This window comes from Streptomyces sp. NPDC097619 (assembly GCF_040302735.1).
Taxonomy (GTDB): domain Bacteria; phylum Actinomycetota; class Actinomycetes; order Streptomycetales; family Streptomycetaceae; genus Streptomyces.
The window spans coordinates 1-50,572 of the sequence record NZ_JBEOSD010000047.1; the positions used below are offsets into that span (position 1 = coordinate 1).

38 protein-coding genes and 1 riboswitch are annotated in these 50,572 nt (G+C 73.7%); of the genes, 26 read left to right on the plus strand and 12 right to left on the minus strand.

Features of this window, described 5'->3' with window-relative positions; all coding sequences use genetic code 11:
- Positions 1–149: 149 nt before the first annotated feature.
- Complete coding sequence (locus ABTZ17_RS15605) at positions 150–380, minus strand: DUF7455 domain-containing protein (RefSeq protein ID WP_352196140.1); 231 nt, start codon at positions 378–380, stop codon at positions 150–152.
- A 448-nt stretch (positions 381–828) separates the two neighbouring features.
- On the opposite strand from ABTZ17_RS15605, the gene ABTZ17_RS15610 reads away from it, so the two are divergent.
- The 3 genes from ABTZ17_RS15610 (at position 829) to ABTZ17_RS15620 (ending at position 5,231) form a co-directional block, all read left to right on the plus strand.
- On the plus strand, positions 829–2,946 hold the full coding sequence (locus ABTZ17_RS15610; RefSeq protein WP_352196141.1) for a DNA gyrase/topoisomerase IV subunit B: 2,118 nt from the start codon (positions 829–831) through the stop codon (positions 2,944–2,946).
- Positions 2,947–3,087: 141 nt separating this feature from the next.
- Positions 3,088–3,612: a DUF485 domain-containing protein gene (locus ABTZ17_RS15615; protein ID WP_352196142.1), complete on the plus strand. Its 525-nt coding sequence runs from the start codon at positions 3,088–3,090 to the stop codon at positions 3,610–3,612.
- A 26-nt stretch (positions 3,613–3,638) separates the two neighbouring features.
- Positions 3,639–5,231 (plus strand): monocarboxylic acid transporter, encoded by a 1,593-nt coding sequence (locus tag ABTZ17_RS15620; RefSeq protein WP_352196175.1) that lies wholly within the window; start codon positions 3,639–3,641, stop codon positions 5,229–5,231.
- A gap of 33 nt (positions 5,232–5,264) precedes the next feature.
- Here ABTZ17_RS15620 and ABTZ17_RS15625 read toward each other — a convergent pair whose 3' ends face one another.
- Together ABTZ17_RS15625 and ABTZ17_RS15630 are read right to left on the minus strand one after the other, a co-directional pair.
- Positions 5,265–5,975 (minus strand): response regulator, encoded by a 711-nt coding sequence (locus ABTZ17_RS15625; RefSeq protein ID WP_352196143.1) that lies wholly within the window; start codon positions 5,973–5,975, stop codon positions 5,265–5,267.
- The gene (locus ABTZ17_RS15630; RefSeq protein ID WP_352196176.1) at positions 5,972–7,528 is read right to left on the minus strand and encodes an ATP-binding protein; all 1,557 of its coding nucleotides are present in this window, start codon (positions 7,526–7,528) and stop codon (positions 5,972–5,974) included. Before ABTZ17_RS15630 ends, ABTZ17_RS15625 begins: the two co-directional genes overlap by 4 nt.
- 373 nt (positions 7,529–7,901) lie before the next feature.
- Between ABTZ17_RS15630 and ABTZ17_RS15635 the strand changes: the two genes are divergently transcribed.
- The 3 genes from ABTZ17_RS15635 to ABTZ17_RS15645 all read left to right on the plus strand — a co-directional run bounded on the left by ABTZ17_RS15635 (position 7,902) and on the right by ABTZ17_RS15645 (position 14,797).
- On the plus strand, positions 7,902–12,191 hold the full coding sequence (locus ABTZ17_RS15635) for a discoidin domain-containing protein (protein ID WP_352196144.1): 4,290 nt from the start codon (positions 7,902–7,904) through the stop codon (positions 12,189–12,191).
- 94 nt (positions 12,192–12,285) lie between these two features.
- Positions 12,286–13,389, plus strand: coding sequence for an alpha-amylase family glycosyl hydrolase (locus tag ABTZ17_RS15640; RefSeq protein ID WP_352196145.1), 1,104 nt, complete (start codon positions 12,286–12,288; stop codon positions 13,387–13,389).
- A gap of 172 nt (positions 13,390–13,561) precedes the next feature.
- On the plus strand, positions 13,562–14,797 hold the full coding sequence (locus ABTZ17_RS15645) for a CobW family GTP-binding protein (RefSeq protein ID WP_352196146.1): 1,236 nt from the start codon (positions 13,562–13,564) through the stop codon (positions 14,795–14,797).
- A gap of 22 nt (positions 14,798–14,819) precedes the next feature.
- On the opposite strand, the gene ABTZ17_RS15650 is transcribed toward ABTZ17_RS15645, so the two are convergent.
- Positions 14,820–16,925, minus strand: a complete 2,106-nt coding sequence (locus ABTZ17_RS15650) for a restriction endonuclease (protein WP_352196147.1) — start codon at positions 16,923–16,925, stop codon at positions 14,820–14,822.
- A 195-nt stretch (positions 16,926–17,120) separates the two neighbouring features.
- Positions 17,121–19,577, minus strand: coding sequence for a DNA gyrase/topoisomerase IV subunit A (locus ABTZ17_RS15655; RefSeq protein ID WP_352196148.1), 2,457 nt, complete (start codon positions 19,575–19,577; stop codon positions 17,121–17,123).
- 171 nt (positions 19,578–19,748) lie between these two features.
- Here ABTZ17_RS15655 and ABTZ17_RS15660 point away from each other — a divergent pair, with 171 nt between their 5' ends.
- From ABTZ17_RS15660 to ABTZ17_RS15675, 4 genes are all read left to right on the plus strand, one after another.
- Positions 19,749–21,122, plus strand: a complete 1,374-nt coding sequence (locus ABTZ17_RS15660) for a M16 family metallopeptidase (protein ID WP_352196149.1) — start codon at positions 19,749–19,751, stop codon at positions 21,120–21,122.
- A 20-nt stretch (positions 21,123–21,142) separates the two neighbouring features.
- Positions 21,143–22,510 carry a M16 family metallopeptidase gene (locus ABTZ17_RS15665; protein WP_352196177.1) on the plus strand — a complete coding sequence of 456 codons (1,368 nt, stop codon included), beginning with the start codon at positions 21,143–21,145 and terminating at the stop codon, positions 22,508–22,510.
- Between the two features lie 217 nt (positions 22,511–22,727).
- Positions 22,728–22,886, plus strand: a riboswitch (cyclic di-AMP (ydaO/yuaA leader).
- Positions 22,887–22,899: 13 nt separating this feature from the next.
- Complete coding sequence (locus tag ABTZ17_RS15670; protein WP_352196150.1) at positions 22,900–23,697, plus strand: M23 family metallopeptidase; 798 nt, start codon at positions 22,900–22,902, stop codon at positions 23,695–23,697.
- Positions 23,698–23,957: 260 nt separating this feature from the next.
- Positions 23,958–24,635, plus strand: a complete 678-nt coding sequence (locus ABTZ17_RS15675; RefSeq protein ID WP_352196151.1) for a GntR family transcriptional regulator — start codon at positions 23,958–23,960, stop codon at positions 24,633–24,635.
- A 301-nt stretch (positions 24,636–24,936) separates the two neighbouring features.
- Here ABTZ17_RS15675 and ABTZ17_RS15680 read toward each other — a convergent pair whose 3' ends face one another.
- The gene (locus ABTZ17_RS15680; RefSeq protein WP_352196152.1) at positions 24,937–25,218 is read right to left on the minus strand and encodes an HPr family phosphocarrier protein; all 282 of its coding nucleotides are present in this window, start codon (positions 25,216–25,218) and stop codon (positions 24,937–24,939) included.
- A gap of 171 nt (positions 25,219–25,389) precedes the next feature.
- On the opposite strand from ABTZ17_RS15680, the gene ABTZ17_RS15685 reads away from it, so the two are divergent.
- The 5 genes from ABTZ17_RS15685 (at position 25,390) to ABTZ17_RS15705 (ending at position 34,335) form a co-directional block, all read left to right on the plus strand.
- On the plus strand, positions 25,390–28,248 hold the full coding sequence (locus ABTZ17_RS15685; protein WP_352196153.1) for a bifunctional acetate--CoA ligase family protein/GNAT family N-acetyltransferase: 2,859 nt from the start codon (positions 25,390–25,392) through the stop codon (positions 28,246–28,248).
- 40 nt (positions 28,249–28,288) lie between these two features.
- A complete protein-coding gene (locus ABTZ17_RS15690; RefSeq protein ID WP_352196154.1) occupies positions 28,289–28,885 on the plus strand; it encodes a DUF5998 family protein in 597 nt (198 codons plus the stop codon).
- Positions 28,885–30,087, plus strand: a complete 1,203-nt coding sequence (locus ABTZ17_RS15695) for an alkaline phosphatase family protein (protein WP_352196155.1) — start codon at positions 28,885–28,887, stop codon at positions 30,085–30,087. The genes ABTZ17_RS15690 and ABTZ17_RS15695 overlap by 1 nt, the downstream gene beginning before the upstream one ends.
- 115 nt (positions 30,088–30,202) lie before the next feature.
- Positions 30,203–30,850 (plus strand): thymidine kinase, encoded by a 648-nt coding sequence (locus ABTZ17_RS15700; protein WP_352196156.1) that lies wholly within the window; start codon positions 30,203–30,205, stop codon positions 30,848–30,850.
- A gap of 110 nt (positions 30,851–30,960) precedes the next feature.
- On the plus strand, positions 30,961–34,335 hold the full coding sequence (locus ABTZ17_RS15705) for a molybdopterin-dependent oxidoreductase (RefSeq protein WP_352196157.1): 3,375 nt from the start codon (positions 30,961–30,963) through the stop codon (positions 34,333–34,335).
- A 16-nt stretch (positions 34,336–34,351) separates the two neighbouring features.
- Here ABTZ17_RS15705 and ABTZ17_RS15710 read toward each other — a convergent pair whose 3' ends face one another.
- Complete coding sequence (locus tag ABTZ17_RS15710) at positions 34,352–35,122, minus strand: VOC family protein (protein WP_352196158.1); 771 nt, start codon at positions 35,120–35,122, stop codon at positions 34,352–34,354.
- Positions 35,123–35,323: 201 nt separating this feature from the next.
- Here ABTZ17_RS15710 and ABTZ17_RS15715 point away from each other — a divergent pair, with 201 nt between their 5' ends.
- A complete protein-coding gene (locus ABTZ17_RS15715) occupies positions 35,324–36,211 on the plus strand; it encodes a sulfurtransferase (protein WP_352196159.1) in 888 nt (295 codons plus the stop codon).
- Between the two features lie 73 nt (positions 36,212–36,284).
- Here the strand turns inward: ABTZ17_RS15715 and sepH are convergent, their stop codons facing one another.
- Positions 36,285–37,352 carry a septation protein SepH gene (gene sepH / locus ABTZ17_RS15720; protein WP_352196160.1) on the minus strand — a complete coding sequence of 356 codons (1,068 nt, stop codon included), beginning with the start codon at positions 37,350–37,352 and terminating at the stop codon, positions 36,285–36,287.
- 519 nt (positions 37,353–37,871) lie between these two features.
- Between sepH and ABTZ17_RS15725 the strand changes: the two genes are divergently transcribed.
- Positions 37,872–38,972 (plus strand): hypothetical protein, encoded by a 1,101-nt coding sequence (locus ABTZ17_RS15725; protein ID WP_352196161.1) that lies wholly within the window; start codon positions 37,872–37,874, stop codon positions 38,970–38,972.
- A gap of 63 nt (positions 38,973–39,035) precedes the next feature.
- Here ABTZ17_RS15725 and ABTZ17_RS15730 read toward each other — a convergent pair whose 3' ends face one another.
- Both ABTZ17_RS15730 and ABTZ17_RS15735 read right to left on the minus strand, forming a co-directional pair.
- Positions 39,036–40,370: a D-arabinono-1,4-lactone oxidase gene (locus ABTZ17_RS15730; RefSeq protein WP_352196162.1), complete on the minus strand. Its 1,335-nt coding sequence runs from the start codon at positions 40,368–40,370 to the stop codon at positions 39,036–39,038.
- Positions 40,315–41,571, minus strand: a complete 1,257-nt coding sequence (locus ABTZ17_RS15735) for an MFS transporter (RefSeq protein ID WP_352196163.1) — start codon at positions 41,569–41,571, stop codon at positions 40,315–40,317. Before ABTZ17_RS15735 ends, ABTZ17_RS15730 begins: the two co-directional genes overlap by 56 nt.
- A gap of 169 nt (positions 41,572–41,740) precedes the next feature.
- On the opposite strand from ABTZ17_RS15735, the gene ABTZ17_RS15740 reads away from it, so the two are divergent.
- Positions 41,741–42,895: a ferrochelatase gene (locus tag ABTZ17_RS15740; protein WP_352196164.1), complete on the plus strand. Its 1,155-nt coding sequence runs from the start codon at positions 41,741–41,743 to the stop codon at positions 42,893–42,895.
- Positions 42,896–42,977: 82 nt separating this feature from the next.
- Positions 42,978–43,781 (plus strand): inositol monophosphatase family protein, encoded by an 804-nt coding sequence (locus ABTZ17_RS15745; protein ID WP_352196165.1) that lies wholly within the window; start codon positions 42,978–42,980, stop codon positions 43,779–43,781.
- A gap of 94 nt (positions 43,782–43,875) precedes the next feature.
- Here the strand turns inward: ABTZ17_RS15745 and ABTZ17_RS15750 are convergent, their stop codons facing one another.
- Positions 43,876–44,043 (minus strand): hypothetical protein, encoded by a 168-nt coding sequence (locus ABTZ17_RS15750; RefSeq protein ID WP_352196166.1) that lies wholly within the window; start codon positions 44,041–44,043, stop codon positions 43,876–43,878.
- A gap of 278 nt (positions 44,044–44,321) precedes the next feature.
- On the opposite strand from ABTZ17_RS15750, the gene ABTZ17_RS15755 reads away from it, so the two are divergent.
- The 4 genes from ABTZ17_RS15755 (at position 44,322) to ABTZ17_RS15770 (ending at position 48,007) form a co-directional block, all read left to right on the plus strand.
- On the plus strand, positions 44,322–44,975 hold the full coding sequence (locus ABTZ17_RS15755) for a response regulator transcription factor (RefSeq protein ID WP_352196167.1): 654 nt from the start codon (positions 44,322–44,324) through the stop codon (positions 44,973–44,975).
- 5 nt (positions 44,976–44,980) lie between these two features.
- Complete coding sequence (locus tag ABTZ17_RS15760; protein ID WP_352196168.1) at positions 44,981–46,228, plus strand: sensor histidine kinase; 1,248 nt, start codon at positions 44,981–44,983, stop codon at positions 46,226–46,228.
- A 454-nt stretch (positions 46,229–46,682) separates the two neighbouring features.
- The gene (locus ABTZ17_RS15765) at positions 46,683–46,979 is read left to right on the plus strand and encodes a DUF4193 domain-containing protein (RefSeq protein WP_352196169.1); all 297 of its coding nucleotides are present in this window, start codon (positions 46,683–46,685) and stop codon (positions 46,977–46,979) included.
- An 8-nt stretch (positions 46,980–46,987) separates the two neighbouring features.
- Positions 46,988–48,007: a hypothetical protein gene (locus ABTZ17_RS15770; protein WP_352196170.1), complete on the plus strand. Its 1,020-nt coding sequence runs from the start codon at positions 46,988–46,990 to the stop codon at positions 48,005–48,007.
- A gap of 83 nt (positions 48,008–48,090) precedes the next feature.
- Here ABTZ17_RS15770 and ABTZ17_RS15775 read toward each other — a convergent pair whose 3' ends face one another.
- On the minus strand, positions 48,091–48,558 hold the full coding sequence (locus ABTZ17_RS15775) for a DUF3093 domain-containing protein (protein WP_352196171.1): 468 nt from the start codon (positions 48,556–48,558) through the stop codon (positions 48,091–48,093).
- 57 nt (positions 48,559–48,615) lie between these two features.
- Between ABTZ17_RS15775 and ABTZ17_RS15780 the strand changes: the two genes are divergently transcribed.
- Genes ABTZ17_RS15780 through ABTZ17_RS15790 form a run of 3 tightly spaced genes read left to right on the plus strand, consistent with a single transcriptional unit; the run spans position 48,616 to position 50,532 of the window.
- Positions 48,616–49,200, plus strand: a complete 585-nt coding sequence (locus ABTZ17_RS15780; protein WP_352196172.1) for a PaaI family thioesterase — start codon at positions 48,616–48,618, stop codon at positions 49,198–49,200.
- Positions 49,200–49,736 carry a dUTP diphosphatase gene (gene dut / locus ABTZ17_RS15785; RefSeq protein ID WP_352196173.1) on the plus strand — a complete coding sequence of 179 codons (537 nt, stop codon included), beginning with the start codon at positions 49,200–49,202 and terminating at the stop codon, positions 49,734–49,736. Before ABTZ17_RS15780 ends, dut begins: the two co-directional genes overlap by 1 nt.
- A gap of 1 nt (position 49,737) precedes the next feature.
- Entirely contained in the window at positions 49,738–50,532 is a 795-nt protein-coding gene (locus ABTZ17_RS15790) for a DUF3710 domain-containing protein (RefSeq protein ID WP_352196174.1), read from the plus strand.
- The last annotated feature ends 40 nt before the right edge of the window (positions 50,533–50,572 follow it).

Below are 50,572 nucleotides of genomic sequence, written 5' to 3' on the forward strand. Positions count from 1 at the left end.
CGGGGCGTGGGGGGCGCCGCCCCCCCCCCCCCCGCGGGGCCCCGCGGGCGGGCCCCCAACGCCGGGCGGGGCCCACCCCTTTGTGGCGGGGGGGCCCCCCCCCGTCGACCGGTCCGGGACCGGTCCTGGCTCGTCGGGATGGAGGCCCGTCAGCGCTCGTCGGTCTCGGCGCCGGCCGGCACGGCGGTGAGCCGCTCGGTCTCATCCTGTATTTCCGCGGCGATCTTCTTGAGTTCCGGCTCGAACTTACGCCCGTGGTGGGCGCAGAACAGCAGTTCACCACCGCTCAGGAGAACGACGCGCAGATAGGCCTGGGCGCCGCAACGGTCGCATCGGTCAGCGGCCGTCAGCGGGGTCGCGGGGGTCAGAACAGTAGTCACGTCGCCTCTTCTCTAGCTCGACGAGCTGTCGTACCAGGGTCAACATCCAACCAGGCCGAAAACGTTCCCGCTCGCGGCATATTCTCGAAACTTCTTCCTTCCGAGCTGGCCGGCTGCTGCCGGTTGGCGGCGAAGGAGCCGTATTGCGTCGCTTTACGGTTTCGCGTTGTTGTGGTGGTCGCTCGCAGTCCTCAGGACCTCCCGGCGGGGTTGCCGGTTGTTCATGAGGACGTGCCCGAACACTAAATGGTTCATGCGCGGAAGGGAACGTGATGTTTGCTTCACCCGCTCGGGGGATCGAACGTGAGTACGGTTCTGCACTAGGCTGAACAGCCGGTGAGGGTGGCGTTGCACCGGCTCTACCTGGGCTCGGTACCCTCTGACCGGCGACCGTGCCACCCCGCGGCCCCACCGGGCCGGAAGAGAAATTCAGCGAGGAGCGAACTGCGTGACCGCCGACACGTCCGTGCCTTCCAGCGCGCTGCTGACCGGAGCAGACCGGGACGGCTCCAACTACACCGCGCGGCACCTCCTCGTCCTCGAAGGGCTGGAGGCGGTCCGCAAGCGCCCGGGCATGTACATCGGGTCCACGGACAGCCGTGGTCTGATGCACTGCCTCTGGGAAATCATCGACAATTCCGTGGACGAGGCCCTGGGCGGTTTCTGTGACCACATCGAGGTGATCCTCCACGAGGACAACTCGGTCGAGGTCCGGGACAACGGCCGCGGCATCCCCGTGGACGTCGAGCCCAAGACGGGCCTGTCCGGCGTCGAGGTCGTCATGACCAAGCTGCACGCCGGCGGCAAGTTCGGCGGTGGCTCCTACGCCGCCTCCGGCGGCCTGCACGGCGTCGGCGCCTCCGTGGTGAACGCCCTTTCGGCCCGGCTCGACGTCGAGGTGGACCGCGGCACCACGCACAGCATCAGCTTCCGCCGCGGCGTGCCCGGCATCTTCACCGAGCAGGGGCCCGACGCGCCCTTCGACCCGGGCAGCGGCGTGCGCAAGGGCAAGCGGGTGGCCAAGGGCCGCACCGGCACGCGCATCCGCTACTGGGCCGACCGGCAGATCTTCCTCAAGGACGCCCGGCTCTCGCTGGAGACCCTCTACCAGCGGGCCCGCCAGACCGCCTTCCTCGTCCCCGGCCTGACCCTGGTGGTGCGGGACGAGCGGGCGATCGACGGCGCGGGCAAGACCGAGGAGACCTTCCGCTACGACGGCGGGATCAGCGAGTTCTGCGAGTACCTCACCCAGGACAAGCCCGTCTGCGACGTGCTGCGGCTGACCGGCAACGGGACCTTCAAGGAGACCGTGCCGGTCCTGGACGAGCGCGGCCACATGACCCCCACCGAGGTCACCCGCGACCTCGGCGTGGACATCGCGCTGCGCTGGGGCACCGGGTACGAGACCCAGGTCAAGTCCTTCGTGAACATCATCGCCACCCCGAAGGGCGGCACCCACGTGTCGGGCTTCGAGCGGTCGGTGGCCAAGACCGTCAACGAGGTCCTGCGGTCCGCGAAGCTGCTGCGGGTGGCCGAGGACGACGTGGTCAAGGACGACGCCATGGAGGGCATGACCGCCGTGGTCACCGTCCGGCTGGCGGAGCCCCAGTTCGAGGGGCAGACCAAGGAGGTCCTCGGGACCTCGGCGGCCGCCCGGATCGTGTCCAACGTCGTCGCCCGCGAGCTGAAGGCCTTCCTGACCTCCACCAAGCGGGACGACAAGCAGCAGGCCCGCGCCGTGATGGAGAAGATCGTCGCGGCCGCCCGGACCCGCATCGCGGCCCGGCAGCACAAGGAGGCCCAGCGGCGGAAGACGGCGCTGGAGTCCTCCTCGCTGCCCGCGAAGCTGGCCGACTGCCGCAGCGACGACGTGGAGCGCAGCGAGCTGTTCATCGTCGAGGGTGACTCGGCGCTGGGCACCGCGAAGCTGGCGCGGAACTCCGAGTTCCAGGCGCTGCTGCCGATCCGGGGCAAGATCCTCAACGTCCAGAAGTCCTCGGTCTCGGACATGCTGAAGAACGCCGAGTGCGGGGCGATCATCCAGGTCATAGGGGCCGGCTCGGGGCGCACCTTCGACATCGACGCGGCCCGCTACGGCAAGATCGTCCTGCTCGTCGACGCCGATGTGGACGGCGCGCACATCCGCTGCCTGCTGCTCACCCTGTTCCAGCGGTACATGCGACCGATGGTGGAGGCGGGCCGGGTCTTCGCGGCCGTGCCGCCGCTGCACCGGATCGAGCTGGTGCAGCCGAAGCGGGGCCAGGACAAGTACGTGTACACGTACTCGGACAACGAGCTGCGGCAGACGCTGCTGGAGTACCAGCGCAAGGGCGTCCGCTACAAGGACTCCATCCAGCGCTACAAGGGTCTGGGCGAGATGGACGCCGACCAGCTCGCGGAGACCACGATGGACCCGCGCTTCCGCACGCTGCGGCGGATCAACATCGGGGACCTGGACGCCGCCGAGCAGGTCTTCGACCTGCTCATGGGCAACGAGGTCGCTCCCCGCAAGGAGTTCATCACCGGTTCCGCCGCCACGCTCGACCGCTCGCGCATCGACGCCTGAGCCGGTCCCCCTTGGCACAAGGGCGGGCTTCGCTCCATCACCTGATGGAGTGAAGCCCGCCGGGACACCAGTCCGGACCCCCGCCGTTCCGCACATCCTTGTGGGCACGCCGCCGACGCGGCTGCGGTCAAGGAGGACGCGGTGGACACGCACGCAAGCCGTGATGGCGGAACGATCAGGCTGGACGATCCCTGGGACGACGCCCCCGCCTCCGGCTGGGACGGGGGCGCGGCCCCCGGCGGCGGGCCGGGCCTGCCCGAAGAGTCCGCGGAGGCCGCCGCGACGGCGGGCGGCCCCGAGCCCGGCCGTCCGGCCGCCCGGGGCACCGCCGCGGTCTACCTGGAGGTGCAGCGCAGCGCGGCCTTCCAGGAGGTCCGCGGACGCTACCGGCGCTTCGTGCTGCCGGCCACCCTCGGCTTCCTGGGCTGGTACCTGGCCTACGTGGGGACCGCGGTGGCGGCGCCCGGGGTGATGGCCCGGCCCGTGTTCGGTCCGGTCAATGTGGCCCTGCTCGCCGGTCTCGGCCAGTTCCTCAGCACCTTCGTGCTCACCTGGGCCTACGCCCGGCACGCCCGGCTGCGGCGCGACCGGGTCGCCCTCGACCTCCGCTGGAGCGTCTTCGAGCAGGCCCGGGACCAGGACCGGGGCCGGGGGGCGGGTCGGTGACCGGGCCCGTGCTCGCCGCCGGGTCCCTGTCCACCGGGCACCAGACCCTGGCCCTGTTGCTGTTCAGCACCTTCGTGGCGGTGACCCTGGGCATCACCACCTGGGTGAGCCGGAACCGGCACGGGTCGGCGGAGGAGTTCTACGCGGGGGGCCGGCTGTTCTCCCCCATGGAGAACGGTTTCGCCATCGCGGGGGACTACATGTCCGCCGCCTCCTTCCTCGGCATCTCCGGGCTGATCGCGCTCTTCGGCTATGACGGGCTGCTGTACTCGGTCGGCTTCCTGGTGGCCTGGCTGGTGGTCCTCTTCCTGGTCGCCGAGCTGGTCCGCAACGTGGGCCGGTTCACCCTGGCCGACGTGGTCGCCGCCCGGATGAGCGAGCGCCCGGTGCGAATCGCGGCGGGCAGCTCCTCCGTGGTGGTCTCGGTGCTGTACCTGGTGGCGCAGATGGTGGGGGCGGGCAGCCTGGTGGCCCTGCTGCTCGGCGGCAGCAGTCCGGCGGCCCGGACCGCCACGGTGATCGGCGTGGGCGCGCTCATGGTGATCTACGTGTCCTTCGGGGGGATGCGGGCCACCACCTGGATCCAGATCGTCAAGGCGGTCCTGCTGATGGGCGGGGCGGTCACCCTGACCGTGCTGGTGCTGGCCCGCTTCCACGGGGACTTCGGGGCGATGCTGAGCACCGCCGCGGAGCGCAGCGGGCACGGCAGCCGGTTCCTCGGACCCGGGCTGAAGTACGGCGGCAGCTGGACGGCCCGGATCGACTTCCTCAGCCTCGGCCTGGCGCTGGTGCTGGGCACCGCCGGGCTGCCGCACATCCTGTCCCGCTTCTTCACGGTGCCCACGGCCCGGGCCGCCCGCCGTTCGGTGGTCTGGGCGATCGGCCTCATCGGCGGCTTCTACCTGATGACCATCGTGCTCGGCTTCGGCGCCGCCGCCCTGATCGGGCCGGAGGAGGTGCGCGCCTCCAACGCCGCCGGGAACACCGCCGTACCGCTGCTGGCGCTGCTGCTCGGCGGCGGCAGCGGGACCACCGGCGGGACGGTGCTGTTCGCGGTGGTCGCCGCCATCGCCTTCGCGACCATCCTCGCGGTGGTCGCCGGGATCACCCTGGCCTCCTCGGCCTCCGTGGCCCACGACCTCTACGCCTCGCTCAAGCGCAAGCACGCCCGGCAGCGCAGCGAGGTGACGGTGGCCCGGGTGGCCGCCGTGGGCATCGGGGTGGTGGCGATCGGGCTGGGGCTGCTGGCGCAGGACCTCAACGTGGCCTTCCTGGTGGGCCTGGCCTTCGCGGTGTCCGCCTCGGCGAACCTGCCCGTGCTGCTGTACTCGCTGTTCTGGCGCGGGTTCACGACCCGGGGCGCCGTCTGGTCGGTGTACGGGGGGCTGGTGCCGGCCGTGCTGCTGGTGCTGCTCTCGCCGGTGGTGTCGGGGAGCCCCGAGGCGCTCTTCCCCGGGGTGGACTTCCAGGTCTTCCCGCTGCAGAACCCGGGCATCGTCTCGATCCCGCTGGGCTTCCTGGCCGGGTGGATCGGCACCGTCCTCTCGGGGGAGACCCCCGACGAGGCCCGGCACGCCGAGACCGAGGTGCGCTCCCTCACCGGGGCGGGGGCGGTCTGAGCGGCCGGCCCGGTCCCCGGGGCGGGCGTACCGTCAGCCGGGGCCGGGGCCGGGGCCGGGGCCGGGTTCGGAGGGCACCCAGGCGTAGCGGTGCTCGGGGCGGCCGGTCTCCCCGTACCGCAGGCTGAGGCGGACCCGGCCGCCGCGCTCCAGGAGCTTCAGGTAGCGCTGGGCGGTCTGCCGGCTGACACCGGCCCGGTCGGCGATCTCCTGGGCGGAGAGGGTGCCGGGCGTGCTCCGCAGCACCCCGCGGACCAGGTCGGCGGTGCCGGGGGAGTGGCCCTTGGGCAGTTCCACGGGGGTGGTGGCGGAGGCCAGGGCCCCGAAGATCCGGTCCACCTCGGCCTGTTCGGCCTCGCCGCCCACGGCGAGCGTGGCGCGCAAGGCCGCGTACGCCTCCAGTTTGGCGCGCAGCCCCGCGAAGGCGAAGGGTTTGACCAGGTACTGGAGCGCGCCCAGGCGCATGGCGGACTGGACGGTGGCCAGGTCCCGGGCGGCCGTCACCATGATCACGTCGGTGTGCCGGCCGAGCTGGCGCAGCCGCCGGACCAGGTCGAGGCCGTTCTCGTCGGGCAGGTAGTGGTCCAGCAGGAGCAGGTCCACCGGACGGGCGTCCAGGAAGGCCAGGGCCTCGGCCGCCGAGTGCACCCGGGCCACCGCGCGGAAGCCGGGGACCTTGGCCACGTAGGCGGCGTTGATCAAGGCGACCCGCGGGTCGTCGTCGACGACCAGGACGTCGATCACCGCAGGGCCTCCGGGAGTTCCACGGAGAACTCGGCCCCGCCGCCCGAGGCCCCTCCGGCGCGGACGCTGCCGCCCTGTCGTTCCGCGAGCCGGCGCACCAGGGCGAGGCCCAGGCCGCGGCGGCCGTGGGCCGGGGGCCGTTTGGTGGACCAGCCCTCGGTGAAGATCTCCTCGCGCCGGTCAGGGGGCACGCCGGGTCCGCTGTCGCGGACGCGCAGCACGGCCGTGCCGCCCTCGGCGCGCAGCTCCACCTCGACCCGGGCCCCGGGGGACCCGGCCGCGGCGTCGAGGGCGTTGTCGACGAGGTTGCCGGTGATGGTGACCAGGCCGCCGGGGTCGACGAGGCGGTCCGGGAGCAGGGTGTCGGGGGTGAGGGCGAGGGTGACCCCGCGTTCGGCGGCCACGGTGGCCTTGCCCACCAGGAGGGCCGCCAGCAGGGGGTCGTGGACCCGTTCGGTGACCTGTTCGGCGGTGGCGCGGTGCACTCCGGCGACCTCGGTGACGTAGGCGGCGGCCTCCTCGTGGAGGCCGAGTTCCAGCAGGCCCAGCAGGGTGTGCAGGCGGTTTGCGTGCTCGTGGTCCTGGGCCCGCAGGGCCTCGATCAGGCCGCGGGTGGAGTCCAGTTCGCGACCGAGGCGTTCCAGTTCGGTGCGGTCGCGCAGGGTGGCCACGGCTCCGCCGTCGTCGGTGGGCACGCGGTTGGCGACGAGCACCCGGGAGCCCCGGACGGCGAGCAGGTCGGTGCCGGTGACCCGCCCGGTGAGCACGTCGGTGGTGCGGCCCTCGCCGAGGACCTCGTCCAGGGAGCGGCCGGTGGCCTCCGGGCCGAGGCCGAGCAGTCGCTGCGCCTCGTCGTTGACCAGTCGGATCCGGCCCTCGGGGTCCAGGGCCACGAAGCCCTCGCGCAGCGAGTGCAGCATGGCCTCGCGTTCGGCGAGCAGGGCGGCGATGTCGGAGAAGGCCAGGTCCCGGGTGCGGGTGCGGATGCGGCGGGAGACCAGCCAGGCGGCGAGGGCGCCCGCGGCCAGGGCGGCGCCGGCGGAGGCGAGGATGTCGGGGACGGCGCCGAGCAGGCGGTCGCGGACGCTGTCGTAGGAGATGCCCACGGAGACGGCGCCGACCCGGCGGCCCCGGTCGTCGTACAGGGGCACCTTGCCGCGGGCGGAGCGTCCGAGGGTGCCCTCGTCGATTTCCATGACCTCCTGTCCGGCGAGGACGTCGGTGGGGTCGGTGGAGACGGGGAGTCCGATCCGTTCCGGGCTGGGGTGGGAGCGGCGGATCCCGGCGGTGTCCATGACCACCACGTACTCGGCGCCGGTGGCGGTGCGGATCCTTTCGGCGGCGGTCTGGACGGGGCCGTTCGGGTCGGCGGGGGCGGCGAGCAGGTCGGCGGCGAGCCCGGGATCCGCGGCGGTGCTCTGGGCGATGGCCAGGGCCCGGCGCATGGCCTGGTCGTCGAGCTGTTCGGCCAGCGGGGTCAGGAACAGGCCGGCGGCGAGGACGGTCACGCCGGTGGCGATGGCCAGGTGCACCAGCAGCAGTTGGGAGACCATCCGGCGGGGCAGGCCGATGCGGCGGCCGGGTCCGGGGGGCCGGGAGGGGGCGCCGCCGCCCGGACGGCCCGGTGCGCGGTCTCGTCCGGGTGCGGAGCTCATGAGAAGGAACGGTAAGGCGGCCCGGCTGCTTTCCGAAATCCCGCACACCAACGCAAACGGCTTGCGTTTTTTGCGGCGCATTTGCGGAATCCGACAGTGTGGCTGCAAGGAGCCGGTTTTGCGGTCACCGGCAGGTCAGCCGGACGGGATGTGGAAGGAGCGAGTGACGTCACAGGGGTAGACGTGTCAGCAGAGCGCTGTAATTCTCTCACCGAACCATGCAAAAGCCTTTGTCCTGCAAGTCATAAACTCATGTCGAGGGACGAGACCTATGAGAAGGCACAGCTGGAGCCTCAGGGCCCTGGCCGCGCTGCTCGGCACCGCGCTGCTGTGGATCGGCGGCCCGGTGACCACGAGCGCCGCGGCCGGCGGCCCGAGCCTCGCGGCCGGCAGGCCGGCCGCCGCGAGCAGCGCCAACGGCCCGTACGTGGCCGGAAACGTGACCGACGGCGATCCCGCCACCTACTGGGAGAGCGCGGGCAGCACCTTCCCGCAGTGGGTGCAGACCGACCTCGGGACGAGCACCCGCGTCGACGAGGTGGTCCTGAAGCTGCCCACGGGCTGGGAGACCCGCAGCCAGACCCTGTCCGTACAGGGCAGCGCCGACGGCACCAGCTTCAGCACCCTGGTGACCCCCGCCGCCCGCTCCTTCGGACCGGGCAACGGCAACACCGTCACGCTGAGCTTCCCCGCCGCGCAGACCCGCTACGTCCGCGTGGTGATCACCGCCAACACCGGCTGGCCGGCCGCCCAGCTGTCCGAGCTGGAAGTCAGGGCCCCCGGCGGCACCTCGGAGAACCTGGCGCTGGGCCGTACGCTCACGGCGAGCAGCCACACCCAGAACTACGTGCCCGCCCAGGCCAACGACGGCAACCGCGCCACCTACTGGGAGAGCGTCAACAACGCCCTGCCCCAGTGGCTCCAGGCCGACCTCGGGGCTTCCGTACGGGTGGACCGGGTGGTCCTGAAGCTCCCGGAGACCTGGGGCGCCCGCAGCCAGACCCTGAAGGTGCAGGGCAGCACCAACGGCACCGACTTCACCGACCTCTCCGCCTCGCGGGCGTACGAGTTCGGGAGCACCACCGGCCACCAGGCCTCCGTCACCTTCGACGCCACCACCACCCGCTACGTCCGGGTGACCGTCTCGGCCAACTCCGTCCAGCCCGGGGCCCAGTTCTCCGAGCTGGAGGTGTACGGGCCCGCCACCGGTGACACCACGGCCCCCTCGGCCCCCTCCGGTCTGGTGTACACCGAGCCCGCCACCGGACAGATCCGGCTGGCCTGGCAGGCCGCCACCGACAACGTGGACGTCACCGGCTACGACGTGTACGCCGACAACGTCCTGCGCACCAGCGTCGCCGGTGACGTCACCACCTTCACCGACACCCAGCCGCAGAACGCGACCGTCACCTACTTCGTGCGGGCCCGCGACGCCGCCGGGAACCAGTCGCCCGACAGCAACCGCGTCACCCGCACCGGCGACACCGGGGACACCCAGGCCCCCACCGCGCCCGGAGCGCTCGGCCTGACCGAGCCCGCCGCCGGCCAGATCCGGCTCGCCTGGCAGGCGTCCTCGGACAACGTGGGCGTGACCGGCTACGAGGTCTTCGCCGACAACGTGCTGCGCGCCACCGTGTCCGGCACGACCACCACCTACACCGACACCCAGCCGGCGAGCGCGACCGTCACCTACTTCGTGCGGGCCCGCGACGCCGCCGGGAACCGCTCGGTGGACAGCAACTCCGTCACCCGTAACGGCAGCGGCACGGGCGGATCGAACCTGGCGGTCGGACGGCCGATCAGCGCCTCCTCGGTGATCCACACCTACGCGGCCGAGAACGCCGTGGACAACAGCACCGCCACCTACTGGGAGAGCGGCGGCGGCGCCTACCCGGCCACCCTGACCGTGGGGCTCGGGGCCAACGCCGACGTCAGCCGGGTGGTGCTGCGGCTCAACCCGGACGCGTCCTGGGGGAAGCGGACCCAGAACGTCCAGGTGCTGGGCCGGGCGCAGGACGCCACCGGCTTCACCTCGCTGATCGCGGCCAAGGACTACGTCTTCGACCCGGCCGCCGGGGGCAACGCGGTCACCATCCCGCTGACCGCCCGCGTCGCCGACGTGCAGCTGCGGTTCACCTCCAACACCGGCTCCTCCGGTGGTCAGGTGGCCGAGTTCCAGGTGTTCGGCGTTCCGGCGCCCAACCCGGACTTCGAGGTCACCGCGCTCGGCGCCTCCCCGGCCGCGCCGGTGGAGACCGACACGGTCACCCTGTCGGCGACGGTCCGCAACTCCGGTCCGGTGGCCGCCCCGGCCACCTCGGTTGCCTTCCGGCTCGGCGGCACCAAGGTGGCCACTGCCGCCGTCGGCGCCCTGGCCGCCGGTGCCTCCGCCACCGTCACGGCGCAGGTCGGACCACGGGACGCGGGCAGCTACCCGCTGAGCGCGGTCGTCGACGAGGCGAACGCCGTCATCGAGCAGAACGAGACCAACAACACCTTCACCGGCTCCCCGCTGGTGGTCCGTCCCGTGGACAGCTCCGACCTGATCGCCTCCGCGGTCACCTGGACCCCGGGCTCGCCCTCGGCGGGCCAGAGCACCGCGTTCGCGGTGACCGTGCGGAACCAGGGCACGGTGGCCACCGGCGCCGGCTCCCACGGGATCACCCTGACCCTCCAGGACGCCTCCGGCACGGCCGTCCGCACCCTCACCGGGACCTGGACCGGCTCGCTGGCCCCGGGTGCCTCCACCCAGCCGGTGGTCCTGGGCAACTGGACCGCCGCCAACGGCCGCTACACGGTCCGCACCGTCCTCGCCGACGACTCCGCGGAACTCCCCGTCAAGCGCGGCAACAACACCTCCGTCAAGCCGCTGTTCGTCGGCCGCGGGGCCAACCTGCCCTTCGACACCTACGAGGCCGAGGACGGCACCCTGGGCGGGGGCGCCGACGTCGCCGGCCCCAACCGCACCATCGGTGACATCGCGGGCGAGGCCTCCGGCCGCAAGGCCGTCAGCCTCGACGCCACCGGCGAGTACGTCGAGTTCACCACCCGGGCCGCCACCAACACCCTGGTGACCCGCTTCTCCATCCCGGACGCCCCGGGCGGCGGCGGCATCGACGCCACCCTCAACGTCTACGTGAACGGCACCTTCAAGAAGACCCTGCCGCTCACCTCCAAGTACGCCTGGCTGTACGGGGCCGAGGCCGCACCCGGCAACTCCCCGGGCTCCGGGGCGCCCCGGCACATCTACGACGAGGCGAACCTGATGCTCGGCGAGACCGTCCCCGCGGGCAGCCGGATCCGGCTCCAGAAGGACACCGCCAACACCTCGCGGTACGCCATCGACTTCGTCAGCCTGGAGCAGGTGGCGGCGCTGCCCAACCCGGACCCCGCGGCGTACACCGTGCCCGCCGGGTTCACCCACCAGGACGTGCAGAACGCCCTGGACAAGGTGCGGATGGACACCACCGGCAAGCTGACCGGCGTCTACCTGCCGCCGGGCGACTACGAGACCGCGAGCAAGTTCCAGGTGTACGGCAAGGCCGTGCAGGTGGCCGGCGCCGGACCGTGGTTCACCCGCTTCCACGCCCCCGCCTCGCAGGACAACACCGACGTGGGCTTCCGGGCCGAGGGCACCGCGAAGGGCTCCGCCTTCTCCGGCTTCGCCTACTTCGGCAACTACACCTCCCGGATCGACGGCCCCGGCAAGGTCTTCGACTTCTCGAACGTCTCCGACATCGTCATCGACAACATCTGGAACGAGCACATGGTGTGCCTCTACTGGGGCGCCAACACCGACCGGATCACGATCAAGAACTCCCGGATCCGGAACATGTTCGCCGACGGCATCAACATGACCAACGGCAGCACAGGCAACCTCGTGACCAACAACGAGGCGCGGGCCACCGGCGACGACAGCTTCGCGCTGTTCTCCGCGATCGACGCGGGCGGGGCCGACATGAAGGACAACGTCTACGAGAACCTGACCAGCCTGCTGACCTGGCGGGCCGCGGGCGTGGCCGTCTACGGCGGCTACAACAACACCTTCCGCAACATCCACATCGCCGACACCCTGGTCTACTCGGGCATCACCATCAGCTCGTTGGACTTCGGCTACCCCATGAACGGCTTCGGCACCGACCCGACCACCTTCGAGAACATCTCGATCGTCCGGGCCGGCGGCCACTTCTGGGGGAACCAGACCTTCCCCGGCATCTGGCTCTTCTCCGCCTCGAAGGTCTTCCAGGGCATCCGCATCAACAACGTGGACATCGTCGATCCCACCTACAGCGGGATCATGTTCCAGACCCAGTACATCGGCGGTCAGCCGGTGAACCCGATCAAGGACACCGTGCTCCGGGACATCACCATCACCGGGGCCCGCAAGAGCGGCGACGCCTTCGAGGCCAAGTCCGGCTTCGGGCTCTGGGCCAACGAGATGCCCGAGGCGGGACAGGGCCCGGCGGTCGGTGAGGTGACCTTCCACAACCTCCGCTTCGCCGACAACGCCCAGGACGTCCGCAACACCACCAGCACCTTCCGCATCAACCAGCTCCCGTAGGGCCCCGTGCCCACACGACCGGCGCGGGCGACACGCGCCGCCCGCGCCGGTCGTGCGCCCGCCCATCACCTCCCCTGACCTCCCATGACGCCCCATGACGCCTGACGAAAGGACCGCCGTGCCCGCTTCCGACCGGTGGCGCTCGGCCGCCGTCTACCAGGTGTACGTCCGCAGCTTCGCCGACGGTGACGGGGACGGCACCGGAGACCTCGCGGGGGTCCGCGCCCGACTGCCCTACCTGGTCGACCTCGGCGTGGACGCGCTCTGCCTCACCCCCGCGTACGCCTCGCCCTTCCCCGACGACGACCCCGCCGGCCCCCGCACCGACGAGCTCCGCACCCCCGACCCGCGCACCGTCGACCCCGCCCTCGGCACCCTCGCCGAGGTCGAGAAGCTCATCGTCGAGGCCCGGGACGCGGGCCTGCGCACCCTCGTGGCCGGCGCGCCGGACCCCACCGCCCTCGCCTTCCTCTCCTGCCCCTGGGAAGCGGACCGGCTGCGGAGCGCCATCGACGACGCCCTCGCCGCACACGCCCCGATCGACGCCCCCGCCACCTGGGTGCTGGCCACCCACGAGGTCACCCGCACCGTCACCCGCTACGGCCGGGCCGACACCGCCTTCGACCCCGCCACCGAGACCTTCGGCACCCCCACCGACCTCTCCCGCGGCACCCGCCGGGCCCGCGCCGCCGCCCTCCTCACCCTCGCCCTCCCCGGCTCCGTGCACCTCTACCAGGGCGAGGAGCTGGGCCTTCCGGAGGCCGAGGTCCCGCGCGACCGGATCCGGGACCCGGCACACCTCCGCTCCGGCGGCCGCGCCCCGGGCCGGGACGGCTGCCGGGTGCCGCTCCCGTGGAGCGCCGAGCCCTGGCGCGACCCGTGGCTCCCGCAGCCCGCGGGCTGGGACCGGTACGCCGCCGACCGGCAGGCCCTCGACCCCGGCTCCGTGCTCAGCCTCTACCGCGAGGCCCTGCGGCTGCGCCGGGCTTCCGGGGCCTTCGGCGGCGGGGGCGCGGCATGGCTGCCCGCCCCCGCCGGAGTCCTCGCCTTCCGGCGCCCCGACGGCCTGGTCTGCGCCGTCAACCTGGGCTGGCGGCCCGTTCCGCCGCCGGCCCACACCCGACTCCTGCTCAGCAGCGGTCCCCTGGCCGGGGACGGCCTGCTGCCGCAGGACACGGCGGTCTGGCTGCGGACCTGAACCCGCGGCCGGACCGCCGCCCCGGGACCCGTCGTCCCGGCCGCCCCGGGGACGGGCGCGCCGGCGGCGGCGGGCCCGGGGCACCCCCGGGCCCGCGCCCGCCGGTCTCCCGCGCGCCCCGACGGTCGCCCCCGGCGCCGGGAAGGCGGGCGCGCGACTACGATCGGACGGCGTGACCAGCAGGCAGCCCCTCCCCGTCGTCGTCCTGTCCGGATTCCTCGGATCCGGCAAGACCACCCTCCTCAACCACCTGTTGCGCAACGCCGGGGGCACCCGGATCGGCGTGGTGGTCAACGATTTCGGGTCCATCGAGATCGACGCGATGAAGGTGGCGGGACAGGTCGGGGACGCCATGGTCTCCCTCGGCAACGGCTGTCTGTGCTGCGCCGTCGACGGCAGCGAGCTCGACGCCTACCTGGAGAAGCTGTCCCGGCCCGAGCACCGCATCGACGTGATCGTCATCGAGGCGAGCGGCCTGGCCGAGCCCCAGGAGATGATCCGGATGCTCGTCGCCAACGAGAATCCGGCCGTCCGCTACGGCGGGCTGCTCCAGGTGGTCGACGCGGCCGAGTTCGAGGCCACCCGCGCCCGGCACCCCGCCACCGACCGGCACCTCGCCCTCGCCGACCTGATCGTCCTCAACAAGACCGACCGGGTGGGGGAGGGGGAGGCCGACCGCATCGAGGGCCGGCTCGCCGAGCTGGCCCCGGGCATCCCGGTGGCCCGCACCGCGAACGGCCGCCTCGCCCCGGAGCTCCTCTTCGACCGACGCCCCCGCACCGAGGCCCGGGGCCAGCTCTCCTTCGAGGACCTGCTGGCGGAGGCCGAGGACGCCGACGCGGCCGGCGGGGCCGCGCACGACGGGGAGCCGGCCGGTGGACCGACCGGCCCCTGCCCGGCGGGCTGCGGGCACACCGACCACCCGCACCACCCCGACCACCTGCACGGCGGGTACGAGACGGTCGCCTTCGAATCCGAGGAACCCCTGGACCCGCGCGCCCTGATCGCCTTCCTGGACGCCCGCCCACCCGGCCTCTACCGGATCAAGGGCTGGGTCCACTTCGGCGTCCCCGGCCACCGCGAGCGGTACGAGATCCACGCCGTGGGCCGCTACCTCGCCTTCGCCCCGCAGCCGTGGGAGCGCGGGGAGCCGCGCCGGACCCGCCTCGTGCTCATCGGGACCGGGATCGACGGGCCCGCCCTCTCCGCCGCGCTCGGCGCCTGCCGGAACCCGGACCCGGCCGGCACCGAACCGGCCGCCATGTGGGGCGTGCTGCGCTACGTCCCCCGTGCCCCGGACGGGCCGGCGCCCGAGGGGGACGAGGACCCGTACCAGGACCCCGACCGGGACCCCGGTCAGGATCCGGACGGGCATCCGGACCCGTACGGGGAGCCGGAAGAGGACTGAGCACGCGGCGGACCCGCGAGGGTCACTCCACGTCCACCCCGAAGTCCCGCAGCAGTTCGGCCAGGCCGCCGCGGTAGCCGCGGCCCCCGATGACGAAGTCCCAGTCGCCGTTCGGGCGGCGTCGGAAGGAGCCCAGGACCAGGGCCGTCTCCCCGGGCCGGCCGTCCGAGACCTCCAGCTCGCCCAGCTCGGCCCCGGCCCCGTCGCGCAGCCGGATCCTCGCCCGGGTGAATCCAGCGAGGTCCGACCGCGGACCGGCCTCCTCGTCCACGGCCGCCACCAGCACCAGCCGGTCCGCGGCCGCCGGCAGCGCCTCGAAGGCCACTTCCAACGCGGCCCGGTCGGGTGCCGGATGGGGGCGGGTCCGCACCGAACCGTCCGGGGTCCGCGGATTGTTGAAGAACACGAAGTGCTCCTCGCTCAGCACCCGCCCGCCCGTGCACACAAGCGCGCACACGTCCAGGGCCACCGAACCGGCCCAGGACATCCCCAGCACGTTGTACTCGGCGGCGGGCCCGGTGGTAGCGGGTGCGGGCGCGGCCCCGCCGGATCGGCGCGGCGCGGGCACGGTGCCGTCACCGAGCCGGCCGCGCAACCCGTGCCGGTGGAGCAGGTCGACCAGCTCGGGCCCGGAGACCAGCTCCAGCGGCTTGCCCTCGGCGAAGGCCCGCGAGCCGGGACCGAAACCGGAGGTCGTCACCAGCACGCCCTTGTTCGCCCCGGCGTCCTGCACCGTGCCGTACAGGTCCCGCACCGCGGTCGGCGGCACGGTGTTGCGGTACCGCTTGACCTGCACCACGATCCGCCCGCCCCGGATCGGAGCCGGGTCCACCGCCTCCACGTCCACCCCGCCGTCGTTCGACCGCTGCGTGGTCACCGCCTCCATGCCCATGGCCCGGAACAGCTCCGCCACCAGGTGCTCGAAGGCGATCGGGTCCATCGCCAGCAGATCGGGGCCCTCCGCCCCGCCGTCCACCGGCACCGGGACGGCCGCGGCCGCCGCCCCACCGGAGTGCACGGGACCCTGCTCCGGCCGCACCGCCGTCCGCAGGTCCGGCCGGGCCGACAGCCGTCCCCCCAACCCCTCCACCAGGCAGTCCACCGGGCTGACCTGCTCCAGGTGCAGCCGGGCGAAGGCGCTCCGCGCCACCCGCACCGAGGCCAGGACGATCCGGCCGGGCCGGCCCGTCACCGGATCGTGCTCGTCCACGAAGCCGTTGACCGCCACCGAGTCCACCACCCCGGACTCGTCCGCGGCGAACAGCTCGCGCAGCACCAACAGCAGGCACTGGGCGATCAGCTCCCGGTACAGGCCCCGGCGCTGGGTGACGGGCCGGGGGGTCTCCTTGTCCTGGTCGGTGCTCGGCAGGTAGCGCACCGACCGGACGGCGGGCACTTCCTCCCAGCCCGGCAACTCCCAGTCCACCACCAGCTGCCGGGACACCGGGTCGAAGACCGCCGACGGCTCGCGCGGCCACTCCTGGGGCCAGACCGAGGACGCGTACAGGGCGGCGGAGAAGTACTCGACCACGGCCTCCGGGTCCCCGGCCCGCAGGGCCGCGGCCAACTCCTCCAGACCGTCGTTGTGCCGGGCCACCTCGGCCGACTGCTCGGCCGCCCGCCGGTCGTACCGCTCGCGGTGCTCGGCCAGTCGGCGCCGCCGCTCCTGCTCGGCCGCCTGGGCGGCCTGCCACGCCTGCGTGTACCGGGCGTGCGCCTCCTGCTCGGCGACCCGCCGGTTGCCGCCCTGCCCCCAGGCCGTCCGCACCGGGAACTGGTCCAGTCGCGGCATGGGCACCGGCACGGCCAGGTCGTCCGGCGTCACGAAGGGTTCCACCCGCGCGGTCCGCCCCAGGGCCGCCGCGCGGAAGCCCGGGGCCCGACAGCCGGCCGCCAGCAGTCCCTGGAGGGCGGCGACCCGCGCCTCCCACTCCTCCGTGCGCCGCTGCGCCTCCGCCTCGCGGTACCGGCGGTAGGCGACCTGCTGCTCGCGGCGGCCGCGGGCCGCCTCGCGCTCCTCGGCGCGGCGTCGGCGCTCGGCCTCCCGCTGTTCGACCAGCCGGGCCCGCTCCCGCTGACGCTGGGCCTCCGCCCAGGTCCCGATCAACCCGCTCGACCGACGGCTCATCGGCTCTCGTCTCCCCCCACCAGCGGCAACGGGAAAACCCTAATGGCGGAAGCGGCGCGGTTTCACCCGCTTCCGGCGCAATGCGCCGCACCCGGCGGGACGGACCCCACCGGACCGCGCCCCGGAGCCCCCGCCGGTCACTTCCTCGACGCCCGTGCCGTCCGGGCCGCGCAGGGCGGCCCGGACGGCGGGGGATCACAGGGCGGGGCCCGCCAGCGCGGCGACCGCCGCCGTCAGGGCCGTGCCCGAGCCGTCCCGGCGCGGATCCGGCTCCGGCAGCTGCGCCGGGGAGCCGTTGGCCGTGGCGGCCGCCGCCGGGGCGGCACCCGCCCAGGCCAGCGTCAACAGCTCCTCGCCCTTGAGGAAGCGCTGGCAGCGCACCCCGCCGGTGGCCCGCCCCTTGCGCGGATACTGGTCGAACGGGGTCAACTTGGCCGTGGCCATCGACCCGTCCAGGGTGCCCTGCGCACCGGCCACGGTGAAGACCACCGCGTCCCGGGCCGGGTCCACCGCCGAGAAGTGGATCACCTTGGCGCCCTGGGTGAGCTTGATGCCCGCCATGCCGCCCGCGGGCCGTCCCTGCGGCCGGACCTGGCCCGCCGGGTACCGCAGCAGCTGGGCGTCGTCGGTGATGAAGACCAGGTCCTCCTCGCCGGTGCGCAACTCCACCGCGCCGACGATCCGGTCGCCCTCCTTGAGGGTGATGACCTCCAGCTCCTCCTTGTTGGCCGGATAGTCCGGCACCACCCGCTTGACCACGCCCTGTTCGGTGCCGAGGGCCAGGCCCACCGAGGACTCGTCCAGGGACAGCAGGCACACCACCGACTCGTCGGCCTCCAGCCCGGTCAGGAACTCGCCCACCGGGGCCCCGCCCGCGAGGTTCGGCGCGGCGGCCGTACCCGGCAGCTGCGGCAGGTCGATCACCGAGAGCCGCAGCAGGCGGCCCTGCGAGGTCACCGCGCCGACCTCGGCCCGCGCGGTCGCCGCGACCGTGGACACGATCACGTCGTGCTTGGCCCGGCCGCCCGCGGCGGTCTCCGGCAGCGGTCCGGCGCCCGCCGTGCGGGCCAGCAGGCCCGTGGAGGACAGCAGCACCCGGCAGGGGTCGTCCGCGACCTCCAGCGGCACCGCGGCCGCCGGGGTGCCCGCCGACTCCAGCAGCACCGTGCGGCGCTCGGTTCCGAACTTCTTCGCGACCGCGGCCAGTTCCCCGGAGACCAGCTTGCGCAGCTCGGCGTCCGACTCCAGGATCTCCGTCAGCTGCGCGATCTCTGTGTTCAGCCGGTCCCGCTCGGACTCCAGCTCCAGCCGGTCGAAGCGGGTGAGCCGGCGCAGCGGGGTGTCCAGGATGTACTGGGTCTGGACCTCGCTCAGGGAGAAGTGCTCGATGAGCCGCTCCTTGGCCTGGGCGGAGTTCTCGCTGGAGCGGATCAGCCGGATGACCTCGTCGATGTCGAGGAGCGCCACGAGCAGGCCCTCGACCAGGTGCAGCCGGTCCCGACGCTTGGTGCGGCGGAACTCGCTGCGGCGCCGCACGACCTCGAAGCGGTGGTCGAGGTAGACCTCCAGCAGCTCCTTCAGACCCAGGGTCAGGGGCTGTCCGTCGACCAGGGCGACGTTGTTGATGCCGAAGGACTCCTCCATCGGCGTCAGCTTGTACAGCTGCTCCAGTACCGCTTCCGGGTGGAAACCGTTCTTGACCTCGATGACCAGCCGGAGACCGTGCGAGCGGTCCGTGAGGTCCTTCACGTCGGCGATGCCCTGGAGCTTCTTGGAGCCGACCAGGTCCTTGATCTTCGCGATGACCTTCTCGGGGCCGACCGTGAAGGGCAGTTCGGTCACCACCAGGCCCTTGCGGCGCGGGGTCACGTTCTCGACGGTCACCGTGGCCCGGATCCGGAAGGTGCCGCGACCGGTCTCGTAGGCGTCCTTGATGCCCTGGAGGCCGGTGATCCGGCCGCCCGTGGGCAGGTCGGGACCCGGCACGAAGCGCATCAGCGCCTCCAGGTCCGCCCCGGGGTACCGGATCAGGTGCCGGGCCGCGGCGATGACCTCGCCCAGGTTGTGCGGGGGCATGTTGGTGGCCATGCCCACCGCGATGCCGGATGCGCCGTTGACGAGCAGGTTCGGGTAGGCGGCCGGCAGGGCCACCGGCTCCCGCTCCTGGCCGTCGTAATTGGGGGTGAAGTCGACGGTGTCCTCGTCGATGGACTCCGTCATCAGCGAGGTGGCGTCGGCCATCCGGCACTCGGTGTACCGCATCGCGGCCGGCGGGTCGTCGTTGCCGAGGGAACCGAAGTTGCCGTGCCCGTCCACCAGCGGCAGCCGCATGGAGAACGGCTGGGCCATGCGCACCAGCGCGTCGTAGATGGAGGCGTCACCGTGCGGGTGCAGCTTGCCCATCACCTCGCCGACCACGCGGGCGCACTTGACGTACCCGCGGTCGGGGCGCAGGCCCATCTCGTTCATCTGGTAGACGATGCGTCGGTGGACCGGCTTCATGCCGTCCCGCGCGTCGGGCAGGGCCCGCGAGTAGATCACGGAGTACGCGTACTCGAGGAAGGAGCCCTGCATTTCGTCGACGACGTCGATGTCGAGGATCCGCTCCTCGAAATCCTCCGGCGGCGGGGTCTTCGTGCTGCGGCGGGCCATCGCTGCTGCGGCTCCTTACGGTGTGGCTCTGTGACGCGGTCCATTGTGGACCGCCGCTCTGACAAGTCCGACCCCGACCCGGGGGCACCGGGAACTTCTCCGGGTGTCGGCGCGCTTGCATACAGTGGCAGGGCTGAACGGAAAACCCTGTATCGCGATCGAAGGGACGACATGCCCATGGGTCACACGGCCACAGCTCAGGACGCCTCGGGCGGCCTGTCGGCTACCGAGCACCGCCTGGCCAACGGCCTGCGCGTGGTGCTCTCCGAGGACCACCTGACCCCGGTCGCCGCGGTGTGCCTCTGGTACGACGTGGGTTCGCGCCACGAGGTCAAGGGGCGTACGGGACTGGCTCACCTCTTCGAGCACCTGATGTTCCAGGGCTCGGCGAGCGTACCCGGGAACGGCCACTTCGAGCTGGTCCAGGGGGCGGGCGGTTCCCTCAACGGCACCACCAGCTTCGAGCGGACCAACTACTTCGAGACCATGCCGGCCCACCAGCTGGAGCTCGCGCTCTGGCTGGAGGCGGACCGGATGGGCTCGTTGCTGTCGGCCCTCGACGAGGAGTCGATGGAGAACCAGCGCGACGTGGTCAAGAACGAGCGCCGCCAGCGCTACGACAACGTGCCCTACGGCACGGCCTTCGAGCGGCTGACCGCCCTGGCCTACCCCGAGGGCCACCCGTACCACCACACGCCCATCGGCTCGATGGCGGATCTGGACGCCGCCTCCCTGGAGGACGCGCGGGCCTTCTTCCGCACGTACTACGCCCCGAACAACGCCGTGCTCTCGGTGGTCGGCGACATCGACCCCGAGCAGACCCTGGCGTGGGTCGAGAAGTACTTCGGTTCCATCCCCTCGCACGACGGCAAACTGCCGCCCCGGGACGGCAGCCTGCCCGAGATCATGGGCGGGCAGCTCCGCGAGGAGATCACCGAGGAGGTGCCGGCCCGCGCCCTGATGGCCGCCTACCGCCTGCCGCACGACGGCACCCGCGAGGCCGACGCCGCCGACCTGGCGCTGACGGTCCTCGGCGGCGGCGAGTCCTCCCGCCTGCACAACCGCCTGGTCCGCCGCGACCAGACGGCCGTGGCCGCCGGGTTCGGGCTGCTGCGCCTGGCGGGCGCCCCCTCGCTGGGCTGGCTGGACGTCAAGACCTCCGGAGGTGTGGAGGTCCCGCGCATCGAGGCCGCCGTGGACGAGGAGCTGGCCCGCTTCGCTGCCGAGGGCCCCACCGCCGAGGAGATGGAGCGGGCCCAGGCCCAGCTGGAGCGCGAATGGCTGGACCGGCTCGGCACCGTCGCGGGCCGCGCCGACGAGCTGTGCCGCTTCGCCGTCCTTTTCGGGGACCCGCAGTTGGCGCTGACGGCCGTCGACCGCGTCCTCGACATCACCGCCGAGGAGGTGCAGGCCGTGGCCGCGGCCCGACTGCGCCCCGACAACCGCGCCGTGCTGGTCTACGAGCCGCTCGCCCCGGAGGCGGAGGCCGAGGAACCGGCCGGAGAGTCAGCCGAGAACACCGACACCGAGAAGGCTGCCCAGTGAGCGACGCGACCGGGTCCACGATGACCTTCCACCCGCAGCCCGCGGCCGGCGAGGCCAAGCCCTGGGCCTTCCCCGCCCCCGAGCGCGCCACCCTGGCCAACGGCCTGACGGTGCTGCGCTGCCACCGCCCCGGCCAGCAGGTCGTGGCGGTCGAGGTGATCCTCGACGCCCCGCTCGACGCCGAGCCCGAGGGCCTGGACGGCGTGGCGGCCATCATGGCCCGCGCCCTGTCCGAGGGCACCGACAAGCACTCCGCGGAGGAGTTCGCGGCGGAGCTGGAGAAGTGCGGGGCCACCCTCGACGCGCACGCCGACCACCCGGGCGTGCGGGTCTCCCTGGAGGTGCCGGTCTCGCGCCTGCACAAGGCGGTCGGGCTGCTCGCGGAGGCCCTGCGCGCCCCCGCCTTCGCCGACGCCGAGGTGGACCGGCTGGTCCGCAACCGCCTCGACGAGATCCCGCACGAGCAGGCCAACCCCCAGCGCCGGGCCGCCAAGCAGCTGTCCAAGGAGCTGTTCCCGGCCGCGCTGCGGATGTCCCGGCCGCGGCTGGGCACCGAGGAGACGGTCGCCCGGATCGACGCGGCCGCGGTCCGCGCCTTCTACGAGGCCCACGTCCGCCCGGCGACGGCCACCGCGGTCGTGGTCGGCGACCTCTCCGGCACCGACCTCGACGAGGTCCTCGCCGACACCCTGGGCGCCTGGACGGGCGGCACCGCCGAGCCGCGCCCCGTGCCGCCGGTCACGGCCGACGACACCGGCCGGGTGGTCATCGTGGACCGCCCCGGCGCGGTCCAGACCCAGCTCCTCATCGGGCGGGTCGGTTCGGACCGGCACGACCGCGTGTGGCCCGCGCAGGTCCTCGGCACCTACTGCCTCGGCGGCACCCTGACCTCCCGTCTGGACAAGGTGCTGCGCGAGGAGAAGGGCTACACCTACGGGGTGCGGGCCTTCGGCCAGGTGATGCGCTCCACCGCGGCGGGCACCGGCGCCTCCATGCTGGCCATCAGCGGCTCGGTGGACACCCCCAACACCGGCCCGGCCCTGGCGGACCTGTGGCAGGTGCTGCGGACCCTCGCCGAGGGCGGGTTGACCGACGCCGAGCGGGACGTCGCCGTGCAGAACCTGGTCGGCGTGGCCCCGCTGAAGTTCGAGACGGCGGCGGCGGTCGCGGGCACCCTGGCCGACCAGGTCGAGCAGGAACTGCCCGACGACTACCAGGCGCAGCTGTACGCCCGCCTGGCCGCCACCGGCACGGTGGAGGCCACCTCGGCCGTGGTGAGCGCCTTCCCGGTGGACCGGCTGGTCACGGTGCTCGTCGGCGACGCCGCGCAGATCGCGGAGCCGGTGCGGGCGCTGGGCATCGGAGAGGTCACGGTCGTCGCCAACTGACGGGGCGGCAGCCGGGCGCGAGCCCGGGAAACGGGGAGGGCCCCGGCGGAATGTCCGCCGGGGCCCTCCCCGTCTTCAATGTCCGTTTATGTGAGGACTCTGACCTTCTGTGAAGTGGTGTACGCCACAAAAGCGCGCACCTGTTTGGTGATCGGATGATGATCCGCCTAGCGTCATCCCAGTTGTCCGTCAGCGTGTCAGCCGCACCCGCGGCACCGGGCAACGATCGCCGAGTCCCCGTCAGGCGCGAGCCTGGGGAGCCGGGGACCCACATCAGTCCCTGGGGTGAATCGGACCGCCTCGTGAGGGGCGATCCGTAGGAGACCTTCCTGCTCCGAACCCGTCAGCTAACCCGGTAGGCGAGAAGGAAGGAAAGGATCAGCCTTTTCATGGCCTTTGGCAGTCGCCCCACCGGCAAGCACCGTGGTTCCAGCCGCCTGAGCCGCAAGACCGCCGGTATAGCCGGGGTCACCGCCCTCGCCGCCACCGGTGTGGTCGGCTCCCTGGCCGGTCCCGCCTTCGCCGCCGACGCGGCCGACTCCTCGAAGTTCGAGGACACCGGCCTGAACGCGGTCGTCGTCGCCGAGGACACCGCGAGCCAGATCGAGACCCAGGCCACCGCCCAGGCCCAGGCCGCCGAGATCGCCGCCGCCAAGGCCCAGGCCGAGGCCGAGGCCAAGCAGCGCGCCGCCGAGGCCCGCGCCAAGGCCGAGGCCAAGGCGAAGGCCGAGCGGGAGGCCAAGGAGCGCGCCGAGCGCGAGGCCGAGCGCAAGCGCCTGCTGCAGTTCGTCTCCCCGCTGGAGGGCTCCTACGTGAGCACCCAGTACAAGGCGGGCGGCGGCATGTGGTCCTCCGGCAGCCACACCGGCATCGACATGCACGCCGACGAGGGCACCTCCGTGCGCGCCGTCGGCATGGGCACCGTGGTCGAGGCCGGCTGGGGCGGCGCCTACGGCAACAACGTGGTCATCAAGCACCACGACGGCAGCTTCACCCAGTACGGCCACATGCTCTCGCTGAACGTCGTGGTCGGCCAGCAGGTCACCCCGGGCCAGCAGATCGGCCTGTCGGGCTCGACGGGCAACTCCAGCGGCCCGCACCTGCACTTCGAGGCCCGCACCGGCGCCGACTACGGCTCCGACATCAACCCCGTCTCGTACCTGCGCGCCCACGGCGTCTCCATCTGACCCGTCCCCGCGCACGAAGACCTCCCGAAGGCCCCGGCTCACCGAGCCGGGGCCTTCGGCGTACCCGGGGGAGCCCCGCCCGCGCACGGGCCGGTGCGCGCCCGCTCCGCGCCCGGAACGCGCGCCCGGCGGCTCCCCGCCCACCGAATCGACCCGGCGGCCTTGACCGGCCCTTTTCCGGTGCCCTTCGAAAAATCCGCAATATTGCAATAGAGTCGCGGGAACGGTGCCGCAATGGGGGATTCATCGGAGGTCCGGCTTTGCGTATTCCAGCGCACGCGGTCTGCACGGCCATTCGCGAGGACATCGTCTCGGGTGTCTTCGCGCCGGGCAGCCGGCTGACCGAGGAACTGCTCGCCCGCCGCTACGGGGTCTCCCGGGTCCCCGTCCGCGAGGCCCTGCGCACGCTGGAGTCGGAGGGCTTCGTCACCACGCGGCGGCACGCGGGTGCCTGCGTGGCCGAGCCCACCGAGCGCGAGGCCGCCGACCTCCTGGAGGTCCGCGCCCTCCTGGAGCCCCTGGGGGCCGCCCGGGCCGCCCAGCGGCGCACCGACGCCCACCTGAAGGTGCTGCGGGGGCTGGTGCGCCTGGGGCAGGAGCGGGCCCGGCAGGGCCGCGGGGAGGATCTGCGGTCCCTCGGGGCCTGGTTCCACGAGACCCTGGCCCAGGCGGCCGGCAGCCCCGGCCTGACGGCCATGCTGACCCAGGTCCGCCACAAGATCGCCTGGATGTACGAGGTGCGGGCCCCCTCCCGGCCCGTGGAGTCCTGGGCCGAACACGGCGCGATCGTGGACGCGGTGGCCCGCGGCGACGCCGTCCGGGCCCGCACCGTGGCCTCCCTGCACATGGACCGGGTCGCCGCCGCGCACCGGCTCCGCCGCCCGGACGCGGTGAGGAATCCGCAACCTCCCGTCAACATTCCGAGCGGCGGGCATTAACACGACGGGGATAGAAATGAGGGCGCCGGTGGCATGCGGGAATCGCCGGGCAGAAGGTCGGTGATCGACCGCGCCCGCTATTCTTTCGCGGCGCTTTCTTTTCCGTGCTCCGGGCCTTTTTCGTGCTCCGGGCCTTTTCGGTCGGTCGGGCCGCGCCCGTTCGTCCGGTCCCGGGAATTCCGTCGGGAATTCCCGTGGGCCGGGGTCGCGCCCCGTTCCGGGCCCGGACGTGAAACGGCGAGGCCGCGGCTCCCACGGGGGAGCCGCGGCCTCGCCGCGAACCAGGGGCCGATCCTTCGGATCAGACGGTCTCGGGGAGCTCTTCCAGGCCCTCCGCGACCAGCTTCGCCAGGCGGTCCAGCGCGACCTCCGCGCCCTCGGCCTCGGAGGCGAGCACGATCTCCTCGCCACCCTGGGCGCCCAGGCCCAGGACCGCGAGCATCGAACCGGCGTTGACCGGGTCGCCGCTGGCCTTCGCGATGGTCACCGGGATCCCGGCGGCCGTCGTCGCACGGACGAAGATCGAGGCGGGACGAGCGTGCAGGCCCTCGGCCCAGCCGACGTTGACGCGGCGCTCTGCCATGGTGATGCCCTTCAGGTGTCTCACGGTTGTCTAGACCAGTCTCTCACGGCTCGCAGAATGGTCGCACCGACCTTCGGCCCCAAAGGACCGGTCGTTCGGCCTTCACAGCTTGCACCGTTCCGTCACTGTTTGTCCGACGCGCCGCGCGCGGCCTGCCCGTAGGCTTGGGCCATGCCGACGGCCCCCGATCCCACGTACCCGGCCCACTGGGAAGCCGACGTGGTGCTGCGCGACGGCGGCACCGCCCGGATCAGGCCCATCACCCCCGAGGACGCGGGGCGGCTGGTCAGCTTCTACGAGCAGGTCTCGGACGAGTCGAAGTACTACCGCTTCTTCGCCCCGTACCCGCGCCTGTCGGACCGGGACGTCCACCGGTTCACCCATCACGACTACGTGGACCGGGTGGGCCTCGCCGCCACCGTGGGCGGGGAGTTCATCGCCACCGTCCGCTACGACCGGATCGGCCCCGACGGCCGCCCCGCCTCCGCCCCCGCCGACGAGGCCGAGGTCGCCTTCCTCGTCCAGGACGCCCACCAGGGCCGCGGGGTGGCCTCCGCCCTGCTGGAGCACATCGGCTCGGTGGCCCGGGAGCGCGGAGTCCGCCGCTTCGCCGCCGAGGTACTGCCGGCCAACAGCAAGATGATCAAAGTGTTCACGGACGCCGGGTACCAGCAGAAGCGCAGCTTCGAGGACGGCTCGGTCCACCTCGACCTCGACCTCGAACCGACCGCCGAGAGCCTGGCCGTCCAGCGGGCCCGGGAGCAGCGCGCCGAGGCCCGCTCGGTGCAGCGCCTCCTCGCCCCCCGCTCGGTGGCCGTGGTCGGGGTCAGTCGCTCCGGCGGCGGGGTGGGCGCCGCCGCCCTCCGCAACCTCCTCGGCTCCGGCTTCCCGGGCCCCGTGTACGCCGTCAACCACGCCCTCGCCGAGGACGGCGCCACCCTGGACGGGGTCCCCGCCCACCGCACCCTCGCCGGGATCGGCACCCCGGTGGACCTGGCCGTGGTGGCCGTCCCCGCCGACCGGGTCCCCGACGTGGTCCGCGACTGCGGGGAACACGGGGTCCAGGGCCTCGTCGTGCTGTCCGCCGGCTACGGCGAGACCGGCCCGCAGGGCCTGGCCCGGCAGCGGGAACTCGTCCGCCAGGCCCGCTCCTACGGCATGCGGATCGTCGGTCCCAACGCCTTCGGCGTCATCAACACCGCCACCTCCCTCAACGCCTCCCTCGCCCCCGGCTCCCCGGAAGCCGGCCGGATCGGCCTGTTCACCCAGTCCGGGGCCATCGGCATCGCCCTGCTCGCCGGCCTGGTCCGGCGCGGCGCCGGACTGTCCTCCTTCATCTCGGCGGGCAACCGCGCCGACGTGTCCGGCAACGACTTCCTCCAGTACTGGTACGACGACCCGGCCACCGACGTCGCCCTGCTCTACCTGGAGACCCTCGGCAACCCGCGCAAGTTCACCCGGCTCGCCCGCCGCACCGCCGCCGTGAAGCCGGTGGTCGTGGCCAAGGGCGGCCGGCACAGCGGGGTCAGCCCCGCCGGGCACGCCGTCCCCGAGACCCGCCTCCCCGACGCCACCGTCTCCGCCCTGCTCCGCCAGGCCGGGGTGATCCGCGTGGACACCGTCACCGAACTCGTCGACGCCGGGCTCCTGCTCGCCGGACAGCCGCTGCCCACCGGCCCGCACGTGGCCGTCCTCGGCAACTCCGAGTCCCTGGGCCTGCTCACCTACGACGCCTGCCTCACCGAAGGACTCCGCCCCAGCCCGCCCCTGGACCTCACCACCGCCGCCGGTCCCGCCGACTTCCACGCCGCCCTCACGGCGGCCCTCGCCGACCCCGCCCACGACGCCGTGATCGTCACCGCCATCCCCTCGGTGGGGGAGAGCACCCTCGCCGAAGGACTGGCCGAGGCCCTGCGGACCGCCGCGGCCGAGGTCCCCGGCAAACCGGTGGCCGTGGTCCAGGTGGAACTCGGCGAGCTCGCCGAGGCCCTCAACGCCGCCTCCGCCTCCCGCACGGGCGGGACCCCCGCCCCGCCGCCCCCGGCCCCAGCCCCGTCCGCCCCCGCGCCCGGCGCCGAGCCCCCCGCCCCGCGGCCGCCGGCCGCGACCGGAACCGGCCCCGCCGAAGCCGGGGCGGCCCTCGACACCGACGCCCGCCCCGGCACCATCCCCGCCTACCCCTCCGCCGAACGGGCCGTGCGGGCCCTCGCCGAAGCCGTCCGCTACGCCCAGTGGCGCCGCCAGAACGCCGACCCCGGCCTGGTGCCGGAATTTGAGGACATCGACACCGCGGGCGCCGCCGCCCGGCTCGACACCCTCCTCGCGGGCGTCCCCGCCGACGCCGTGATCACCCTCACCCCGGACGAGGCCCACGGCCTCCTCGCCCGCTACGGCATCACCGTCCGCCCCACCCTGCCCGCCCCCGACGCCGAAGCCGCCGTCACCGCCGCCGCCCGCCTCGGCTACCCCGTCGCCCTCAAGACCACCGCCCCCCACCTGCGCCACCGCGCCGACCTCGGCGGGGTCCGCCTCGACCTCGGCGACCAGGAGGACCTGCGCCGCGCCTACCGCGAGCTCACCACCGGCCTTGGCAGCCCCGCCGAGCTCCAGCCCGTGGTGCAGTCGATGGTGCGCCGCGGGGTGGACACCGTGGTCCGCTCCGTGATCGACCCGGCCGCCGGCGCCGTGCTCTCCTTCGGCCTCGCCGGGGTCGCCTCCGAACTGCTCGGCGACACCGCCCACCGCCTGGTCCCCGCCACCGACCGCGACGCCGCCGGACTGGTCCGGTCCATCCGCACCGCCCCCCTCCTCTTCGGCTGGCGCGGCAGCGACCCGGTGGACACCCCCGCCCTGGAGGAACTCCTCCTGCGGCTGTCCCGGCTGGTCGACGAGCACCCCGAGGTCGTCGGCGTGTCCCTGGAGCCGGTGGTCGTCGCGACCGAGGGCCTGTCCGTGCTGGACGCCACCGTCCGCATCGCCCGGCCCCCCGCGCGCACCGACCTCGGCCCCCGCACACTGCCCAGCTACTGAGCAGGCCGAAGCGCCCCGTACGGGCCTTAGGATGGACCTCATGGCGAAATCCGGTACGACGACCCAGGGGCTGCGCGCAGCGATCGAGCGCAGCGGCTATTACCCGGCCCTCGTGGCCGAGGCGGTGGAGGCCGCCGTGGGAGGCGAGCCCATCTCGTCGTACCTGGTGCACCAGGAGACCACCTTCGACTCCAACGAGGTGCGCCGCCACGTCACGGTCCTGGTGCTCACCGGCAACCGCTTCATCGTCAGCCACACCGACGAGCAGAACGCCGACTCCGGGTCGCCCTCGCCGTACGCCACCACCTCCACCGAGTCCGTGAAGCTCGGCTCGATCGCCTCCGTCGTGCTCAGCCGCGTGGTCGCCAACCCCGAGTCGTACACCCCGGGCACCCTGCCCCGCGAGGTCGTCCTCACCATCGGCTGGGGCGCCGTCTCCCGCATCGACCTGGAACCGGCCGCCTGCGGAGACCCGAACTGCGACTCCGACCACGGCTACACCGGCAACACCACCGCCGACGACCTCAGCCTGCGCGTCAGCGAGGCCGGTGACGGCCCCGAGGCGGTCCGCCAGACCCTGGTCTTCGCCCAGGCCCTCTCCGAGGCCACCGCGGCCGGCTCGGCCGCCGCCCGCTGATGACCTTCTCCTCCCCGCACCACTGGCCCGAACCCGAACTCCTCGACCCGGCCACGGCCCCGGTCCCGGCGTACGGCTCGGGCTCCCTCGCGGACCTGCTGCCCACCCTCGCCGCGGGGCTGGGCGTCCCCGGGTACGAGCCGATCATCGGCGAGCTCACCCCGGCCGACCGCAACTGCGTCTTCCTCATCGACGGCATGGGCTGGGAGCAGATCCTCGCCCACCCCGCCGAGGCCCCCTACCTGACCTCCCTCATCGGGAGCTCCCGCGGCGGCACCGGACGCCCGGCCACCTCCGGCTTCCCCTCCACCACCGCCACCTCCCTGGCCTCGGTGGGCACCGGCCTGCCGCCCGCCCGGCACGGCCTGCCCGGCTACACGGCCCGCAACCCCGAGACCGGCGAGCTGATGAACCAGCTCCGCTGGTACCCGTGGACCCCGCCGGAGGCCTGGCAGCCGTACCCCACGGTCTTCCGGCACGCGGACGCGGCCGGCGTGGCCACCGCCCAAGTGTCCTCCCCGGCCTTCCAGACCACCCCGCTCACCAAGATCGCCCTCAGCGGCGGCACCTTCCTGGGCCGGACCACCGGCGACGAGCGGATGGACCTGGCCGCCGAACGGCTCGCCGCGGGCGACCGCTCCCTCGTCTACACGTACTACAGCGAACTCGACGGGGCCGGACACCGCTTCGGCGTGGACTCCGACGCCTGGCGCGGACAGCTCATGTACGTGGACCGGCTGGTCCAGCGGCTGGCCGAACAGCTGCCCCCGCGCAGCGCCCTGTACGTCACCGCCGACCACGGCATGGTGGACGTCCCCTTCGACGAGGACTCCCGGATCGACTTCGACACCGACTGGGAGCTGCGCGCCGGAGTCTCCCTGCTCGGCGGCGAGGGCCGGGCCCGCCACGTGTACGCGGTCCCCGGTGCCGAGGCCGACGTGCTCACCGTGTGGCGGGAGGTCCTCGGCGACCGCTTCTGGGTGGCGAGCCGCGAAGAGGCCCTGGCCCTGGGCTGGTTCGGCGAGCCGGGGGAGTGCGACCCGCGGGTCCTGGGCAGGATCGGGGACGTGATCGCCGCGGCCCGCGACCTGGTGGCCATCACCGCCTCGGTGAACGAGCCCAACGAGTCCGCCCTGGCGGGGATGCACGGATCGCTGACCTCCGCGGAACAACTCGTACCGCTGCTGGAAGTCCGTTCCTGACCCGCACCACCCCCGCCGTACGCACCACCCGCACCGCCCTGCCCCGGCGGGCCCGGCCTCCCGCCGCGCCCGCACCGCGGCCCCCGCGCCCGACCCGAAAGGTCACACCTCCCCGATGTCCGAATTGGTGTTCTTCTCCGGAACGATGGATTGCGGGAAAAGTACCCTGGCCCTCCAGATCGGGCACAACCGCTCGGCACGGGGCCTGCAGGGCGTCATCTTCACCCGGGACGACCGGGCCGGCGAGGGCAAGCTCTCCTCCCGCCTGGGCCTGGTCACCGAGGCCGTCGAGGCCGCCGCGGGCATGGACCTCTACGGCTATCTCGTCACCCAGATGTCCAAGGGCGCCAAGGTCGACTACGTAATCGTGGACGAGGCCCAGTTCCTCGCCCCCGAGCAGATCGACCAGCTGGCCCGCGTCGTCGACGAACTGGACCTGGACGTCTTCGCCTTCGGCATCACCACCGACTTCCGCACCAAGCTGTTCCCCGGCTCCCAGCGCCTCATCGAGCTGGCCGACCGCCTGGAGACCCTCCAGGTCGAGGCGATGTGCTGGTGCGGGGCCCGCGCCACCCACAACGCCCGCACCGTCGGCGGCGAGATGGTCGTCGAGGGCGAGCAGGTCGTCGTCGGCGACGTGAACCGGCCCGCGGCGGAAATCGGCTACGAGGTCCTCTGCCGCCGCCACCACCGCAAGCGCATGACCAGCGCCGCCGCCCACGCCGGCGCCCTCTCCCCGGACGTCCTGCCCGTCACCGGCTGACCCCCGACGTGCGGCCCGGGGCCCGGGACCCGGGCCGCAAGGGTCCCACGGCACAGGATCCGGGCCTTTCGGCGCGTCCCGTGCCGCGCCCCGCGCGTTCCACTGGACCCATGGCCGGAGCGAGCGAGACCAGGTCCTTCTGCACCCTCTGCAAATCACGGTGCGGGGTCGTCTACACCGTGGAGCGGGGCCGGATCACCGGGGCCCGCCCCGACCCGGACCACCCCAACGGCGGCGCCCTCTGCCCCAAGGGCCGGGCAGCCCCCGAGCTGGCGCACGCCACCCGCCGACTGACCCGCCCGCTGCGCCGCACCCGCCCCAAGGGCGACCCCGACCCCGGCTGGGTGCCGATCAGCTGGGACGAGGCCCTCGACGAGACCGCCGCTCGGCTCGGCGCCATCGCCGCCGAGAGCGGACCCGAGGCCGTGGCCTTCGCCACCGGCACCCCCAGCGGCACCTCCCTCTCCGACGCCACCGAGTGGATCGAACGCCTCGCCTGGACCTTCGGCACCCCCAACACCGTCTTCAGCACCGAGATCTGCAACTGGCACAAGGACACCGCCCACCGCTTCACCTTCGGCACCGCCCTGCCCGTGCCGGACTACGAGCACACCGACCTGGTCCTCCTGTGGGGCTTCGACCCGGCCAAGACCTGGCTGGCCCAGTCCGCCGCCCTCGGCGCCGCCCGAGCCCGCGGCGCCCGCCTGGCCGTCGTCGACCCCCGGCGCTCCGTCAGCGCCCGCGACGCCGACCACTGGCTGCGGATCCGGCCCGGCACCGACGCCGCCCTCGCCCTCGGCCTCGCCCACCAACTCATCGAGCACCGCCGCCACGACGAGGACTTCGTCCGCCGCTGGACCAACGCCCCCCTCCTCGTGGACACCGCCACCGGGCGGTTCCTCCGCCGCGGCGAGGACTTCCTCGTCCAGGACACCGCCACCGGCACCCCCCGCCCCTACGACACCCGCCGCCCCGCCGTCCGCCCCGCCGACTTCGCCCTCACCGGCCGGTACCGCGTGGACGGCACCGACTGCGAGCCCGCCTTCGCCGGCTACGCCCGCGCCTGCGCCGCCTGGACCCCCGAACGCGTCGAGGCCGAGACCTGGGTCCCCGCCGAGCAGGTGCGCGCCCTGGGCCGCGCCCTCGGCGAGGCCGGCTCCGTGTCCTACTACGGCTGGACCGGCGTGGCCCAGCAGAGCGGAGCCACCCAGACCGAACGGGCCCTCGCCACCCTGTACGCCCTCACCGGCTCCTTCGACACCCCCGGCGGCAACGTCCCCCTGCCCCGCCCGCCGGCCGCCCCCGGCTCCGACTACCGCCGGATGCTCCCCGAACCCCAGCGGGCCAAGGCCCTCGGCTTCGCCGAACGCCCCCTCGGCCCACCCGCCGACGGCTGGATCACCGCCCGCGACCTGTGCCGCGCCGTCACCGAGGCCGAGCCCTACCGCGTCCGCGCCCTCGTCGGCTTCGGCGCCAACCTCCTCGTCAGCCAGCCCGACTCCGCCCGCACCGCCCGCATGCTCGACTCCCTCGACTTCCAGGTCCACCTCGACCTCTTCGAGAACCCCACCGCCTCCCGCGCCGACCTCCTGCTGCCCGTCGCCGGGCCCTGGGAGCGCGAGGCCCTGCGGATCGGCTTCGAAACCAGCCACCGCGCCCAGGAGCAGGTACAGCTCAGGCCCCGCATCGTGGCCCCGCCCGGCGAGGCCCGCTCCGACCTCGACATCGTCTTCGACCTCGCGGTCCGCATGGGCCTCGGAGCGGAGTTCTTCGACGGGGACCTCGAAGCCGCCTGGCGACACCAGCTCGCCCCCCTCGGCCTCACCCCCGCCGAGCTCCGCGAACGGCCCGGAGGGATCCGGGTGCCGCTGCCCCGCCGACACCGCTCCTACGCCGAGCCCACCGGCCCCGACGGCACCGTTCAGGGGTTCGCCACCCCCACCCGCCGGGTCGAGCTCCACTCCGAGACCCTCGCCGCCCACGGCCACCCGGCGGTGCCCGCCCACCGCCCGCCGACCGCCCCCACCCCGGCCTTCCCACTGGTCCTGACCTGCGCCAAGAACGGCTACTTCGTCCACAGCCAGCACCGCGGGGTGTCCTCCCTGCGCCGCCGCCGGCCCGACCCCCTGCTGGAACTCGCCCCCGCCACCGCCGCCGCCCGCGGCATCGCGGACGGCCAGTGGACCGAACTGCGCACCCCCGGCGGAAGCATCCGCCTCAAGGCCCGACTGGAGGACTCCCTCCACCCCGGCGTCGTCGTCTCCGACTACGGCTGGTGGCAGCCCGCCCCCGACCTCGGCCTCCCGGGCGCCGACCCGCTGGCCGCGCACGGTTCCAACCTCAACCTCCTCGCCCGGGACGAGGAGGCGGACCCCCTCAGCGGTTCCGTACCCCTGCGCGCGATGATCTGCGAGGTCGTCCCGCTCCCGACGGCCCCCGAGGAGCCGGCGCTCTGGACCGGCACCCGGGCCTTCACCGTCACCGAGGCCACCGACGCCGGACCGGGGGTCCGAGCCCTGACCCTCACCCCCGAGGACGGCGGCCCCCTGCCCGACCACCGACCCGGCCAGCACGTCACCCTGCGTGTCGCGGTCCCCGGCCCGGACGGCCCCGTCCTCGCCCGCAGCTACTCCCTCACCGGCGCCGCCCGGGAGCCCGGCCGCACCGCCTACCGCCTGGCCGTCCGCGAGGTCCCCGGCGGCGCCGTCTCCGGCCACCTGCACCACGGGCTGCGCCCCGGCGACCGGATCGGTCTGGACGCCCCAGCGGGCGGCTTCGTCATCCCCACCGACACCGACGCCCCCGTGGTCCTGATCGCGGGCGGCATCGGCATCACCCCGTTCCTCTGCTACCTGGAGACCCTCGAGGCCGGTGGCGGCACCGTCCCGGAGGTGGTCCTCCACCACGGCGCCCGCAACTCGGCCGACCACCCCTTCCGTGAGCGGCTGGGCGAACTGGCCGCCGCCCTGCCACGGCTCCGCGTGGTCCGCCACTACGCCGATCCCCTCCCGGAGGACCGGCCGGGCCGGGACTACGAGCACCGGGGCTTCCCCTCCGCCGCGGCCGTGGACCCCGAGCTGATCGCCCGCCGGGCCCGCTTCCACCTCTGCGGACCGGAGGCCATGACGGAGTCCGTGACCACCGGGCTCCGGGAGCGCGGCGTGCCCCCCTTCGAGGTCTTCAGCGAGCTGTTCGCCCCGCCCCGCCCGACCGCCGACGTGCCCCCCGACGCCCGCTTCCGGGTCCGTTTCACCCGCTCCGGCCGCGAACTCGACTGGACGGCGGCGGACGGACCCCTCCTCGGCGCCGCGGAACGGGCCGGGATCGGCCTGCCCAGCGGCTGCCGGGTCGGCCAGTGCGAGAGCTGCGTCGTCCCCGTGGCCCGCGGCCGGGTGCAACACCTGGTGCCCGCCCCCGACCTGCCGGAGGACAGCTGCCTGACCTGCCAGTCGGTGCCCGCCTCGGACCTCGACCTGGACGCCTGACCGGGCCCGCGCCCGCTCAGCCCGCGGAACGCACCAGAGTGAGCACCGCGCCCTCGGGGTCGGCCACCACGGCCACCCGTCCGGACGCGCCCTCCCGGGGCGCCTGCACCAGGTGCCCGCCCAGCTGCACCGCGAGCCCGGCGGCGGCGTCCGGATCGTCCACCTCGAACCAGGTCATCCAGTGCGCGCCCCGGTCGTGCGGAAGGGCCCGGCCCACTCCGTGCACGGCCGCCACCGGGCGGCCCTCCAGGTGCAGGGTCAGGTAGTCCTCGTCCGCGGAGACCAGTGCCTCCGGCTGGTGTCCGAACACCGACTGGTAGAACTTGCCCACCGAGGAGTCCTGGGTGACCAGCTCGTTCCACACGGGGGTGCCGTGGACCCCGGTCAGGCCCGTCCCCAGGTGGTCCCCGGCCTGCCAGATGCCGAAGACGGCCCCGCAGGGGTCCGAGCAGATCGCCACCCGTCCCGCGGCCCCGGCCTCCAGGGGGCCCACCGCGACCGTGCCCCCGCAGGCCCGGACGGCCTCGGCCGTCGCGTCGGCGTCCTCGGTGGCCAGGTAGGTGGTCCAGGCCGTCGGCAGGTGCCGGTCCGGGGGCAGCTGCCCGATGCCCGCCACGTCCCGGCCGCCGAGGGTGGCCCGCACGTAGGGGCCCAGCTCCGCGGGACCGGGGACGTACTCCCAGCCGAACAGCTCCGCGTAGAACTCCTCGATGGCGCCCAGTCCGTGCACCATCAGGCTGGACCAGCACGGAGTGCCCGGTACCCGCCGCCCCGCAGACTCGGTCATGGCAGCCCTCTCTCCTCGCGCACCCGCGTGCCCCTGGCGGCTACCCGGATGCCCTGCGGGTGATGCTCGCACCCCCGCGGCGTCCGCGCGCCCCGGCCGCGCCGCCCGGACCGGGCCCGGAACGGGATGTCCGAATCGGGGCGGACCACGGATGACGGGGGCGTTACGCGGCGCGCCGGAGCGGGGAGGAAGATGGGCCGCATGACTTCCGACGCCTCCTCCCTCCCCGGTTCCGCGCCGTCCGCGGCGGCCTCTCCGCTGGTCTCCGCGGCCGCGCTGGCGGCCCTCGTCGCGGGGGCCCGTCCGCCGGTCCTCCTCGACGTCCGCTGGCAGCTGGGCGGCCCCGACCAGCGGCCCGCCTACGAGGCCGGACACCTGCCCGGGGCGGTCTTCGTCGACCTCGACCGCGAGCTGGCCGGCCCCGTGGGCGACGGTGCCCGGGGCCGGCACCCGCTGCCCGACCCGGCGGAGTTCGGGGCCGTGATGCGGCGGGCCGGGGTCCGGGCGGGCGGCGAGGTGATCGTGTACGACGGCGGTCTCGGTTGGGCGGCTGCCCGCGCCTGGTGGCTGCTGCGCTGGACGGGCCACCCGGCCGTGCGGGTACTGGACGGGGGCCTGCCCGCGTGGACCGCCGCCGGCGGTGCCCTCACCACCGGGCTCCCGACCCCCCAGGAGGGTGATTTCCGGCCAAATCCGGGTGCGCTGCCGGTACTGGACGCGGACGGAGCGGCCGCCCTGGCCCGGACCGGCCTGCTGTTGGACGCCCGCGCGGGGGAGCGCTACCGCGGCGAGGTCGAGCCCATCGACCGTGTCGGCGGCCACATCCCCGGGGCGGTCTCGGCCCCGACCACGGAGAACCTCGACGCCGGCGGGGCCTTCCTGGCGGCCGACGCGCTCCGGGACCGGTTCACCGGTCTGGGGGCGGGCGCGGACACGGAGGTCGGCGTGTACTGCGGTTCCGGGGTCTCCGGGGCCCAGCAGGTGCTGGCCCTGGAGGCGGCGGGTTTCCGCGCGGCCCTGTACCCGGGCAGTTGGTCGGCCTGGTCGGCCGACCCGGCCCGCCCGGTCGCCACCGGCCCGACCCCTTGAGGCGCACCGCGCACGTGTGAGGGGCCGGACCGCTCCGCGCGGTCCGGCCCCTCACCTTCACGGCCCGGGGCCGTCACTCCTGCTTCTTGCGCCGGGTGCCGAAGACGATCTCGTCCCAGCTGGGCACCGCGGCACGGCGACCCGGACGGACCCCGTCCGCCTCGGCCTGCCGGTCCGTCATGCCGGTGAGCCGTTCGCGGTGGCCGGCCACCGTGCGCGGCATGAGCACGTCGGCGTAGGCCGAACCGGCCGAGCCGCCCGAGGCGGCGGAAGCCGCGGGCGGCTCCTCGACCTCGGCCTCCTCCACCGGTTCGCCGTCGGGGGCGGGGCGTTCCGGCACGACCAGGTCGCCCCGGAAGCTCGGCACCGCCTCCAGCAGGCTGGTGAGCGTGTCCCGTTCGTCCTCCGGTTCGGGCGCGGGCGCGGCGGCCACGGCGGGCAGCTGCCGGTCCAGGGCCCGGTCGAGCGGTCGCTCCAGGGCGCGGTCCAGGGTCCGGTCGAGCGGCCGGTCCCGGGGGAGCCGGGCGATCCGCGGCACGAACGGGAAGCTGGGCTCCGGGGCCGGCAGGTCGTCGGACTCGCCGATCAGGGAGCGGGCCTCGTCGTCCACGGCCACCACGAGCCGCCGCGGCGGGTCGTAGGTCCAGCTCGCCGAGTGCGGTTCGCCCGCGACCCGGTAGACCAGCAGCACTTCCCAGGTGCCGTCGTCACGGCGCCAGGAGTCCCACTGGACGGAGTCCTTGTCGGCCCCGCGCAGCAGCAGCCGTTCCTGGACGGCCTCGCCGAGCTGGGGTCCGGTGTTCTCGCCGGGACGGCGCACGGGGGTCTTCCGGGCCCGTTCGGCCATGAACGCGCGCTCGGCCAGCACCGGACCCTCGAAGCGGCGCACCCGGTCCACCGGAATGCCCGCGAGCTGGGCGACCTCCTCGGCGGAGGCACCGGCTCGTATGCGCGCCTGGATGTCACGGGGGCGGAGGTGGCTCTCCACCTCGATCTCGATCTGGCCGAGCCGCGCACGGTCGTTGCGGACGGCCGCACGCAGCCGTTCGTCGATCGGAAGGGTGAACTCCGTGCCGTCCGCAGCCTTGAGCACCAGTCGTGTGCCGTCATTGGAGACGGCCACGACACGCAGTTCGGGCATGGGGACCTCCCGGGTGGTGCCTGCCGACGTCACGTGCGTCGCTGCTTCCGCTAGTCGAGTGTGGCCTGCCCGGGTGCAGCCTGCCACAACCTTGCCGAGTTAAACCGGCGTGTCGGGCATGCGCCCTTGATCGCCGTCATGGCACGGTTACCTATTGGCCACGTACAGTGACCGGTTGGTCACTCTGCGCAGCAGGCGCCCGTGCGGAGCCACGGCGCCGCCGGTGTCGAGCGCCGATTTCCTGTCACTCGGCCCCCTCTCCCGGGTCCGGACATCCGAAAGGACGGACGGTCCCAGGGCTCGCCACAGTACTCCATTCGGGCCACCGGGGTGGACCGCCGCGCCGCCGAACTTGTCCCGGGGCAGGGGAGTTGGAGACGCCGTGCCCCCGCGTCCTCTTGACATGCGGGCGGTTTGGGGTGTCTTGGTTCACAGAATCATCAGAAATGGAACTATCGGCTTCGCCCATGGGTCAGTAACTGCTGTAAGGGAGACCGCGGGACACGGCAGAGGACGGGAATGGACCGGAACACCCCCGCCGGGGAGAAGGCGACGTCGGAGCCGGAGAAGGGGCCGGCCCAGGAGAAGCGCATCGACCTGAGCGTCGCCCAGGTGGCCGGGAGTTCCCTGGCCACGGTCGCCGCCGCGGTCCTCGCCTCCCAGCTCGGGGTGTACGGCACCATCCTCGGCGCCGGTGTGGTCAGCGTGGTCGCCACCGCGGGCGGCCCCGTCATCCAGCACTTCTTCCGCCGCACCGGGGAACAGCTGCGGGAGGCGGGGGAGTCCGCCCGGCCCAAGGCCCGCCAGGTCCCGCTCCGTCAGGGGGACGCGACCCACCTCTCGACCCCGACGGACCGCACCGCCATCCTCCCCCTGCTCTCCGAGGAGGAGCGGACCCGACTGCTGCGCGCTCCCGGCGCGCGGTCCGCGCACGAGCCCGAGCCGCACGACCGCACCATGATGCTGCGCGCCCCCGCGCACGCCCCGAGCGAAGCGCTCCGACCGGACCCCGGCCACGCCGACGCCACGCGCCCGATGCCCCTCGGCGCCGACCGCCCCGAGGACCCCCGGGGCCGCGGCGAGTTCGGGGCCGCTTCCGTGCACGGCACCCGGATGCGCGGCTGGAAGCGGACCGCCCTGGCCGCCGCCGTGGTCTTCGGCGTCTCCCTGGGCGGGATCACCGCCTACGAGGCCCTCAGCGGAACCAACCTGAGCGGCGGTCACACCCCCACCGTGCGCGCGGCCCTCACCGGCGGGGGCTCCGGCACCGGCACGAAGGACAAGGGCCCGTCGCAGGAGGAGAAGGACAAGGAGAAGGAGAAGGGGAAGGAGCGGGGCGAGGACGGCAAGGGCGCCGACAGCGGGACCCGCGGCCCCTCCCCGTCCCCGGACCGTTCCGGCCCCTCGGCCGACCCGGACCCCAGCGGCACGCCCGCGCCGCCCCCGGACCCGACGCCCCCGCCGACGCCCTCCCCGACCCCGCCCGACCCGAAGCCCTCCCCGGACGCCTCGTCCGCCGACCCGGACTCCGGACGCAGTCCGGCGCCCGCCCCGAACCCCGGCGGCAGCACCGGGACCGACGGGCGCGGCGGACCGCAGGACCAGCGCACCGCCCCGTGATCCCGGCCCGGGGATCCCAGGCCCGTGCGCCCGGACGGGGACCGGGCCCGGACCGCCGCCGGATCAGTCGCCCAGGACCCGCCGCAGGTACGGGTTGGCGAACACCCGGTCCGGGTCCAGCCGGTCCCGCAGCGCCGTGAACTCGCCGAACCGCGGGTACACCGAGGCCAGGTACTCCGCGTCCCGGGTGTGGATCTTCCCCCAGTGCGGGCGCCCGCCGTGCTCCGTGAAGATCCGCTCGGCGGCGGTGAAGTACTCCCGGTAGGAGGTCCCCTTGTACATGTGGACCGCGATGTAGGCCGTCTCCCGACCGGAGGCCGTGGACAGCGCGATGTCGTCGGCGGGCGCGGTCCGCACCTCCACCGGGAAACCGATCCGCAGGTCGGAGCGGTCCACCGTCTCCTTCAACTCGCGCAGGGCCACGACCACCCGCTCCCGCGGCAGGGCGTACTCCATCTCCACGAACCGCACCCGCCGCGGACTGGTGAACACCTTGTACGGGATGTCCGTGTAACTCCGCGCCGACAGGGCCCGGCTGGCCACCCGGGCGATGCCCGGTACCGCTCCGGGGAAGGCCCGGCCCACCGAACAGGCCACCTGGAAGACGCCGTTGGAGAGCAGCTCGTCCTCGACCCACCCGCTGACCACGCCGGGCGGGGCCGCCGGACCGGCGCTGCGGTTGTTCCGCTTGGTGTTGCAGTTCCCGGTGTGCGGGAACCAGTAGAACTCGAAGTGTTCGTTCTCCGCGACGTGCCCGTCGAACTCGTCCGTCACCTGCTCGAAGCGCATCGGCTCCTCCCGCGCGGTGAGCAGGAACAGCGGCTCCACCGCGAGGGTCAGCGAGGTGACGATCCCCAGCGCGCCGATCCCGATCCGGGCCGCCGCGAAGACCTCCGGGTTCTCCTTCTCCGAGCAGGACAGCAGTCCGCCGTCCGCCGTCACCAGTTCCATGCCCCGGATCTGCGCCGCGATCGAGGCCGAGTCCCGGCCGGTGCCGTGGGTGCCGGTGCTGGTCGCCCCCGACACCGTCTGCTCCATGATGTCGCCCATGTTCGTGAGCGACAGGCCCTGCGCCGCCAGGTCGCGGTTGAGGTCCTTGAGGAGGGTGCCCGCCCCCACCGTGACCGTGCCCGCGGCCCGGTCCACGGCCCGGATGCCGGCCAGGGCCTGGGGGCGGACCAGCACCCCGTCGGTGGCGGCCGCGGCCGTGAACGAGTGCCCCGTCCCGACCGCCTTGACCCGCAGGCCCGCGGCCGCGGCCCGGCGCACCTCCTCGCGCAGCTCCTCCACCGAGGTGGGTCCGGCCACCCGCGCCGGAGTCGCCGCCACGGTCCCCGACCAGTTACGCCACGTGCTCGGAGCTGTGCTCCGCCGTACCTGCCTGCTCGTCGTGCTCATCGGGTTCCTCCCCTTGCGCGGGCTTCGTCAGCCTGCGGTAACCCGCGAACGCCACCGCCGCCGCGGTCGCACCCGCCGCGATCGAGACCACGTACGCCGCTTCGGCCCCGGCCGCGTCGATGACCCAGCCGGCCGCGGAGGCGCCGACGGCGACCCCGACGGCCAGGCCCGTGCCCGTCCAGGTCATTCCCTCGGTCAGCTTCGCGCGCGGTACGTGCGCTTCGATCAGGGCCATCGTGGTGACCATCGTGGGAGCGATGGCGAGGCCCGCGACGAAGAGCGCCACGGCCAGAAACGGAAGGTTCCCGGCCAGTAGGAGGGGGATCATACTCACGGCCATCGCCACGATGCCCAGCAACCAGCGACGTTCCGGCCGCCCCTTCAGGTGCAGCAGGCCGAAGGCCAGGCCGGCCAGGCAGGAGCCCAGCGCCCAGACGGCCAGCACCAGGCTCGCCGCCGCCTTGTGGCCCCGCTCCTCGGCGAAGGCCACGGTCACCACGTCGATGGAGCCGAAGATGGCGCCGGTGGCGGCGAAGGTGGCCACCAGCACCTGGAGTCCGGGGGAGCGCAGCGCCGAGCGCCGGTCGGCCCCCGGCACCCGCGGGTGCGGAGCCGGCTCGGTGGCCCGCTGGGCCGTCAGCCACCACACCCCGACCAGCAGGGAGACCGCCGCGATCAGCGGACCCGCCTCCGGGAACCACACCGTGGACAGCCCGATCGAGGCGATCGGGCCCACGATGAAGCAGAGCTCGTCCATCACGGACTCGAAGGAGTAGGCCGTGTGCAGCTCCCGCGGGGCGTTCCGGTAGAGGGCCGTCCAGCGGGCCCGCAGCATCGCGCCCACGCTCGGGGTGCAGCCGGCCACGGCCGTGAAGAGGAAGAGCAGCCAGTCCGGGGCCCCCTGCTGGGCGCTGATCAGCAGCCCCGCCACCGCGGTCACCGAGACCAGCGCGGCCGGGCGCAGCACCCTGCGCTGCCCGTACTGGTCCACCCAACGGGAGACCTGCGGGCCGAGTACCGCCGCGGACAGGGCCAGCGTGGCGGTCAGGGCGCCGGCGAGTCCGTACCGGCCCGTGAGCTGCGAGATCATCGTGACGATGCCGATGCCGAGCATGGAGAGCGGCATCCGTCCGAAGAAGCCGGCGACGGTGAAGCCCTTGGTGCCGGGGGCGGCGAAGATCGCGCGGTAGGGACTGGCCAAGGGGCCCTCCGTAAGGGATGTACGTGGCCCGTACAGGTTACGGTGCGCGGCACCGCGACCGCACATGTTTTCGGCCGGGGGGAGTGAGGCAGACCTTACCTGTCGAAGGACCGGTTTCGCCGGTGAGGCCGGTTACCGCCCGTGCGGCGCGGGTGGCAGGATTCCAGGCATGCCAGACCAGCTCGCTCACCCCGACGCCAGTCCCTACGACGCCCTGCTGTTGCTGTCCTTCGGTGGCCCCGAAGGGCCCGAGGACGTGGTCCCCTTCCTGGAGAACGTCACCCGCGGCCGGGGCATCCCGCGCGAGCGGCTCAAGGAGGTCGGGCAGCACTACTTCGGGTTCGGCGGGGTCAGCCCCATCAACGCCCAGAACCGCGCGCTCCTCGACGCGCTCCGCAAGGACTTCGCCGAGCAGGGTCTCGACCTGCCGTTGTACTGGGGCAACCGCAACTGGGACCCGTACCTCACGGACGCCCTCCGGGAGATGCAGCGGGACGGGCACCGCCGCATCGCGGTCCTCACCACCAGCGCCTACGCCTCCTACTCGGGCTGCCGGCAGTACCGCGAGAACCTCGCCGACGCACTCGACGCGCTGACCGCCGAGGGCGTGCCCGCGGCCGAGCTGCCCCGGGTGGACAAGCTGCGGCACTACTTCAACCACCCCGGGTTCGTCCGGCCCATGACCGAGGGCGTACTGGACTCCCTCGCCGCGCTCCCCGACGGCGTCCGCGACGAGGCCCGCCTGGTCTTCACCACGCACTCCATCCCCACCGCCGCCGCGGACGCCTCCGGCCCCGCCGAGGAACACACGGCGGACGGCGAGGGCGGCGCCTACGTCCGCCAGCACCTGGACACGGCCCGCGTCATCGCGGAGGCCGTGGCCGCCGAGACCGGTGTCGAACGCCCCTGGGAGCTGGTCTACCAATCGCGCAGCGGCGCCCCGCACATCCCCTGGCTGGAGCCGGACATCTGCGACCGGCTGGAGAGCCTGCACGCCGAGGGCGCCCCCGCGGCCGTGATGGTGCCCATCGGCTTCGTCTCGGACCACATGGAGGTCCTGTACGACCTCGACACCGAGGCCACCGCCAAGGCCGCCGAGCTGGGTCTGCCCGTGGCCCGGTCGGCCACCGTCGGCGCCGACCCGCGGTTCGCCGCCGCCGTCCGCGAGCTGGTCCTGGAGCGGGCCGCCACGGAGCGCGGGGAGTCCGCGGAGCGGTGCGCCCTCGGCCTGCTCGGCCCGAGCCACGACCTCTGCCCGGTCGGCTGCTGCCCGGCGCGGGCACCCCGGCCCGCCGCGGCCGGGGCGGACAGCCCGTACGCCTGACCGCCGTACCCGCCCGGGGCCCCGGCCCCGCGCGGGGAGGTTCCCTCCCGCACCCCGCACCCGCCGACAGGAGCCCGCGAACGTGACCGATCCGCTGACCGCCGAACTGCTCGGACACGCCCTGGAGGCCGCCCGGCGGGCCGGGGAACTGCTCCGTGACGGGCGCCCCGCCGACCTGGGCGTGGCCGCCACCAAGTCCAGCCCCATCGACGTGGTGACCGAGATGGACCTCGCCGCGGAGAAGCTGATCACCGGCTACCTCGCGGACCACCGGCCCGACGACGGCGTCCTCGGCGAGGAGGGCGCCAGCTCCCCGGGCACCAGCGGGGTGCGCTGGGTGGTCGACCCCCTCGACGGCACCGTCAACTACCTGTACGGGCTGCCGAACTGGGCGGTCTCCATCGCCGCCGAGTACCAGGGCGAGACCGTCGTGGGCGTGGTGGCCGTCCCCATGCGCGGGGAGACCTGCCACGCCGTGCGCGGGGGCGGGGCCTGGGTGGCGGGCGGCGGTCCGCTGCGCTGCCGCCCCGCGGCCCCCCTGGACCAGGCGCTGGTCTCGACCGGCTTCAACTACGTGCAGAAGGTCCGGGAACACCAGGCCGAGGTGGCCCGCCGGCTGATCCCGCGGGTCCGTGACATCCGGCGCAGCGGCTCCGCGGCCGTGGACCTGTGCGACGTGGCCGCGGGCCGCCTCGACGGCTACTACGAGCGCGGCCTGCACTCCTGGGACCTCGCCGCGGGGGTGCTGATCGCGGAGGAGGCCGGGGCGCTGACCGGCGGACGGCCCGGGGAGCCCGCCTCCGGGGAGCTCACCCTCGCCGCCACCCCGGCGGTCTTCGGCCCGCTCCAGACCCTGCTGGACGAGGCCGGGGCCTGGCACGACTGAACCGGGACGCGCGTCCGGGCCCGCCGGGCGGCGGGCACGCGGAAGGGCCCCGCTCCGGGGGACGGAGCGGGGCCCTCGCCGTACGCGTGGGGGGTCAGACGGCGCCGACGGGGACGCCGTGCTCGGCGGCGAGGCGGTGCAGGTCCTCCAGCTCGGCCTGCTCGACCTCCGCGAGGAAGTCGTCGCCCGTCTCGCGCGCCCTCGTGAGGTCGGACTCCGTGGTCTTGATGCGCTGCAGAAGACCTGCCGTGAATGCGTCCATGGTGCGCCTCCTCTTCCTCGGCCGGGGCATGGCACGCCACTCTCAGGGGGGTGATCGAGGGTGTGTGCCTGCGTCCTCCCCGGCCCCTGCGGCCCAGAAACCTCCCCAGGCCCGGTAATCCTCCGCTCCGGCCCCGAGGGGCGTCTTACAGCCGGTTTACGGCCGAAAGGGGCAGGATGGGTGTGCTCAGTGAAGTGTCCTGAGTCAACGAACCCCAGCGGACGTCGACCAGCGTCCGCACACCCCCGCCCCGACGGGCCCAGAGGAAGGATTTCGACGTGCGCGTACTCGTCGTCGAGGACGAGCAGCTGCTCGCCGATGCGGTGGCCACCGGACTGCGCCGGGAGGCCATGGCCGTCGACGTCGTGTACGACGGCGCGGCCGCCCTGGAGCGCGTCGGAGTCAACGACTACGACGTGGTCGTGCTCGACCGGGACCTCCCGCTCGTGCACGGGGACGACGTCTGCCGCAAGATCGTCGAACTGGGCATGCCCACCCGGATCCTGATGCTGACCGCCTCCGGCGACGTCAGCGACCGGGTCCAGGGCCTGGAGCTGGGCGCGGACGACTACCTGCCCAAGCCCTTCGCCTTCAGCGAGCTGACCGCCCGCGTGCGGGCGTTGGGCCGGCGCACCACCGTGGCCCTGCCGCCCGTGCTGGAGCGCGCCGGGATCAAGCTGGACCCGAACCGCCGCGAGGTCTTCCGCGACGGCCGCGAGGTGCAGCTCGCGCCGAAGGAGTTCGCGGTGCTGGAGGTCCTCATGCGCAGCGAGGGCACGGTGGTCTCGGCCGAGCAGCTGCTGGAGAAGGCATGGGACGAGAACACCGATCCGTTCACCAACGTGGTCCGGGTCACCGTGATGACCCTGCGCCGCAAGCTGGGCGAGCCGCCGGTGATCGTGACCGTGCCCGGCTCCGGCTACCGGATCTGACGCGGGTGGCCGCGACCCCGCCGCCGCCCCCGGCGCCACCGAAACCCACCTGGGACCCCGGTCAGCAGCCCGAGGGTCCCTTCCCCTGGCTCCGGCCCACCATCCGGATACGCCTGACCCTGCTGTACGGCGGGATGTTCCTGATCGCGGGCATCCTGCTGCTGTCGATCATCTACCTGCTGGCCGCCCAGGCCCTGCGGGTGGGCAGCGAGCCCCCGTTCAAGATCCTCGGGGGCGACAAGGTGACCGTCAGCAGCACCTCCTGCCCCGGAGTGGCCGGCAACCAGCCCATCAACGACTTCAACGCGGTGATCGCCAGCTGCATGGACACCCAGCGCAAGCATTCGCTGGACGACCTGCTCAGCCGCTCGCTGATGGCCCTCCTGGGCCTCAGCATCATCGCGTTCGCCTTCGGCTACGCCATGGCGGGTCGGGTGCTCTCGCCCCTGGGCAAGATCACCCGGACCGCGCGGCGGGTGGCCGGTTCGGACCTGACCCGCCGGATCGAGCTGGACGGGCCGGACGACGAGCTCAAGGAGCTGGCCGACACCTTCGACGAGATGCTGGACCGGCTGGAGCGCGCCTTCACCGCCCAGCAGCGCTTCGTCGGCAACGCCTCGCACGAGCTGCGCACGCCCCTGGCCATCAACCGGACCCTGCTGGAGGTGCACCTCTCCGATCCCGGGGCCCCGGTGGAGCTCCAGCAGCTGGGCAAGACGCTGCTGGCCACGAACGAGCGCAGCGAACAGCTCGTGGAGGGCCTGCTGCTGCTCGCCCGCAGCGACAACCAGATCGTCGAGCGCAAGCCCGTGGACCTGGCCGAGGTGGCCTCGCGGGCCCTGGAACAGGCGCGCGTCGAGGCCGAGGCCAAGGGCGTGGAGATCCGCGGCGAACGGGCCCTGGCCATGGTCCAGGGCAACGGCGTGTTGCTGGAGCGGATCGCCCTGAACCTGGTCCAGAACGCCGTGCGCTACAACGTGCCCGAGGGCGGCTGGGTGGAGGTGACCACGGAGTCCCAGCACGGCCAGGCCGTGCTCGTGGTCTCGAACACCGGTCCGGTGGTCCCCGCGTACGAGATCGACAACCTCTTCGAGCCGTTCCGGCGGCTGCGGACCGAGCGCACGGGCAGTGACAAGGGCGTGGGCCTGGGCCTGTCCATCGCGCGTTCGGTGGCGCGGGCGCACGGCGGTCGGATCACGGCCGTGCCCCGGGACGGCGGCGGGCTCGTGATGCGCGTCACCCTCCCGGTGTAGCGCGGGGGAAGGGTGTGCGCCCTGCCCACGGGTGGGTCCCCGTCGCTCCGGCGGGGGCCCGGACCCGACAGGGAATGGGCTCTTTTGTTCGCTTCGTGCGAAATCTGTCACACTTGCGCCAACTCGGTCCTTGTGTGATCGATCACAGTGCAGTGTGCCGGGTCATGCACGTTCGGTGACCCCTGGGGAGCCGGAAAGCCCGGGAAAGTCCGGGTTTCGGGCCCCCGTAAGGACGGGAAAAACACGGGGTACGGCCGTGCGGCGGCACCTCGGAACCGTGTACGGTCCCGTTCGCCATCCCAGCCGGTCGCTCCTTCAGGCGTGCGGCTGGGTGTCGATTCAGTAACAGACCTTGATGTGAGGCAAAATCTCCGCCTCAGGTCGGGCACAAGTCCGGCCTCTCGCGCGTTACCTGCGCTGAGACACCGCTAACACCCAGAGGGGGAGAGCGAACATGGCAACGGACTACGACACCCCACGCAAGACCGACGACGATGTCGACAACGACAGCCTTGAGGAGCTGAAGGCCCGGCGCAGCGACAAGGCCACGTCGGCCGTCGACGTCGACGACTTCGACGCCGCCGAAGGCATGGAGCTGCCCGGCGCGGACCTCTCCAACGAGGAGCTGGCCGTCCGGGTGCTGCCCAAGCAGGCCGACGAGTTCACCTGCATGAGCTGCTTCCTGGTGCACCACCGCAGCCAGCTGGCCCGCGAGAAGAACGGCCAGCCCATCTGCGTGGACTGCGACTGACAGCCGCCGTGGCAGGCGCGACGCCGTTCCGGAAACGACCTTTCCGGAAGCAGCGCGAAACCGCGGAGGAGTACGAAGGCGGCGCCACGGGCCCGGAAACGGGCCTGGGAGCCCCCTCCGTGCCCTCCGCGACGCCGGAGCCCGGCTCGGGCCCCGACGGGCTCCCCGAGCCCCGGCAGCAGCCCGCGGCGGGCCGTCTGAGCGCCGTCCGCGAGGGCGGCGCCCGTGCGGCGAGGACGGCCAGGGCCGTGACCGACGGCGTCCGCAAGGGCGGCGGCGGAGCGGCCAAGGCCGCCAGGGCCGTCGGCCAGGGCGTCCGCAAGAGCGGCGACGGCGCCAAGGCGGCCCTCGGCTACCTCGCCGACCGCCTCATCGAGGTCGCCCCCCGGATCCCCGTCCGGGACCTCGCCACCCTGCGCGCCCACTTCCCCGGGCTGGACGCCGACCGGATCGCCGAGAAGCTGATCGCGGGCGCGGCCAACGCCAGCTCGACCGTCGGCGCGGGCATCGGAGCGGCGGCCATGCTGCCGGTACCGCCCGCCATGCCCACGGAGCTCGCGGCCGAGATCACCGGCGTCGCAGCGATCGAACTGAAACTCATCGCCGAGCTCCACGAGGTCTACGGCCACCGCCCGCCCGGGAACCTCCGGCAGCGCAGCACCGCCTACCTCATGGCCTGGACCGAAGAGCGCGGCATCGACGTCACCAAGCCGACCACGCTCAACGCCGCCCTCGGCGGGCAGATGAAGCGCGAACTGCGCCAACAGATCACCAAGCGCATGGTCCGCAACCTGCCCAACCTCATGCCCTTCATGATCGGCGCGGCCGTCGGGGCCGTCATGAACCGGCGCGACACCCGCAAGCTCGCCGACAAGATCCGGGCCGACCTGCGCGCCACCGCCGTCCCCTGGGACCGCCTGGCCGAGCTGCCGCCCCTGGAACAACACCCGCACCCCCTGGAACAGCACCCGGGCTCCGGGACCCCGCGCGCCCTCGAAGGGCCGCAGGGGCCGGGACCGGACGCCTGACCGTCCCCCGGAGGAGCGAAAACCCCGGCCGCCCGCCGGGCCCGAGCCGCGGCGGGGTCCGGGGGCCGTCCGACGGACGCTCCTCAGGCAGCCGAGCGCGCCCCGGCCGCCCGCAGCGCGGCGGCCAGGGCCTCCGGCTCCCGCGTCGACAGGTACACGTAGGGGGTCGGATCCGCCGGGTCCACCACCGGCACCCGCACCGCCCCCGGCACGTAGCTGCGCATCAGCATGAAGGCCCGCGGGTCCGCCCTGTGGGTCCGCCAGGCCCGCGCGTCCTCCCCGTCCAGGACCTCGGGCTCGCCCAGCGCCGCCACCGGGATCCGGGCGTCCCCCGCGGCCAGGGTCCCGTTCACCACCCGCACCCGGGCCGACCCGTACGAGCTGACCATCAGCCCCGCCAGCGCCGTGCCGCCCACCAGACCGGCCACCAGCGCCAGGGTCCCCAGGGGCAGCATCATCAGCGCGCCCGCGACACCGGTCAGCCCGGCGATCAGCCACCAGGAGCGCGGCGCGGTGAGTCGTTCGTCGTGGTGCGGGGCGGAGAGCTGCATGCCCCAAGCTTGGCACGGGGCGACCGGCGGGTAGCCGCGCGGGTAAGGTCTGCGCCTGTGAGTGGACGAGACACCGCCTTGACCCCGCCGGAGGACGCGACCGCGCCCGTCCGGCACCCCGACGCCCCGGCCCCCGGGGAACTCCTCGGTGCCCACTACGGCCACTGTTTCGGCTGCGGCGGGGAACAGCCCCACGGGCTGCACCTGGAGGCGCGGGCCGGGCAGGGCGTCAGCGTCACCGCCGAGTTCACCGTCCGGCCCGCCCACCAGGGCGCCCCCGGCCTCGCCCACGGCGGGGTCCTGGCCACGGCCCTCGACGAGACCCTGGGCTCCCTCAACTGGCTGCTGCGGGTGATCGCGGTGACCGGAAGGCTGGAGACCGACTTCGTCCGCCCGGTCCCCGTGGACACCGTCCTGCACCTGGAGGCCGAGGTCACCGCCGTGGCCGGACGGAAGATCTACTCCCGGGCCACCGGCCGGATCGGCGGCCCGGAGGGACCCGTCGCGGTACGCGCCGAAGCCCTCTTCATCGAGGTCAAGGTCGACCACTTCATCGACAACGGCCGCCCGGAGGAGATCCGGGCCGCCATGGCCGACCCTGACCAGGTGCGGCGCGCCCGCGCCTTCGAGGTGAACCCCTGATGACCCAGAACCACCACGCCCCCGTGGACGTGCTGATCCGCCGCACCGACCCGGACGTACCCATTCCGCAGTACGGACACCCCGGCGACGCCGGTTGCGACCTCGTGACCACGCAGGCCGCCGAGCTCGCCCCCGGCGAACGGACCGTGCTCCCCACCGGCGTCTCCATCGCCCTCCCCGACGGCTACGCCGCCTTCGTCCACCCCCGCTCCGGGCTGGCCGCCCGCTGCGGGCTCGCCCTCGTGAATGCCCCGGGGACCGTGGATGCCGGGTACCGTGGGGAGATCAAGGTGATTGTGGTCAACCTCGATCCGCGCGAGAGCGTCCGGTTCGAGCGCTTCGACCGCATTGCCCAACTGGTTGTCCAGCGGGTCGAGAAGGTGCGCTTCCACGAGGTGGCGGAACTTCCCGGGTCGGCACGGGCCGAGGGGGGCTTCGGTTCGACCGGCGGGCATGCGGCCGTGGCCGGATCCGACGCTGGGCAGCAGGGTGGGAATGGCTACGCTTCGGTCGTATCCGACCGGGAAGGACAGTGACGTGTTCGGACGTCGCAAGAAGAGCAGCTCCGTCAGCGGGAGCGACGAGGCCGAGCAGGTCGACACGACCCTCGACGGGGTCGCCGCCGCCGGCCAGGAGACCGATGGGCTCGCCGGTCTCGACACGGGCGCGCAGCGCAGGGTCAACCTGCCGCCCGCGCCCCGCCCGGACGGTCCCTGGGACCTCTCCGAGGTGTCCGTGCCCGGCGAAGGCCGCGTGGACCTCGGCGGGGTCTTCGTGCCCGGCGTCGAGGGCATGGAACTGCGCGTGGAGGTCGCCGGTGACGCCATCGTCGCCGCGACCGTGGTCCTGCGCGACAGCGCGATCCAGCTCCAGGCCTTCGCCGCCCCCAAGAAGGAGGGCATCTGGGGCGAGGTCCGCGAGGAGATCGCCTCCGGCATCACCCAGCAGGGCGGCATCATCGACGAGGTCGAGGGCCCCCTGGGCTGGGAGCTGCGCGCGCAGGTCCCCGTCCAGCTGCCCGACGGCACCGGCGGCGTCCAGCTGGTCCGGTTCGTCGGCGTCGACGGCCCCCGTTGGTTCCTGCGCGGCGTGATCTCCGGCCAGGGCGCGGTACAGCCCGAGGCCGCGGGTCTGCTGGAGCAGATCTTCCGGGACACCGTCGTCGTCCGCGGCGAGGGCCCGATGGCCCCCCGCGACCCGATCGTCCTCAAGCTGCCCAACGACGCCCAGATGGTGCCGGACGGCGTGCAGACCGACGACCAGGACGAGTCCCGCTTCTCCGGCGGGATGGGCCAGCTGGAGCGCGGCCCCGAGATCACCGAGGTCCGCTGACCCGGCCCGCCGGCCGGAGCCCGCACGGCCCGCCGGGCCG

Bases quoted from the DNA above. Each gene is read 5' to 3' on its own strand.
- ABTZ17_RS15630 (WP_352196176.1), bottom strand. From the start codon at position 7,528: ATGGTCTCCCAACTGCTGCTGGTGCACCTGGCCATCGCCACCGGCGTG.
- ABTZ17_RS15635 (WP_352196144.1), top strand. From the start codon at position 7,902: ATGAGAAGGCACAGCTGGAGCCTCAGGGCCCTGGCCGCGCTGCTCGGC.
- ABTZ17_RS15640 (WP_352196145.1), top strand. From the start codon at position 12,286: ATGACGCCTGACGAAAGGACCGCCGTGCCCGCTTCCGACCGGTGGCGC.
- ABTZ17_RS15650 (WP_352196147.1), bottom strand. From the start codon at position 16,925: ATGAGCCGTCGGTCGAGCGGGTTGATCGGGACCTGGGCGGAGGCCCAG.
- ABTZ17_RS15655 (WP_352196148.1), bottom strand. From the start codon at position 19,577: ATGGCCCGCCGCAGCACGAAGACCCCGCCGCCGGAGGATTTCGAGGAG.
- ABTZ17_RS15660 (WP_352196149.1), top strand. From the start codon at position 19,749: ATGCCCATGGGTCACACGGCCACAGCTCAGGACGCCTCGGGCGGCCTG.
- ABTZ17_RS15665 (WP_352196177.1), top strand. From the start codon at position 21,143: ATGACCTTCCACCCGCAGCCCGCGGCCGGCGAGGCCAAGCCCTGGGCC.
- ABTZ17_RS15670 (WP_352196150.1), top strand. From the start codon at position 22,900: ATGGCCTTTGGCAGTCGCCCCACCGGCAAGCACCGTGGTTCCAGCCGC.
- ABTZ17_RS15680 (WP_352196152.1), bottom strand. From the start codon at position 25,218: ATGGCAGAGCGCCGCGTCAACGTCGGCTGGGCCGAGGGCCTGCACGCT.
- ABTZ17_RS15685 (WP_352196153.1), top strand. From the start codon at position 25,390: ATGCCGACGGCCCCCGATCCCACGTACCCGGCCCACTGGGAAGCCGAC.
- ABTZ17_RS15690 (WP_352196154.1), top strand. From the start codon at position 28,289: ATGGCGAAATCCGGTACGACGACCCAGGGGCTGCGCGCAGCGATCGAG.
- ABTZ17_RS15695 (WP_352196155.1), top strand. From the start codon at position 28,885: ATGACCTTCTCCTCCCCGCACCACTGGCCCGAACCCGAACTCCTCGAC.
- ABTZ17_RS15700 (WP_352196156.1), top strand. From the start codon at position 30,203: ATGTCCGAATTGGTGTTCTTCTCCGGAACGATGGATTGCGGGAAAAGT.
- ABTZ17_RS15705 (WP_352196157.1), top strand. From the start codon at position 30,961: ATGGCCGGAGCGAGCGAGACCAGGTCCTTCTGCACCCTCTGCAAATCA.
- ABTZ17_RS15710 (WP_352196158.1), bottom strand. From the start codon at position 35,122: ATGACCGAGTCTGCGGGGCGGCGGGTACCGGGCACTCCGTGCTGGTCC.
- ABTZ17_RS15715 (WP_352196159.1), top strand. From the start codon at position 35,324: ATGACTTCCGACGCCTCCTCCCTCCCCGGTTCCGCGCCGTCCGCGGCG.
- sepH (WP_352196160.1), bottom strand. From the start codon at position 37,352: ATGCCCGAACTGCGTGTCGTGGCCGTCTCCAATGACGGCACACGACTG.
- ABTZ17_RS15725 (WP_352196161.1), top strand. From the start codon at position 37,872: ATGGACCGGAACACCCCCGCCGGGGAGAAGGCGACGTCGGAGCCGGAG.
- ABTZ17_RS15730 (WP_352196162.1), bottom strand. From the start codon at position 40,370: ATGAGCACGACGAGCAGGCAGGTACGGCGGAGCACAGCTCCGAGCACG.
- ABTZ17_RS15740 (WP_352196164.1), top strand. From the start codon at position 41,741: ATGCCAGACCAGCTCGCTCACCCCGACGCCAGTCCCTACGACGCCCTG.
- ABTZ17_RS15750 (WP_352196166.1), bottom strand. From the start codon at position 44,043: ATGGACGCATTCACGGCAGGTCTTCTGCAGCGCATCAAGACCACGGAG.
- ABTZ17_RS15765 (WP_352196169.1), top strand. From the start codon at position 46,683: ATGGCAACGGACTACGACACCCCACGCAAGACCGACGACGATGTCGAC.
- ABTZ17_RS15775 (WP_352196171.1), bottom strand. From the start codon at position 48,558: ATGCAGCTCTCCGCCCCGCACCACGACGAACGACTCACCGCGCCGCGC.
- dut (WP_352196173.1), top strand. From the start codon at position 49,200: ATGACCCAGAACCACCACGCCCCCGTGGACGTGCTGATCCGCCGCACC.